This is a genomic window from Streptomyces sp. NPDC089919 (genome assembly GCF_040684615.1).
GTDB lineage: Bacteria > Actinomycetota > Actinomycetes > Streptomycetales > Streptomycetaceae > Streptomyces.
In genome coordinates this window covers 1-57162 of sequence record NZ_JBFBGK010000025.1, presented here as the reverse complement: position 1 = coordinate 57162, position 57162 = coordinate 1, and the positions used below count along the sequence as shown (strand labels likewise).

The 57162-nt window shown below is 74.6% G+C and carries 47 protein-coding genes, 1 tRNA gene and 1 riboswitch (1 of these 49 only partly in view); of the genes, 24 read left to right on the top strand and 24 right to left on the bottom strand.

What is annotated here, in order from left to right; genetic code table 11:
* Window positions 1-13: the 3' end of an adenylosuccinate lyase gene (locus AB0O40_RS13640; RefSeq protein ID WP_365039680.1), read on the top strand. 554 nt of this gene lie to the left of the window's left edge; only the last 13 of its 567 coding nucleotides appear in the window; its start codon lies beyond the left edge, outside the window; the stop codon is at window positions 11-13.
* A 59-nt stretch (window positions 14-72) separates the two neighbouring features.
* Here the strand turns inward: AB0O40_RS13640 and AB0O40_RS13635 are convergent, their stop codons facing one another.
* Both AB0O40_RS13635 and AB0O40_RS13630 read right to left on the bottom strand, forming a co-directional pair.
* A complete protein-coding gene (locus AB0O40_RS13635; protein ID WP_365039677.1) occupies window positions 73-2055 on the bottom strand; it encodes a hypothetical protein in 1983 nt (660 codons plus the stop codon).
* Between the two features lie 89 nt (window positions 2056-2144).
* Entirely contained in the window at window positions 2145-3767 is a 1623-nt protein-coding gene (locus AB0O40_RS13630; RefSeq protein WP_365039674.1) for an alpha/beta hydrolase, read from the bottom strand.
* A 442-nt stretch (window positions 3768-4209) separates the two neighbouring features.
* Between AB0O40_RS13630 and AB0O40_RS13625 the strand changes: the two genes are divergently transcribed.
* From AB0O40_RS13625 to AB0O40_RS13580, 10 genes are all read left to right on the top strand, one after another.
* Window positions 4210-4653: an SRPBCC family protein gene (locus AB0O40_RS13625; protein ID WP_365039672.1), complete on the top strand. Its 444-nt coding sequence runs from the start codon at window positions 4210-4212 to the stop codon at window positions 4651-4653.
* A gap of 188 nt (window positions 4654-4841) precedes the next feature.
* A complete protein-coding gene (locus AB0O40_RS13620) occupies window positions 4842-5675 on the top strand; it encodes a M55 family metallopeptidase (protein WP_365039670.1) in 834 nt (277 codons plus the stop codon).
* Window position 5676: 1 nt separating this feature from the next.
* The gene (locus AB0O40_RS13615; RefSeq protein ID WP_365039667.1) at window positions 5677-7038 is read left to right on the top strand and encodes a M20/M25/M40 family metallo-hydrolase; all 1362 of its coding nucleotides are present in this window, start codon (window positions 5677-5679) and stop codon (window positions 7036-7038) included.
* 21 nt (window positions 7039-7059) lie between these two features.
* Window positions 7060-9135 (top strand): prolyl oligopeptidase family serine peptidase, encoded by a 2076-nt coding sequence (locus AB0O40_RS13610; protein WP_365039664.1) that lies wholly within the window; start codon window positions 7060-7062, stop codon window positions 9133-9135.
* A 35-nt stretch (window positions 9136-9170) separates the two neighbouring features.
* Window positions 9171-9722: a GNAT family protein gene (locus tag AB0O40_RS13605; RefSeq protein ID WP_365039661.1), complete on the top strand. Its 552-nt coding sequence runs from the start codon at window positions 9171-9173 to the stop codon at window positions 9720-9722.
* A 173-nt stretch (window positions 9723-9895) separates the two neighbouring features.
* On the top strand, window positions 9896-11866 hold the full coding sequence (locus tag AB0O40_RS13600) for a DUF5107 domain-containing protein (protein ID WP_365039658.1): 1971 nt from the start codon (window positions 9896-9898) through the stop codon (window positions 11864-11866).
* A gap of 53 nt (window positions 11867-11919) precedes the next feature.
* Window positions 11920-12120, top strand: coding sequence for a hypothetical protein (locus tag AB0O40_RS13595; protein ID WP_365039655.1), 201 nt, complete (start codon window positions 11920-11922; stop codon window positions 12118-12120).
* A gap of 109 nt (window positions 12121-12229) precedes the next feature.
* Window positions 12230-12802 (top strand): TIGR03086 family metal-binding protein, encoded by a 573-nt coding sequence (locus tag AB0O40_RS13590; RefSeq protein WP_365039652.1) that lies wholly within the window; start codon window positions 12230-12232, stop codon window positions 12800-12802.
* A 171-nt stretch (window positions 12803-12973) separates the two neighbouring features.
* The gene (locus tag AB0O40_RS13585) at window positions 12974-14227 is read left to right on the top strand and encodes an aminotransferase class I/II-fold pyridoxal phosphate-dependent enzyme (RefSeq protein ID WP_365039649.1); all 1254 of its coding nucleotides are present in this window, start codon (window positions 12974-12976) and stop codon (window positions 14225-14227) included.
* Window positions 14228-14290: 63 nt separating this feature from the next.
* Window positions 14291-15325, top strand: a complete 1035-nt coding sequence (locus tag AB0O40_RS13580) for an MBL fold metallo-hydrolase (protein WP_365039646.1) — start codon at window positions 14291-14293, stop codon at window positions 15323-15325.
* Window positions 15326-15372: 47 nt separating this feature from the next.
* Here the strand turns inward: AB0O40_RS13580 and AB0O40_RS13575 are convergent, their stop codons facing one another.
* The 3 genes from AB0O40_RS13575 to AB0O40_RS13565 all read right to left on the bottom strand — a co-directional run bounded on the left by AB0O40_RS13575 (window position 15373) and on the right by AB0O40_RS13565 (window position 18495).
* Window positions 15373-16008: a VTT domain-containing protein gene (locus tag AB0O40_RS13575; RefSeq protein WP_365039643.1), complete on the bottom strand. Its 636-nt coding sequence runs from the start codon at window positions 16006-16008 to the stop codon at window positions 15373-15375.
* Window positions 16005-16769 carry an MBL fold metallo-hydrolase gene (locus tag AB0O40_RS13570; protein WP_365039640.1) on the bottom strand — a complete coding sequence of 255 codons (765 nt, stop codon included), beginning with the start codon at window positions 16767-16769 and terminating at the stop codon, window positions 16005-16007. Before AB0O40_RS13570 ends, AB0O40_RS13575 begins: the two co-directional genes overlap by 4 nt.
* Window positions 16770-16854: 85 nt before the next feature.
* Window positions 16855-18495 (bottom strand): glycosyltransferase, encoded by a 1641-nt coding sequence (locus AB0O40_RS13565; RefSeq protein WP_365039637.1) that lies wholly within the window; start codon window positions 18493-18495, stop codon window positions 16855-16857.
* Window positions 18496-18651: 156 nt separating this feature from the next.
* Between AB0O40_RS13565 and AB0O40_RS13560 the strand changes: the two genes are divergently transcribed.
* Complete coding sequence (locus AB0O40_RS13560) at window positions 18652-19056, top strand: hypothetical protein (RefSeq protein WP_365039634.1); 405 nt, start codon at window positions 18652-18654, stop codon at window positions 19054-19056.
* Between the two features lie 192 nt (window positions 19057-19248).
* Window positions 19249-21336: a phage holin family protein gene (locus AB0O40_RS13555; protein WP_365039631.1), complete on the top strand. Its 2088-nt coding sequence runs from the start codon at window positions 19249-19251 to the stop codon at window positions 21334-21336.
* A gap of 112 nt (window positions 21337-21448) precedes the next feature.
* Here AB0O40_RS13555 and AB0O40_RS13550 read toward each other — a convergent pair whose 3' ends face one another.
* Together AB0O40_RS13550 and AB0O40_RS13545 are read right to left on the bottom strand one after the other, a co-directional pair.
* Window positions 21449-23020, bottom strand: a complete 1572-nt coding sequence (locus AB0O40_RS13550; protein WP_365039628.1) for an RNA polymerase sigma factor — start codon at window positions 23018-23020, stop codon at window positions 21449-21451.
* A 191-nt stretch (window positions 23021-23211) separates the two neighbouring features.
* Window positions 23212-23973 (bottom strand): class I SAM-dependent methyltransferase, encoded by a 762-nt coding sequence (locus tag AB0O40_RS13545; RefSeq protein WP_365039625.1) that lies wholly within the window; start codon window positions 23971-23973, stop codon window positions 23212-23214.
* Between the two features lie 68 nt (window positions 23974-24041).
* Window positions 24042-24149, top strand: a riboswitch (ZMP/ZTP riboswitch).
* A gap of 29 nt (window positions 24150-24178) precedes the next feature.
* Between AB0O40_RS13545 and AB0O40_RS13540 the strand changes: the two genes are divergently transcribed.
* The 3 genes from AB0O40_RS13540 (at window position 24179) to AB0O40_RS13530 (ending at window position 27242) form a co-directional block, all read left to right on the top strand.
* Window positions 24179-25063: a bifunctional 5,10-methylenetetrahydrofolate dehydrogenase/5,10-methenyltetrahydrofolate cyclohydrolase gene (locus tag AB0O40_RS13540; RefSeq protein WP_365039622.1), complete on the top strand. Its 885-nt coding sequence runs from the start codon at window positions 24179-24181 to the stop codon at window positions 25061-25063.
* A 118-nt stretch (window positions 25064-25181) separates the two neighbouring features.
* Window positions 25182-26696 carry a peptide MFS transporter gene (locus AB0O40_RS13535; protein ID WP_365039619.1) on the top strand — a complete coding sequence of 505 codons (1515 nt, stop codon included), beginning with the start codon at window positions 25182-25184 and terminating at the stop codon, window positions 26694-26696.
* Between the two features lie 129 nt (window positions 26697-26825).
* Window positions 26826-27242 carry a hypothetical protein gene (locus AB0O40_RS13530; RefSeq protein WP_365039616.1) on the top strand — a complete coding sequence of 139 codons (417 nt, stop codon included), beginning with the start codon at window positions 26826-26828 and terminating at the stop codon, window positions 27240-27242.
* Here AB0O40_RS13530 and AB0O40_RS13525 read toward each other — a convergent pair.
* Window positions 27228-28049 carry a helix-turn-helix transcriptional regulator gene (locus AB0O40_RS13525; protein ID WP_365039613.1) on the bottom strand — a complete coding sequence of 274 codons (822 nt, stop codon included), beginning with the start codon at window positions 28047-28049 and terminating at the stop codon, window positions 27228-27230. The genes AB0O40_RS13530 and AB0O40_RS13525 overlap by 15 nt on opposite strands.
* Window positions 28050-28072: 23 nt before the next feature.
* Window positions 28073-29839: an FAD-dependent oxidoreductase gene (locus tag AB0O40_RS13520; protein ID WP_365039610.1), complete on the bottom strand. Its 1767-nt coding sequence runs from the start codon at window positions 29837-29839 to the stop codon at window positions 28073-28075.
* A gap of 215 nt (window positions 29840-30054) precedes the next feature.
* Between AB0O40_RS13520 and AB0O40_RS13515 the strand changes: the two genes are divergently transcribed.
* Window positions 30055-30360: a 4a-hydroxytetrahydrobiopterin dehydratase gene (locus tag AB0O40_RS13515; protein ID WP_365039607.1), complete on the top strand. Its 306-nt coding sequence runs from the start codon at window positions 30055-30057 to the stop codon at window positions 30358-30360.
* The gene (locus tag AB0O40_RS13510) at window positions 30360-31103 is read left to right on the top strand and encodes a class I SAM-dependent methyltransferase (RefSeq protein ID WP_365039605.1); all 744 of its coding nucleotides are present in this window, start codon (window positions 30360-30362) and stop codon (window positions 31101-31103) included. Before AB0O40_RS13515 ends, AB0O40_RS13510 begins: the two co-directional genes overlap by 1 nt.
* A gap of 132 nt (window positions 31104-31235) precedes the next feature.
* Here the strand turns inward: AB0O40_RS13510 and AB0O40_RS13505 are convergent, their stop codons facing one another.
* The 6 genes from AB0O40_RS13505 to AB0O40_RS13480 all read right to left on the bottom strand — a co-directional run bounded on the left by AB0O40_RS13505 (window position 31236) and on the right by AB0O40_RS13480 (window position 40060).
* On the bottom strand, window positions 31236-32075 hold the full coding sequence (locus AB0O40_RS13505) for an aldo/keto reductase (RefSeq protein WP_365039602.1): 840 nt from the start codon (window positions 32073-32075) through the stop codon (window positions 31236-31238).
* Window positions 32076-32216: 141 nt separating this feature from the next.
* Complete coding sequence (locus tag AB0O40_RS13500; RefSeq protein ID WP_365039599.1) at window positions 32217-32966, bottom strand: ABC transporter ATP-binding protein; 750 nt, start codon at window positions 32964-32966, stop codon at window positions 32217-32219.
* On the bottom strand, window positions 32963-35707 hold the full coding sequence (locus AB0O40_RS13495) for an ATP-binding cassette domain-containing protein (RefSeq protein WP_365039596.1): 2745 nt from the start codon (window positions 35705-35707) through the stop codon (window positions 32963-32965). Before AB0O40_RS13495 ends, AB0O40_RS13500 begins: the two co-directional genes overlap by 4 nt.
* Before the next feature lie 10 nt (window positions 35708-35717).
* Window positions 35718-36974 carry an ABC transporter substrate-binding protein gene (locus AB0O40_RS13490; protein WP_365039593.1) on the bottom strand — a complete coding sequence of 419 codons (1257 nt, stop codon included), beginning with the start codon at window positions 36972-36974 and terminating at the stop codon, window positions 35718-35720.
* A 168-nt stretch (window positions 36975-37142) separates the two neighbouring features.
* Complete coding sequence (locus tag AB0O40_RS13485; protein ID WP_365039732.1) at window positions 37143-38936, bottom strand: AMP-dependent synthetase/ligase; 1794 nt, start codon at window positions 38934-38936, stop codon at window positions 37143-37145.
* A gap of 254 nt (window positions 38937-39190) precedes the next feature.
* Window positions 39191-40060 (bottom strand): LysR substrate-binding domain-containing protein, encoded by an 870-nt coding sequence (locus AB0O40_RS13480; protein WP_365039590.1) that lies wholly within the window; start codon window positions 40058-40060, stop codon window positions 39191-39193.
* Between the two features lie 201 nt (window positions 40061-40261).
* On the opposite strand from AB0O40_RS13480, the gene AB0O40_RS13475 reads away from it, so the two are divergent.
* Window positions 40262-41302: a bile acid:sodium symporter family protein gene (locus AB0O40_RS13475; RefSeq protein WP_365039587.1), complete on the top strand. Its 1041-nt coding sequence runs from the start codon at window positions 40262-40264 to the stop codon at window positions 41300-41302.
* Between the two features lie 33 nt (window positions 41303-41335).
* Window positions 41336-41770 carry a (2Fe-2S) ferredoxin domain-containing protein gene (locus AB0O40_RS13470; protein WP_365039584.1) on the top strand — a complete coding sequence of 145 codons (435 nt, stop codon included), beginning with the start codon at window positions 41336-41338 and terminating at the stop codon, window positions 41768-41770.
* 102 nt (window positions 41771-41872) lie between these two features.
* Here AB0O40_RS13470 and fdhD read toward each other — a convergent pair whose 3' ends face one another.
* Complete coding sequence (fdhD, locus tag AB0O40_RS13465) at window positions 41873-42736, bottom strand: formate dehydrogenase accessory sulfurtransferase FdhD (protein WP_365039581.1); 864 nt, start codon at window positions 42734-42736, stop codon at window positions 41873-41875.
* A 250-nt stretch (window positions 42737-42986) separates the two neighbouring features.
* On the opposite strand from fdhD, the gene AB0O40_RS13460 reads away from it, so the two are divergent.
* From AB0O40_RS13460 to AB0O40_RS13450, 3 genes are all read left to right on the top strand, one after another.
* Window positions 42987-43934 (top strand): beta-ketoacyl-ACP synthase III, encoded by a 948-nt coding sequence (locus tag AB0O40_RS13460; protein WP_365039578.1) that lies wholly within the window; start codon window positions 42987-42989, stop codon window positions 43932-43934.
* A gap of 192 nt (window positions 43935-44126) precedes the next feature.
* Entirely contained in the window at window positions 44127-44591 is a 465-nt protein-coding gene (locus tag AB0O40_RS13455; protein WP_365039575.1) for a hypothetical protein, read from the top strand.
* Window positions 44592-44673: 82 nt separating this feature from the next.
* A tRNA-Leu gene (locus tag AB0O40_RS13450) sits at window positions 44674-44758 on the top strand.
* Between the two features lie 84 nt (window positions 44759-44842).
* Here AB0O40_RS13450 and AB0O40_RS13445 read toward each other — a convergent pair.
* The 4 genes from AB0O40_RS13445 to AB0O40_RS13430 form a co-directional block, all read right to left on the bottom strand.
* Window positions 44843-45520, bottom strand: coding sequence for a hypothetical protein (locus tag AB0O40_RS13445; protein ID WP_365039572.1), 678 nt, complete (start codon window positions 45518-45520; stop codon window positions 44843-44845).
* Window positions 45504-50069 (bottom strand): CHAT domain-containing protein, encoded by a 4566-nt coding sequence (locus AB0O40_RS13440; RefSeq protein ID WP_365039569.1) that lies wholly within the window; start codon window positions 50067-50069, stop codon window positions 45504-45506. Before AB0O40_RS13440 ends, AB0O40_RS13445 begins: the two co-directional genes overlap by 17 nt.
* A 110-nt stretch (window positions 50070-50179) precedes the next feature.
* The gene (locus AB0O40_RS13435; RefSeq protein ID WP_365039566.1) at window positions 50180-50593 is read right to left on the bottom strand and encodes a DUF4440 domain-containing protein; all 414 of its coding nucleotides are present in this window, start codon (window positions 50591-50593) and stop codon (window positions 50180-50182) included.
* 23 nt (window positions 50594-50616) lie between these two features.
* The gene (locus tag AB0O40_RS13430) at window positions 50617-51171 is read right to left on the bottom strand and encodes a DUF6434 domain-containing protein (RefSeq protein ID WP_365039563.1); all 555 of its coding nucleotides are present in this window, start codon (window positions 51169-51171) and stop codon (window positions 50617-50619) included.
* Window positions 51172-51288: 117 nt separating this feature from the next.
* Between AB0O40_RS13430 and AB0O40_RS13425 the strand changes: the two genes are divergently transcribed.
* Window positions 51289-52164, top strand: a complete 876-nt coding sequence (locus AB0O40_RS13425) for a trypsin-like serine protease (RefSeq protein WP_365039560.1) — start codon at window positions 51289-51291, stop codon at window positions 52162-52164.
* A gap of 54 nt (window positions 52165-52218) precedes the next feature.
* On the opposite strand, the gene narI is transcribed toward AB0O40_RS13425, so the two are convergent.
* The 4 genes from narI to AB0O40_RS13405 all read right to left on the bottom strand — a co-directional run.
* Window positions 52219-52944: a respiratory nitrate reductase subunit gamma gene (gene narI, locus AB0O40_RS13420; protein ID WP_365039557.1), complete on the bottom strand. Its 726-nt coding sequence runs from the start codon at window positions 52942-52944 to the stop codon at window positions 52219-52221.
* A complete protein-coding gene (narJ, locus tag AB0O40_RS13415) occupies window positions 52944-53582 on the bottom strand; it encodes a nitrate reductase molybdenum cofactor assembly chaperone (protein ID WP_365039554.1) in 639 nt (212 codons plus the stop codon). The genes narI and narJ overlap by 1 nt, the downstream gene beginning before the upstream one ends.
* The gene (gene narH / locus AB0O40_RS13410) at window positions 53579-55195 is read right to left on the bottom strand and encodes a nitrate reductase subunit beta (RefSeq protein ID WP_365039551.1); all 1617 of its coding nucleotides are present in this window, start codon (window positions 55193-55195) and stop codon (window positions 53579-53581) included. The genes narJ and narH overlap by 4 nt, the downstream gene beginning before the upstream one ends.
* Window position 55196: 1 nt before the next feature.
* A partial coding sequence (locus AB0O40_RS13405) for a molybdopterin dinucleotide binding domain-containing protein (protein WP_365039548.1) occupies window positions 55197-57162 on the bottom strand: 1966 nt, incomplete at its 5' end.

The following is a 57162-nucleotide window of genomic DNA, read 5'->3' as shown; positions in this document are numbered from 1 at the left end:
CAAGCTGCCGTGACGCGCAACCGCCCCCGCCCGGGACTTCGTCCGGACGGGGGCGCTTCGTCGTGCGGGCGGTCAGCCGCGCCGTACCGGCCCGACCGGGGCCGAAGTCGCCGGCCGGCTGCCGTACTTCTTGCTGGACGCCCGGACGGTCACGGTCAGCCGCTTGCCGGCCAGCGAGGCCGGCACGGTGAACCGCGAGGAGGTCGCCCCCGCGACCGCCACCCCGTCGGCCTTCCACTGGTACGCGTACGCATCGGGCGCGGGCGTCCACGTCCCGTGCGAGGCCTTCAGGACGGCCCCGACCTTCGGGGTGCCCGTGATGACGGGCTTGACGGTGGCCTTGAGGGGCGAGGCGGTGACGGTGAAGTAGCCCAGCCTGACGCTGTCGTACACCACGTTCCACTCCCCGGCCGCGGCGCCCTTGAGGTCGAACTCGGCCTTGAGGGTCTTGCGGTCCTCCGACACGGAGACGACCTTCGCGGGGATGCGCTTGCCCGACCGGTAGATCTCGAACCGGTACTTCGTGTGGAGGGAGTTGCCCCTCACCGTCACGGTCGCCGTGGTCCCCGTGACGCCGGTGGCGGGTGTGGGTGAGGAGGCCCGCAGCTTCTCGACCCCGCAGGTGGAGGTCGAGCAGACGAGTTCGGCGCGGTAGGCGGTCGCGGACGCCTTCTCGGGCAGACCGAGGACGAAGATGCTGGGCACGACCTTGTCGGTGAGCGGGCCGGCCACGTAGCAGGAGTACCCGCTGTCCCCGACCCCGTAGCAATGGTTGACACTCCCTGGCCCGTACAGGGCGGGGACCGCGGCCTCGTGGCCTCCCGCCGTGTCGACCGGGGAGACGTCGAAGTGTGCGTTGTACGACGTCGGCAGCGCGAGGCAGACGGCGGTGTGGCGCTCGTCGAGCCTGCCGCTGAGCGGGCCGTAGCCGTAGTTGATGTTCGCGACCTTCTTGCACTCGGGGGCGGGGCCCGCGGACGTGGCGATGCGCTGGGCGTCGAAGCGGTAGGTGTCCGCCGTCTTGAGCCAGTAGGGCACGTAGATCAGCACCTGGTACCGGGTGGAGCCGGTGGCGGCGCAGGAGCTGTTGCGGTTGCACGAGAGGTACGAGCCGTCGGACCCGAACACGAACATGTTGGCGGTGCCCAGCGGGTCGCGCACGTTCAGGTGCAGCACGTCCCCGGCCGCGGCGGTCGTCACCTGGCGGCACCGGTACCCGCCCTCCGGGAGGAGGGTCCCGCCCCGGGAGGGGGCGCCGACCGCGGTGGCAGCGGTCACCGTGCAGCCCTTCGCCGTGCCGGTCACGTCGCGGCGGGTGAGGCTGAATTCGGCGGGGGCGTCGCTCGCGTGGAAGAGCACCGTGTACGGGGTGCCGGGTGCCAGGAAACAGCCCGCCCCCGAAGGCAGGTCGCCGCCCACGGAACAGGCGGACGAGCCGTCCGGCCCCACCACATCGACCCAGCCGGGCAGTCCGCCGGAGAGGCCCCGCAGCTGGAGCTGCTCGGTCCGTGCGTGATCGGCGGGGATGCTGAAGCAGTGGGAGAACGTGCCGGAACCGGTGGTGAACCGGGCAGCCGGGCCGGCCGAGGTGAAGTCACCGGCGGGGAGGACGGGGCAGTCCTGCGTGTCCGACCGGTAGAAGGCGAGGAGGTAGTCCCCGACACCCTCGTCCGAGCCGGCGGTGACCATCGCCTTGAACGGTCCGGTGCCTACGAGGTGACAGGCTCCCGAACGCACGTCCCGGGTGTCGCAGATCGTGCTGCCGGCAGCGTCGACGACCGCGGTCCGGGCCCCCGGACCGGCCTCGGGGTACGGCGACAGGGCTGCGATCCGGGCCCCTGAGGTGAGCGGCAGGACGAGGCAGTCGGAACGGTCGGTCGCGGTGAAGCTGCCGTGGTGCGTGCCGAGCTGCACGGCCGTGCAGTCCTCCGACGCGGTCCCGGGCGCCGCCCACGACCCGCCGGCCGGCAGGAGAACGGCCAGCAGGACGGACAGGGCGAGCAGGAGCGCGGCGTACGGCGTGGGCTTCGCGCGGGTATGCGCGTGAATGGGCATTCCGATCCCCCCGGAGCGGTCTGTGGCGTGGGCCGCGCCACCTTAGACAACGCTCCGGAGGGCCGGGTTCACAGGGTCCGGGACGCCGGTCAGCCGCGGAAGCCCAGGAGGCCGTGGAGGGCGTTGCCGGTGGCGGTCGGGGGGAGGGACCGGGTGGTGGGGGCGGGCTGGGGGGCGGGGTTGGCGGCGCAGGTGGCGTCGACGCCGGCGGCGCGGTCGGCGGGGGAGGCGTGCGGGAGGGTGCCGTCGGCCAGGTAGGCGGCCAGGTGGCCGTCGAGGCACTTGTTGCCGCTCAGGGAGACGCCGTGGTTGCCGCCGCCCTCCTCCACGACCAGCGCCGAGCCGGCCAGCCGGCCGCGCATCGCCACCGCGCCCCCGTACGGCGTGGCCGCGTCCTCCGTGGCCTGGAGGAGCAGCGTCCGCGGGAGCGCCGTGTTGGAGACGTCCGGCAGCTCCAGCGGCTCGGTCCGCCAGAACGCGCAGGGGGCGTTGTACCAGGCGTTGTTCCAGGTCATGAACGGGGCCTTGGTGTGGGTGCGCCACATGTCCGCCCGCCACTGGTTCCAGTCCCGCGGCCAGGCCGAGTCCCGGCACTGCACCGCGCTGTAGACGCTGTAGCTGTTGCCGGCCGCCGGGTCCACCGCGCCGAACCGCTGGTACGCCGCCACCAGCGGCTTCTCGTCCCCGTCCTTGGCGTACGCCGAGAACGCCTCGGCCAGGCTGGGCCAGTAGCCGTCGAAGTAGCCGCCCGGCAGGTAGGTGTCCTCCAGCTCGGCCGGCCCGACCTTGCCCCCGGCCGGCTCGGTCTTCAGGCGGGACCGCATCTCGTACCAGGCCCGCTCCACCCCGGCCGGGTCGGTGCCCAGCCCGTAGCGGTCGTCGTACCGCGCCACCCACGCCAGGAACGCTTTGTGGCGGGCGTCGAAGGCCAGGTCCTGGGCGAGGTTGTCCTCGTACCAGACGCCGCCCGGGTCCACGACGGAGTCCAGGACCAGCCGCCGGACCCGCTCCGGGTGCAGCTTCGCGTACACCGCGCCGAGGTAGGTGCCGTACGAGTAGCCGAAGTACGAGAGCTGCCGCGCCCCGAGCGCCGCGCGCAGCAGGTCCATGTCCCGGGCGGCGCTGACGGTGTCGATGTACGGCAGGACGTCGCCGTACTTCTCCTGGCACTCGCGGGCGAAGGCCTGGACCCGGTCGAGGTTGGCCCGCTCGTCGGCCGCGGAGTAGGGGACCGGGTCCGGCCGGACCGGCTCGAAGTGGCCCTTGCCGCAGTTCAGCGCCGGCTCGCTCTTGCCCACGCCCCGCGGGTCGAAGCCGATCACGTCGTACTGCTCGGCCACCGCCTTGGGGAGCGAGGCGGCGACGAAGCCGGCCAGGCTGCGGCCGCTGCCGCCGGGCCCGCCCGGGTTGACCAGCAGCGGTCCCTGGAAGGTGCGGCCGGTGTGCTTGACGCGGGACACCGCCAGCGTGATCCGGCGGCCGTCCGGGCGGCCGTGGTCCAGCGGCACGGAGAGCGAGGCGCACTGCAGGCTCGGGTAGCGTGCGGTCGCGCAGTTCTTCCAGGCCAGGGCGGCCGGGGCGGCGGCCCGCGGACCGGCCGCGGTGCCCGCCCGGGGCGCGGCGGTCACCGTGGCCGTCGCCGGGGCGGTGGCGGCCACCGTCGCCGTCAGCACGGTGGCGATGGACAACAGCACTGCTGCACGCTTCTTCATAGGGCCTCCCAGCCGCGGGGTCTGGGCGGAATCGTCCCGGATATTCCGGCCGGAAACCGTGATTGTGCCGACTGTTGGCCCGATTTGATGATGGTTCAGGACATGCGTATGGAGATCGGAGGAGTCCGTCCGCGGTCCCGGGCCACGGCCCCGCTCCCGGGCCCGCGCGGGCGGGCCCCTTGGGGGCGCGGGCCGGAAGCCCGCCACGCCCGCCGCGGTATTCGTAAGTACGTACGGGGGTGACGGCCCGGCCGGGTGCCCGGCGGCCGTCCCGGTGCAGGCCCGGCGCGCCGCAGATGGAGTACCGGGAGTGTCCCCGGGCGCCCCGGCGCGTCCCGGGCCCGGCGGACGGTACGGGCCCCGATTTGGGCCCCCGCACCGGAGGTGGTTGGCTTGCCGCCGACGCCGAAGTCGATCGTTCACAACTGCTGGAGGAACAGGTATGGCGCAGGTCGAGGCCACCACGGAGCGGATCATCGCGGCCGACGCGGAGACCGTGTTCGACGCGCTGGCGGACTACACCGGCACCCGGTCCAAGCTGCTCCCCGAGCACTTCAGCGAGTACGAGGTGCGCGAGGGCGGCGACGGCGAGGGCACCCTGGTCCACTGGAAGCTCCAGGCCACCAGCAAGCGCGTCCGCGACTGCCTCTTCGAGGTCACCGAGCCCACCGACGGGCAGCTGGTCGAGAAGGACCGCAACTCCTCGATGGTCACCACCTGGACCGTCACCCCGGCCGGCGAGGGCAACTCCCGCGCCGTGGTCAGCACCGTCTGGAACGGCGCCGGCGGCATCGGCGGCTTCTTCGAGCGCACCTTCGCCCCCAAGGGCCTGGTCCGGATCTACGACGCGGTGCTCGCCAACCTGGCCACCGAGACCGAGAAGTGAGCTGAGCGGGGGCCGTGCGGCCGCGGGTTGACGCCCCGGCCGCTCACCGGATCGGGTGGTCCGCGCCCGGGGCCCCCGCGGACCCCGCCCGGCCCGCGACCCGCCGCGCGCGGTGTCCTCTGTGCCGGGCCGGTCCCGCTGGTTAGGGTGGAGCACCGCCGCTCGCCCGTCCCACCACCGGGGGCCCGATGAAGATCCTCATCTCCGCCGACATGGAAGGCGCCACCGGCGTCACCTGGCCCGCCGACGTGCTGCCGGGGACGCCCCAGTGGGAGCGCTGCCGGGCGCTGTTCACCTCCGACGTCAACGCCGCGGCCCTCGGCTTCTTCGACGGCGGCGCGGACGCCGTGCTGGTCAACGAAGCCCACTGGACCATGCGCAACCTCCTCCTCGAGCGCCTCGACGAGCGCGTGGAGATGCTGACCGGCCGTCACAAGTCCCTCTCCATGGTCGAGGGCGTCCAGCACGGCGACGTGGACGGCATCGCCTTCGTCGGCTACCACTGCGGCGCCGGCGCCGAGGGCGTCCTCGCCCACACCTACCTCGCCAACTCGATCACCGGCGTCTGGCTGGACGGCGTCCCGGCGAGCGAGGGCCACCTCAACGCCCATGTGGTCGCCGAGTACGGCGTCCCCGTCGTCCTCGTCACCGGCGACGACCTGACCTGCACGGACGCGGCCGGCTACGCCCCCGCCGCCCGTACCGTCGCCGTCAAGGACCACGTCTCCCGGTACGCCGCCGTCTGCCGCCCGCCGGCCCGCACCGCCGCCGATATCCGGGCCGCCGCCAAGGAGGCCACCGCACTGGCCGGCCGGTACGAGCCCGCCCCCCGCGGCCCCTTCACCGTCGAGGTCGAGTTCGACGCGGCCCACCTCTCGGCCGCGGCCACCGTCGTACCGGGCGTCGAGCGCGCCGGGGAGCGCCGGATCGCCTACACCAGTCGGACGATGTACGAGGGGATTCGCACCTTCAAGGCGGTCACCACGATCGTGTCGGCCGCCGTGGAGGAGCAGTATGGTTGACATGAACCATGCACAAGAGCCCGGTCCGGACGGCAGCACCGGCCCCGTCGACGAGCAGGCCCTCGCCGAGGTCGTGGAGTTCACCTCCGGCCTGATCCGCATCGACACCAGCAACCGCGGCGGTGGCGACTGCCGTGAGCGCCCCGCCGCCGAGTACGCGGCCGAGCGGCTGGCCGCCGCCGGCCTCGAACCGGTCCTGCTGGAGCGCACCCCGGGCCGCACCAACGTCGTCGCCCGGATCCCGGGCACCGACCCCACCGCCGACGCGCTGCTGGTCCACGGCCACCTCGACGTGGTGCCCGCCGAGGCGGCCGACTGGAGCGTGGACCCCTTCTCCGGCGAGGTCCGCGACGGGGTCGTCTGGGGCCGCGGCGCGGTCGACATGAAGAACATGGACGCGATGATCCTGGCCGTGGTCCGGGCCTGGGCGCGGGCCGGGGTGCGGCCCCGCCGGGACATCGTGGTCGCCTTCACCGCCGACGAGGAGGACAGCGCCGTCGACGGCTCCGGCTTCCTCGCCGACCGGCACCCGGAGCTCTTCGAGGGCTGTACGGAGGGGCTGAGCGAGTCCGGCGCCTTCACCGTGCACGCCGGGCCCGGGCTGCCCCTGTACCCGATCGCCGCCGGCGAGCGCGGCACCGCCTGGCTCAAGCTGACCGCGCACGGCACCGCCGGCCACGGCTCCAAGCCCAACCGCGCCAACGCCGTCAGCCGGCTGGCCGCCGCCATCACCCGCATCGGCGAGTACGAGTGGCCGCTGCGGCTCACCCCCACCGTCCGCGCCGGGCTGGCCGAGCTGGCCGCCCTGCACGGCGTGGACGTCGACCCCGGCGCGGCCGGCTTCGACCCCGACCTGCTGCTCGGCAAGCTGACCCCGGCCGCCGCCGCACTGGCCGGCGCGACCCTGCGCAACAGCGCCAACCCGACGATGCTGGAGGCCGGGTACAAGGTCAACGTCATCCCGGGGCACGCCACCGCCTACGTCGACGGGCGGATCCTGCCCGGCGGCGAGGAGGAGTTCCGCACCACCCTGGACGCCCTCACCGGCCCGGACGTGGACTGGGAGTTCCACCACAAGGAGGTCGCGCTCCAGGCCCCGGTCGACTCGGCCACCTTCGCCACCCTGCGCGCGGCCGTCGAGCGCTTCGACCCCGAGGCGCGGGTGGTGCCCTTCTGCATGGCCGGCGGCACCGACGCCAAGCAGTTCTCCCGGCTCGGCATCACCGGTTACGGCTTCTCCCCGCTCAAGCTGCCGCCCGGCTACGACTACTGGTCGCTCTTCCACGGCGTCGACGAACGGGTGCCCGTGGACGCCCTGCACTTCGGCGTCCGGGTCCTCGACCACGCGCTGCGCGCGCTGTAACCGGCAGGAGAGAGACGGAACATGGTGCCCACCGGGCCGTACGGCAGTTGGCCCTCGCCGATCGACGCGGCCCTGGCGGCCTCGCTCGACGGCCGCCCCGAATACCTCGGCACGGTCGGCGAGGAGATCTGGTGGACCGCCCCGCGGCCCGCCGAGGGCGGCCGGCGGACCCTGGTGCGCCGGCGCACCGGCCCGGGCGGCGCGGTCGACGAGGAGTCGCTGCTGCCGGCGCCCTGGAACGTGCGCAGCCGGGTCGTCGAGTACGGCGGCACGCCCTGGGCGGCGCTGCCGCGCCCGGCCGGCGGCCCGCTGGTGGTCTTCGTGCACTACGCGGACCAGCGGCTGTACGCGTACGAGCCGGACGTCCCGGGCGCCGCCCCGCGGCCGCTGACCCCGCTCTCCGCGGTCGGCGGCGGGCTGCGCTGGGCGGATCCGGTGCTCCGCCCCGAGCTGGGTGAAGTCTGGTGCGTGCTCGAGGAGTTCACCGGACCGGAACCGACGGACGTGCGCCGGGTGATCGCCGCGGTGCCGCTGGACGGCTCGGCGGCCGGGGCCCGGCGGGCCGTGCGGGAGCTGACCGACGACCGGCACCGCTTCACCACCGGCCCCCGGCTCTCCCCGGACGGCGCCCGCGCCTGCTGGCTGGTCTGGGACCACCCGAGGATGCCCTGGGACGGCACCGAGCTGAAGGTCGCCGAGGTCGGCCCGGAGGGCGAACTGCGGCAGGTCCGGACGGTGCTGGGCGGCCCGGAGGAGTCGGTGGCGCAGGCGGACTGGGCGGCGGACGGTGCGCTGCTGGCCGTCAGCGACCGGGGCGGCTGGTGGAACCCGTACCGGGTCGAGTTGACCGCCCCGGGCGGCCCCGGCACCCCCGGCGGGGTCGGCGGCAAGGCCGTCAACCTCTGCCCGCGGGAGGAGGAGTTCGGCGGGGCGCTGTGGAAGACCGGGCTGCGCTGGTTCGCCCCGCTGCCCGGGGGCACCTCCCAGCCAGGCGGTTCCGCGGGCGGGCTGATCGCCGTCCTGCACGGCCAGGGCTCCTCGGTGCTCGGCGTGCTGGACCCGGAGACCGGCGACCTGGTCGACGCGGCGGGCCCCTGGACCTCCTGGTGCCCCACCCTGGCCACCCACGGCAGCCGCGTCTACGGCGTCGCGGCCAGTCCGCGCAGCGGGTACGAGGTCGTGGAGCTGGACACCCGCACCGGGCGGGCCCGGGTGGTGGGGGCGCGGGCCACCGACCCGGTGGACCCGGCGTACTACCCGGAGCCGATGAGCCGCACCTTCAGCGGCCCCGACGACCGGGAGATCCACGCGCACGTCTACCCGCCGCACAACCCGGTGCGCGCCGCGCCCGCCGACGAGTTGCCGCCGTACGTGGTGTGGGCCCACGGCGGCCCCACCGACCACGTGGAGCCGGTCCTGGACCTGCACATCGCGTACTTCACCTCGCGGGGCATCGGGGTCGCCGAGGTGAACTACGGCGGCTCGACCGGCTACGGCCGGGCCTACCGCGAGCGGCTGCGCGAGCAGTGGGGCGTGGTGGACGTGGAGGACTGCGCGGCGGTGGCCCGGGCGCTGGCCGCCGAGGGCACCGCCGATCCGGCCCGGCTGGCGATCCGGGGCGGCAGCGCCGGCGGCTGGACCGCGGCGGCCTCGCTGGCCGCCACCGACGTCTACGCCTGCGGCACGATCAAGTACCCGGTGCTCGACCTGGTCGGCATCGCGGACGAGACGCACGACCTGGAGTCCCAGTACCTGACCGGCCTGGCCGGGCCGCCGCAGACGCTGGCGGTGCGCTGCCGGGAACGCTCCCCGCTGGCCCGCGCCGAGGGCATCGCGGTGCCCTTCCTGCTGCTCCAGGGGCTGGCGGACGCCGTCTGCCCGCCCGCCCAGGCCGAGCGGTTCCTGGCCCGGATGGCGGGGCGCGGGGTGCCGCACGCCTACCTGGCCTTCGACGGCGAGGGGCACGGCTTCCGCCGGGCCGAGACCATGGTGCGGGCCCTGCAGGCGGAGCTCTCGCTCTACCTCCAGGTCTTCGGGATCGAGCGGGCGGACCTGCCGGTGCTCCCGCTGGCGACCGGGCCCGGGCCCGGCGGCTGACCGGGAACCCCCGGGCCGCGCCGTAGGCTGGCGCGATGTCCGAGATCCTGCTCGCCCGGGGTGCCCGGGTGGCCCTGCGCCGCTACCGGCTGGAAGACGGTCCCGAGTTCACCGCCCGGGTCCGCGAGAGCCGGCCGCTGCACCACCCGTGGCTCTTCCCGCCCGAGACCGCCGACGCCTTCGAGACCTACGCCAAGACGGTGATCGAGGACGACACCCGGGCCGGGTTCCTGGTCTGCGAGGGGGACGAGACCGGGCCGCTGGCCGGCTTCATCAACATCAACAACATCGTGCGGGGCGGCTTCCAGTGCGGCGCGCTGGGCTACGGCGCCTTCGCGCACGCGGCCGGCCGGGGGCTGTTCGCCGAGGCCATGGAGCTGGTCGTGGGCCATGCCTTCGGTCCGCTGGGCCTGCACCGGCTGGAGGCCAACATCCAGCCGGGCAACGCCCCCTCGATCGCGCTGGTGCGCGGCCGGGGCTTCCGGCTGGAGGGCTTCTCGCCGGCCTTCCTGCGGATCGACGGCGCCTGGCGCGACCACGAGCGCTGGGCCCGTACCGCTGACATGACGGTCGATCAAGCCCCTTGACCCGCGGCGGACTTGTGCCGGCGAACCGGGTCAACGGTCCTGGTACGGACCACTGATCCGGCTTTGCCCAATCCTGACGTGATGATCCCCTGGTGGGGTCGGGGCGTGGCGTGTTCCATACCTTTCGGGGGGTGCGCCTGGGGAGGGCGGACCCGCATGAAGGTGAGGTTGCCTTGGCCACTACCGTTCGACGGGCCGTACTGACGCTGCCCGGGGCCCCGTTGGGGCCGGAGAACCCGCTGCCCGCACTGCGCACGCTCGACGAGGTGCACGTCCTGGACGAGCGCTCGCGGGCGGAGCTGCCCCGGGACATGGCCCGCCAGGTCGGCTACCGGCCACTGCGCGGGGTGCTGCCGGTGCGGATCCTCGACGGGTACGAACGGGAGCGCTCGCAAAGGGAGTTCGCCGCGATCGTGGTGGAGAACCCGCACCTGCGGGTGACGGTGCTGCCCGGTCTCGGCGGCCGGGTGTACTCGCTGGTCCGCAAGGAGCCGGACGGCACCGAACGCGAACTGCTCTACCGCAACCCGGTCTTCCAGCCGGCCGCCTTCGCCCTCAACGGCGCCTGGTTCTCCGGCGGCATCGAGTGGAACATCGGCGCCACCGGCCACACCACGCTCTCCTGCGCCACCCTGCACACCGCCCTGGTCCCGGCCCCCGACGGCGGGGTCATGCTCCGCCTGTGGGAATGGGAGCGCCTGCGGGACCTGCCCTTCCAGGTCGACCTGTGGCTGCCGGCCGACTCCGCCTTCCTGTACGTCGGTGTCCGGATCCGCAACCCGCACGAACGCCCGGCCCCCGTCTACTGGTGGTCCAACATCGCGGTCCCCGAGGCCCCCGGCACCCGGGTCCTCGCCCCGGCCGACGAGGCCTGGCACTTCGGTTACGAACGCACCCTGCGCCGGATCCCCGTCCCCGAATGGGAAGGGGCCGACCGCACCTACCCGCTGCGCGGCAGCCACCCCGCCGACTACTTCTACGAACTCCCGCACGGCGCCCGCCCCTGGATCGCCTCGGTCGACGAGGAGGGGCACGGGCTGGTGCAGACCTCCACCCAGGCGCTGCGCGGCCGCAAGCTCTTCGTCTGGGGCTCCGGCACCGGCGGCCGGCGCTGGCAGGAGTGGCTGACCGAACCCGGCACGCCCGGCTACGCCGAGATCCAGGCCGGCCTCGCCCGCACCCAGCTGGAACACGTACGCCTGGACCCCGGCGGGGAGTTCAGCTGGCTGGAGGCGTACGGCCCGGTCTCGGCGGACCCGGGCGTGGTGCACGGCGCCGACTGGTCCGCCGCCCGGACCGCGGTGGCCGCCCGCCTCGAGGCCGACCTACCGGGGGCCGCGGTCGAGGCCGCGCACGCCGCCTGGCGCCCGTACGCCGACGTGGAACCGGGGGAGCGGCTGGTCGAGGGCTCCGGCTGGGGCGCGCTGGAGGTCCTGCGCGGCGGGCTCAAACTGCCCGGCACGCCCTTCGAGGAGGGCGCCCTCGGCGACGAGCAGTCCCCCTGGGTGGAACTGCTGCGCACCGGGGTCTTCCCGGCCCCGCGACGGGTCGTACCGCCCGGCCCGAGCCTGGTCGCGCCGCACTGGCGGGACATGCTGGAGACCGCCCCGGCGGACCCGCTCACCGAGTACCACCTGGGCGTCGCCCAGTGGCACGCCGGGGACGTGGCCCAGGCGGTGCGCAGCTGGGAGCGGGGGCTGGCGCTGGCGCCCTCGCGGTGGCCGCTGCTGCGCTGCCTGGCGATGGCCGACGAGCTGGCCGGGGACGCCGAACGCGCCGCCGACCGCTTCGCGGAGGCCTTCACCGACCTGTGCGAGGAGAGCCGCGGGGGACCCGCCTGGACCGCGGCCCTGGCGGCCCTCGGCCGGGAGGCGCTGGCCGCCCTGCTCGCCGCGGCCCGGCCGGCCCAGGCCCGGTCGGTGTGGACCCGGCTGCCCGCGGAGGTCCGCTGCCGCGGCCGGTTCCGGTTGCTCACCTCCCGGCTGCTGCTGGCCGAGGGGGACATCGAGGGGGCCCGGGCGGTCTTCGACGAGGGCTTCGAGGTGGCCGACCTCCGCGAGGGCGACGAGGCGCTGTCCGACCAGTGGTCCCGCCTGAGCGCCGACCCGGTGCCCCGGCACTACGACTTCCGGATGCGCCCGTGACCCAGCCCGCCCCAGGCCCTGGGCTGCGGCCGACCGACGATCAAGGAGCAGTCATGGCCAAGGTGACCGTGTCCCTCGACGCCGACCTGGCGATCGAGGTGATGCTGCTGACCGGCACCGCCAACCCGCAGGACGCCGTCGAGCTGATCACCCGCGACTACCTGGCCCGGTCCCACCGCACCGAGGCCCGCACCGGGGAGGCGGCGGACGCCCACCGCACCGCCCGCGCGCCCCGGCCGGTGGAAGAGGGATAGCCCCCGCCGGGAGCGGCCCCGCCGCCCCGCCCGCCGGGTGGCAGCCGTCCCGGCGGGCGAGGACAGTGGGCAGCAGGGGCGGGCGAGCCGGGAGAGGACGGTGGGAGTCATGGCGGACGCGCTGCTGGAGCGGCACGCGCAGGCGCTCAAGCTCTTCGGTGACCTCGTGCACGCGGTCGGCCCGGACCAGTGGGGCGACGCCACCCCCTGCACCGAGTGGACCGTGCGGGACCTGGTCAACCACGTCACCGGGGAACAGATGTGGATCCCGCCGCTGGTCACCGAGGGGCTGACGGTCGCCGAGGTCGGCGGCGCCCTCGACGGGGACCTGCTCGGCGAGGACCCCTCCGACGCCTGGGACCGGGCGGCCGCCGGGTCGGCCGCCGCCTTCGCGGCCCCCGGCGCCCTGGAGAAGACGGTCCAGCTCTCCTACGGCCCGGCCAAGGCCGCCGCGTACTGCTCGGAGCTGACGGCCGACGCGGCCGTGCACGCCTGGGACCTGGCCCGCGGGATCGGTGCGGACGACCGGCTCCCCGCGGACCTGGTCGAGTACTCCCTCAAAGAGGTCATGCCCTACGCCGACGGGCTCGCGGCCAGCGGCATGTTCGCCGAGCCGCTGGACATCCCGCCGGGCGCCGACGCGCAGACCCGGCTGCTGGCCCTGCTCGGCCGCAAGGGCTGAGCCCCGCGACGCGGCCGCGCGGGCCGGGCCCCGGTCCCCGGACGCGCCCGCCCGGGTCCGTTTCCGGTACCGCGTCCCACCTCCGGCCGACCCCGTTCTCCGGATAAAGGGGCAAAACCTCCCAGATCTCCGTATAAAGGGCATGAGAACCCTAGGGAGGCGGGCGGCGGCGTGGAAGCGGACGGGGCGGTGGCGCAGGTGCGGCGGGCGGTGCCCGAGGGCCGGGGTCCCGTCCGCTTCGGCCCGCCCGCGCCCGGCACCGGACTGCCCGTCCTCCCCGAGCTGACCGCCGTACTGGCCGCCGCGGCCGACCGGGGCGGCCCCGAACCGCCCGGCGGCGGCGCACCGCTGCGGCTGGCCGCGCGCGGCTTCTGGGAGCGCCGGGGCCTGTACCCGGGCCCGGCCGGCCCCGACCGGATCGCGGCCGCCCCCGGCGCCCCCGCCCTGCTGCTCGCCCTCCTCGGCGCCTTCGGCGGCGACGTGCTGCTGCCCCGCCCCTGCCCCGCCTGGTGGACCCCCACGGCCCGGCTGCTGGGCCGGCGGGCCTTCCACGTGCCCACCCCCGCCGAGTGCGGCGGCGTACCCGACCCGTACGCCCTGCTGGAGACCGTACGGCGGGTGCGGGCCGAGGGCGGCGACCCCCGGGTGCTCCTGCTGTCCGTGGCCGACGACCCCACCGGCACGGTCGCCCCGCCCGAGGTGCTGCGGGCCGCCTGCGAGGCCGCGGTCTCCGAAGGGCTGGCCGTGATCAGCGACGAGACCTGGCGCGAGACCGTGCACCGCCCGCACGAGACCGTGCTGGTCAGCCCCGCGGAGATGTGCCCGCAGGACGTGACGGTCCTGGTCGACCTGGCCGGCTCGCTGCTGCCCGCCGGCTGGCCGGCGGCGGTGGCCCGCTTCCCCGGCACCCCCGCCGGCCACCGGCTGCACGCCCGTACCCTCGACGTCCTCGCCGCCACCGGCGCCCTGCTCGCCGCCCCGGTCGCGGCCGCCGCCGGGTACGCCCTCACCGAGCCGCCGCCGGTCGCCGCCCGGGCCGCCGCCGCGGCCCGGGCGCACGGCGCGGTGGCCGCCGCCATGCACCGGATCCTGCTCGGCGCCGGCGCCCTCGCCCGGCCCCCGCAGGCGGGCCGGCACCTCTACGCCGACCTCACCCCGCTGCGCGCCGGACTGGCCCGGCACGGCGTCGGCGACGCCCTGGAACTCGAGGATCACCTCAGTTCCCGTCTCGGTGTCCTCGCCCCCGGAGGGCAGCGCTTCGGGGACGAACTGGGCGCCCCGCGCGCCCGGCTGGCGACGGAACCCCTGCTCGGGGGCACCGAATCGGAACGGCTGGCCGCCCTGCGGGCCGAGGATCCGCTCGCGGTACCGCACGTCCAGCGATCCATGAGCGACTTCGGATCGGTGTTCGATGAGCTCAGCTGACAATGCCGGTGTCCGGCAGCGAACCGCCCGTGAATCGAACCGCCCGTGAATGGAGTCGCCTCGATGACGGAACAGACGGAACGGACCGTGCGCACCGCCCCCGGCCCGCGCCCGGGTCAGGCCGTCCGCCCTGCTCCCGGTATGCGCCCGCTCGGCGAACACCGCACCTGGCCCCGGTCCTTCGCGGACCGGCTCACCGCCCCGCTGCCCGGCGTCCGCTCCTTCGCCAAGCTGGCCCGCGAGGGCGCCTTCCGGCCCACCGCCGAAGGCCTGCACGGCATCCCCGACCTGCCGTACGCGCCCGGGCCGCTGCCCGCCGCCACCGGCACGCTCTCCGTCACCTGGGCCGGGCACGCCAGCTGGATCGTCCGGATCGGCGGGCTGACGATCCTCACCGACCCGGTCTGGTCCCGCAAGATCCTCGGCACCCCGGCCCGGATGACCCCCGTCGGGGTCCGCTGGGAGGACCTGCCCCGGATCGACGCCGTGGTCATCAGCCACAACCACTACGACCACCTCGACGCGCCCACCCTGCGGCGGCTGCCCCGGGACACCCCGCTGCTGGTCCCGGCCGGACTCGCCCGCTGGTGCCGCCGCCGCGGCTTCAGCCACGTCACCGAGCTCGACTGGTGGGAGGCCGTGCAGCTGGGTCCGGTCACCTTCGACTTCGTACCGGCCCACCACTGGTCCAAGCGCGGGCTGCTGGACACCTGCCGCACCCTGTGGGGCGGCTGGGTGCTCACCGACACGCTCACCCGGCAGAGCCTCTACTTCGCCGGGGACACCGGCTACGGCCACTGGTTCGCCGAGATCGGCCGCCGCTTCCCCGGCCTGGACCTCGCCCTCATGCCGATCGGCGCCTACGCCCCGCGCTGGTGGCTGCGGGACGTGCACGCCGACCCCGAGGAGGCCGTACAGGCCACCCTGGACCTCGGCGCGCACCGGATGGCCCCCATGCACTGGGGGACCTTCGTGCTGTCCGCAGAACCGGTCCTGGAGCCGCTGCAACGCGTCCGCGAGGCCTGGTCGCGGGCCTGCATGCCGCGCGAGGCCCTGTGGGACCTGCCGGTCGGCGCCTCCCGGAGCCTGCCCGCCTGACCGCCGGCCGCCCGGCCGCGCCCCGCGGCCGGGCCGCCCACGCCGTCCTAGCCCTCGGCGACCGGCCCCCGCCGCCGCAGCCGGCGCCACAGCGGCGGCACCGCGCTGATCAGCAGCGTCAGACCGACCGCCAGCACCACGCCCTTCCACGGGTCGTGGAACAACGACCCGCCCAGGATCCCGATCAGCTGGTACGTCGCCGCCCACGCCAGGCAGGCCGGCACGTCACCGCGGACGAAGGCGCGCAGCGGCAGCCGGGCCAGCAGGCAGGCCAGCATCACCGGGATCCGGCCCGCCGGGATCAGCCGGGACAGCACCAGCACCATCACGCCGTGATCGGTCAGCTGCTGCTGGGCCGCCGCCAGCTTCTCCGGCGCGGCCCGGCCGCGCAGCTGCGCCAGCCAGCGCGAGCCGTTGCGGGACCGCACGCCCCGCTGCCCCAGCCAGTACAGCGCGACATCGCCGAGGAACGCCCCCAGCGCCCCCACCAGGAACACCAGCAACAGCCCCACCGGCAGGGTCTGGTGGTGGAAGGCCACCACCGCCGCCGAGCTCACCAGCGCCCCCGTGGGGATCACCGGTACCAGCGCCCCCAGCGCCACCAGCAGGAACAGCGCCGGGTACCCGACGGCCTGCTGGGTCGACTCGGGCGGCACCGACCGGGTCACTTCGAGCAGAATCACGCCACCACGCTCTCCCCGTGCGCCAGCTTGGCCACCGTCACCCGCGGGGCGAGCTCGGCGGCGTGCCGGACGAACTCGTCCCCCGGAGCGTGGAACTCGTGCGGCCGCACCGCGTCCATGCCGATCGGCCAGAACGTGCCGTAGTGCACCGGCACCGCCCGGCGCGCCGCCGTCAGCCCCGCCAGCGCCTGCGCGGCCCGCCGCGCGTCCAGGTGCCCGGGGCCCAGGTAGGGGCCCCAGCCGCCGACCGGCAGCAGCGCCACGTCCACCGGCCCGACCTCCTGCGCCATCGTCTCGAACAGCCCGGTGTCCCCGGCGAAGTACGTCCGCTCCGCGCCCTCGACCACGTACCCGAGCGCGGGCACCCGGTGCGGGCCCACCGGCAGCCGGCGGCCGTCGTGCCGGGCACTGACCGCCCGCACCCGCACCGCCCCCACCGCGACCTCCTCGCCCGGCGCCACCTCGGTCAGCGACAGGTGCCGCAGCCGGGCCAGCCCCGGGACCGCCCGCGGCGCGCCGCGCGGCACTAGCACCCGGGTACCGGGCGCCAGCCGGGCCAGCGAGGGCAGGTGGAGGTGGTCCGAGTGCAGGTGCGAGACCAGCACGGCGTCGGCCTCCGCGGCCCGCGGCGGCGGTGGCGCCCCGCGCCGGCGCCGCAGGTGGGCCAGCCGGCCGGTGAACAGCGGATCGGTCAACAGGCGCACCCCCGAGTCCTCGACGGTACAGGTGGCATGACCCCACCACGTGATCTCCACCGGCACGCGCACCCCTCCTCGACCGACCCTGGGCCTGCCCCGAGCGTAGGCGCTGCCGCGGCGCGGTGCCTCGACTGCGGCCGGAGCGGGCTCAGCCGGCCGGCTGCGGCAGCGGCAGCCGGTGCACCGCCTCGAAGCTGAGGTTGTCGTAGTGGGCGGTGAAGAACGGCGCCACGGCCAGCTCCGTGCCCGCGCCCGCGTCCCGGGCCACCACCCGCGCCCGGCGGGCCGTCTTGTCCAGCCCCGCCGCGTGCGAGCGGCCCAACCGGACCGTCCGGGCCACGTCGTCCGCCCGCACCGTCAGGAAGCAGTCCCACACCCCGGGGGCCAGCGGCCCCCCGCCGTCCACCCGGGCCAGGTCCACGTCCGCCCGGAAACCGGCCCCGCTCAGGTCCACGCCCCGCCGCTCGCCCTCCGCCGCCAGACCCGGGGCCGGCCGCGGCACCGCCGGGACCGACAGCTCCCGGCCGGTGGCCCGCTCGCGCAGCACCAGCTCGCTCGCCATCCGCCCGGTCCCGAAGGACTCCAGGTAGGCGTGCCCGGTCAGCCGCACCACGGAGTCCTTCCACCCGATGCCGTCCAGGTGGTGCCGGGCCTTGACGGTGTCCGTGATCTCGAACAGCTCGTCCGGCAGCCCCACCGCCGGATCGCGGAAGTACGGGTAGCAGCGGAACAGCCGCCCGCCGTCGGCCAGCTGCTGCGGCGGCTGCTGCGCCGGGTCGTAGCCGGCCAGGTGCTCGAAGGCCTCCATCGCCCCGCCCTGGAACGCGTACATCCGGATCGCGTCCAGCTGCGAGAGCTCGCCGGTCATCTCCGGGCGCCAGTACGCCTCGCACAGCGCCCGGCCGCGCCGGTAGACCTCGGCGGTGAAGTCCGGGTAGTCCCGGTGCGCCCAGGCGGCCGGCCGCAGCGCCTTGGCCAGCAGCGCCCGGAAGTGCCGGCCCAGCATCCGGCGGCGCCCCACCGGGTCGGTGACCCGCTCGTGGACCATCCGCATCACCCGCTCGATGTGCTCGACCGTCTCGTGCGCGGTCCGCCCCCGGGAGGTGATGTTCTGCCCGTCCTCGCGGCGGCGCAGGTAGTAGCAGTCGTAGTCGCCGACCACCGAGATCTTCCCCGCCGCCAGGTAGGCCGCGGTCACGAAGAGCTGGTCCTCGCCGAACCACAGGTCCTCGGGGTAGCGGATCGGCTCCTTCTCGAGGATCTGGCGGCGGATGAGCTTGGCGCTGTGCAGCGCCCGGTACACCTCGGAGGTGAACAGGTCCGCCTCCTCGGCATGGCGGTGCGCCTTGTCGGAGACGGTGCGGCCCAGTCCGACCAGCTTCGCCAGGACCACGTCGCTGCCCTGGGTGTCGGCCATCCGCACCAGCCGCTCCAGGGTCTCGGGCCCCAGCACGTCGTCCGCGTCCACCACGTACACGTACCGGCCCCGGGCCAGGTCCAGGGCCCGGTTCCGGGGCCGGCTGGGCCCGCCGGAGTTCTCCTGGTGGACCACCCGCAGCTGCGGGAAGCGGGCCGCCCAGCGGTCCAGCTCGGCGCCGCTGCCGTCGGTGGAACCGTCGTCGACCGCTATGACCTCGATCCGCTCGACGCCCAGCGTCTGCCCGGTCACCGACTCCAGGCACTCCGTGAGGTACGGCATCGCGTTGTACACCGCGATGACCACGGAGACGTCGGGCACCCGCCCGGGCTGCTGCCAGGCCGCGGGCGGAGTGGGCGGATACGTGCTCATGTGCCGGATTCCTGTTCCTGCGCGGACGGGCCGAGGGGTAGGCAGAGAGTATGAAGCGGCCGGCGGACGGCGTGCGCGCCGGGGGGCCCGGCCGACCGATTTCGCCCCCCGCCACCCCCTCCTCGCGGGCCCCCGATCGGAGTAGGGTCGGGCGCCATGAATGAGGTGCGCGTGGCCGCTATCGCGAGTCTGGCCCCGCTGGAACAGCTCGACGCCGACCCGTTCGTCGTCGACACCCGCAGCCAGCAGGCCATGTGCGCCCGCTGGGCGGCCGATCAGGGGTACGTGGTGACCCGCCAGCTCTTCGTCTACGGCCTGCGCCCCGACCACTGCGGCCTGTGGTCCGACGTGGACGCCGGCGAGGTGGACCTCTTCGTCGCACCGAACCTGCGCGTGCTGGCCACGGCCCTGCGCTCGGTCGAGGAGTTCACCGCCGAGTGCACCCGGCGCGGGGTGCGGCTGGAAACCGTCGGGCTGGACGAGCCCGCGTACACCTCCGCCATGAAGGCCGAGGTGCACCGGCGGCTCTCCATGCCCACCGCCGGGTACGACGGGACCTGACGCCCGGCCACGCCCGGCCACGGGACGGGTGGGGCGGACGGTGCCCCTGGGGTGCCCGCTCCCGGCGGGGCACAAGTGTGCCTCCACCGCCACTGGGTGCGTCTTCTGAATCCTCCGGGTAAGGGCCTTTCGTGCGAGGCTGGCAAGGGGCCCCGCGGGCGTTGGCGGGCTTGGACGTGAGGCGGGTGCGGGGTGCTCAGAAGGCGTTGGCGGACCACGGGCAACGCCCTGCTGCGGGTGATCGCGGTCTGGGCGGTCTCCACCCTGACGATGCTCGTGCTGGCCGGAATCCTCCCCGACTTCGAGCTCCAGTCCCCGGACGGCGACAGCATCACCCGCATCGCCCTCACCGCCGCCTGGGGCGCCGGCGCCTTCGGCCTGCTCGGCGCCCTGGTCTGGCCGGCGCTGGTCCGCGCCCTGCTGCTGGTCCCCGCGCTCGTCCTCGGCCTGCTGGTGTTCTTCCTCAACGGCTCGCTGCTGCTGATCGCCCTCTCCCTGATCCCCGACGGCCGGGGCGCGGCCGACCCGCAGACCGCCGTGGTGGTCGCCGCGGTCATGTCGGCCGTGGCCTCCGCCACCTCCACCGCCCTCGCCGTCCGCGACGACAACGCCTACCGGCGGCGCCTGTACCGCCTCGCCGACCGCCGGCGGCGCCGCCGGGGCCGCGAGCGCACCCCCGGCGAGGCCACCCCGGGCATGGTCTTCCTCCAGCTCGACGGCGTCGGCCACGACGTGCTGCGGGGCGCCGTCGGCCGGGGCCTGATGCCCACCGTCGCCACCTGGCTCGAGCAGGGCAGCCACCGCGTCACCCCCTGGTACACCGACTGGTCCAGCCAGACCGGCGCCAGCCAGCTCGGCATCCTGCACGGCTCCACCTTCGACGTGCCGGCCTTCCGCTGGTACGAGAAGGACACCGGCGAGACGGTCGTCTGCAACCGGCCCACCAGCGCCGCCGAACTCCAGCGCCGCGCCATCGCCCGCACCGGCGACGGCGGCCTGCTCACCCTCGACGGCGCCAGCCGCGGCAACCTCTTCAGCGGCGGCGCCGACCAGCTCGCGCTGGTCCTGTCGGTCTCCGCCCGCCGCGGCCGGGAGAACCGCTCCCGGGCCGGCTACTTCGCCTACTTCTCCGACCCGGCCAACGCCGTCCGCACCGCCCTCTCCCTGGTCGCCGAGGTGGGCCGGGAGATCGCCCAGGGCCTGGCGGCCCGGCTGCGCGGGGTGCGGCCCCGGGTCTCCCGGGGCGGCGCCTACCCCTTCATCCGGGCCTTCGCCACCGTCGTGGAGCGGGACGTGGTGGTGGCCGCGGTGATCGGGGACATGCTGGCCGGCCGCGCCGCGGTCTACGCCGACCTGGTCGCCTACGACGAGGTGGCCCACCACTCCGGACCCGCCAGCCGGGACGCCGAGAAGGTCCTGGAGCGGCTGGACCGCTCCATCGCGCTGATCGCCCAGGTCGCCGAGCACGCCCCCCGGGACTACCGGATCGTCCTGCTGTCCGACCACGGCCAGAGCCCCGGCGAGACCTTCCTCGGCCGCTACGGGCTCACCCTCAAGGACCTGGTGCGCGCCGGCTGCGGGCTGCCGGTACCCCGCCGGGCCGGTCGCACCCACAGCGGCGCCGAGGCCCGGGCGGCCGTCCGCACCGCCCTGCACCGGCCCGTGGAGGAGGACGCCGGGCCCGGCCGCCCCGGCCCGGGCCCCGACCCGGTGGTGCTGGCCTCGGGCAACCTGGGCCTGATCTCCTTCCCCGACGTCCCCGAGCGGATGACCCGGCAGCAGATCGACCACCGCTACCCGGCGCTGCTGACCACCCTCGCGAACCACCCCGGCATCGGCTTCCTGCTGGTACGCGACGCCGAGCGCGGGGGAGTGGTGCTGGCGGCGGGCGGCGGCGAGGCGGCGCTGGCCGAGCCCGGGGCAGCGGAGCGGCTGCTGGCCCCCTTCGGCCCGGGCGCGGCCGGGGCGGTCCGGCGCACCGACTCCTTCCCGCACGTCGCGGACGTGATGGTGAACTCCGCGTACTTCCCCGAGACCGGCGAGGTGCACGCCTTTGAAGAGCAGATCGGCTCGCACGGCGGCCTGGGCGGAGAGCAGGGCCGGCCCTTCCTCCTGTGGCCGGTGGAGCTCTCCGCGCCGGGGGAGCCGGTGGGCGCCGAGCGGGTCCACCGGGTGCTGCGCCGCTGGCTGCGCGAGGCGGCCGGCCCCCAGGTGCCGCTGACCCTGCCGGCGGAGCTCCCCGCGGCCGCTCCGGTCCGGCCGGACCCGGCGCCGCGCTGACCCCGCCGCCGTCCCGGGCGTGCGGCCGGGCGCGGACACGCCGGAGGCCCGGACCCCCGCGGGGGAGTCCGGGCCTCCGGCGACCGACCCGGCGGACCGGGACGGCCGACGACTAGTCGAGGTAGTCGCGCAGCACCTGGGAGCGGGACGGGTGGCGCAGCTTCGACATGGTCTTGGACTCGATCTGGCGGATCCGCTCACGGGTGACCCCGTAGACCCGGCCGATCTCGTCCAGCGTCTTGGGCTGGCCGTCGTTGAGGCCGTAGCGCATGGACACCACGCCCGCCTCGCGCTCCGAGAGCGTGCCCAGGATCGACTGCAGCTGCTCCTGGAGGAAGGTGAAGGAGACCGCGTCGGCCGGCACGACCGCCTCGGAGTCCTCGATCAGGTCACCGAACTCGCTGTCGCCCTCCTCACCCAGGGGGGTGTGCAGGGAGATCGGCTCGCGCCCGTACTTCTGGACCTCGATGACCTTCTCGGGGGTCATGTCGAGTTCCTTGCCCAGCTCCTCCGGGGTGGGCTCGCGGCCCAGGTCCTGGAGCATCTGGCGCTGCACGCGGGCGAGCTTGTTGATGATCTCGACCATGTGCACGGGGATGCGGATGGTGCGCGACTGGTCCGCCATGGCGCGGGTGATCGCCTGCCGGATCCACCAGGTCGCGTAGGTGGAGAACTTGAAGCCCTTGGTGTAGTCGAACTTCTCCACCGCGCGGATCAGACCGACGTTGCCCTCCTGGATCAGGTCCAGGAAGAGCATGCCGCGGCCGGTGTAGCGCTTGGCCAGCGAGACCACCAGGCGGAGGTTGGCCTCCAGCAGGTGGTTCTTGGCACGCCGGCCGTCCTCCACGAGGATCTCCAGCTCGCGCTTGTACGCGGGCTTGAGGTCGTCCTCCTCGTCCAGGATGTACTCGGAGAACAGGCCCGCCTCGATGCGCTTGGCGAGCTCGACCTCCTGCTCGGCGTTGAGCAGCGGCACCTTTCCGATGAGCTTCAGGTAGTCCTTGACGGGGTCGGCGGTGGCGCCGGCGACCATGACCGTCTGGGCCGGGGCGTCGTCGTCGTCCTCGTCGGACAGGACGAAGCCCTGCGCGCCGGGCTTGGCCGTCTCCTCCTCGGGCTCGTCGGCCAGGTCCTCGGCCCACTCCTCGCCCTCGAGCTCGACGGTCTCGCCATCGGCGTCCTTGGCCGTCTTCTTGGTGGCGGCGGTCTTCTTCGTGGCGGTCTTCTTGGCGGCGGTCTTCTTGACCGTGCGCTTCTTCGGCTCGGCGGCGGTGCCGGCCTCGGCCGTGACGACGGTCTCGTCCTCGGCCGGGACCTGCGGCGATGCGGATATGGCCGTCGCCGGGGCGGCGGTCTTGCGCGCACCGATGGGACGCGGAGCGGCGGCCGCCTTCTTGGCCACCGTGCGGGCCGGGGCCGCCGCGGCCTTGCGCGGCTTCTTCGCGGCGGTCTTGGCGGCGGGGGCGGCGCTGACGTGCAGGGCCACGCCTTCCTCGTCCAGGACCTGGTTCAGGCTGCGCAGGACCCGCTTCCACTGGTCCACCGGGATGCGGCCGGCCTCGAAGGCCTGGCGCACGTCGTCACCGTTGATGTGACCCTGCTCGCGGCCGCGCTCGACGAGCGCGACCAGGGCCTCGGATTCGGCGATCTCCGGAGGGAACGTACGGGACGGGCTGAGCGACACAAGGAGCCTCTCGTTGCGAACAGATAAAGGACGGGCGGGACATCATCGCGCGACTGCAGCGGGACGGACCAATCCGGGTCTGTCCAACTGGGCCGCGCGAGGACACCTGTCGGTTCATCGCGTGCCCGAGTCGAAGTGTTACGCGCTGAATTGAGTGACCTGCGCCACGCCGTGTATCCGCGCCGCCCGCCTCAGCCCGGTTTGCGGGCCTCGATGAGGAAGCGGGTGGTGTGGGCGACGAAGGGGCCTTCGCGCTCGATCCGGTCGTGGAGCTCGCGCAGCCGGTCCCGATAGTGGCCGACCGTGAAGCCCGGCACCATCCAGATCACCTTCCTCAAAAAGTAGATCACGGCTCCGATGTCGTTGAACTCCGTCCGCAGCCGCTCCGAGCGCAGATCGACCACTTCCAGACCGGCCGCGGCCGCTCCCTGCTGGGCCAGATCGGGGTGGCGGGCGTTCTTGACCTCCTCGGGCTGGGTGCCCAGGAAGAACTCGACCAGCTCGAAGACGCTGGCCGGTCCGACCTGCTGCGAGAAGTACGTGCCGCCCGGGCGCAGCACCCGGGCGATCTCCTCCCACCAGATGGTCACGGGGTGCCGGCTGGACACCAGGTCGAAGGCGTCGTCCGCGAACGGCAGCGGCGGCTCGTCCGTGTCCGACACCACCACCGCGCCCAGCGGGTGCAGCAGGGCCGTGGCCTTGGCCACGTTCGGCGGCCAGCCCTCGGTGGCCACCATCAGCGGCGGCAGCGGGCCGGCCCCGGCAAGCACCTCCCCGCCGCCGGTCTGGATGTCCAGGGCCGCCCGGGCCCGGCCCAGCCGCTCGCCCAGCAGCCGCTGGTACCCCCAGGAGGGGCGTTCCTCACTGGCCCGGCCGTCCAGCCAGGAGAAGTCCCAGCCGGCGACCGAGACGGACTCGGCCTCGGCCACGAGTGTGTCGAAAACAGGTGCCATGTCGCGATCGTCCCAGCAGAGGGCCGGGGTCTGCCACCGGATTGCGGGCGGGCGCTGGTCTAGAGTGGGCGACGGGCCGTGACTGGCGCTTGGGTGGATCACCACCGGGGAGCGGCCCGACGTACGCGGGGCCGTGGGGCACCGGTACGCCGATGCCGCGCGCCTGGGCGAACCGCGATTTCCGCAGCGACGTTCAGGAGACCCCGTGACGACTGCCCAGACCGCCCGCCTCATGGACGGCACCGCCGTGGCCCGCCGGATCACCGAGCAGACCGCCCGGTACGCCGAAACGATCACTCAGGCCACCGGCACCGCGCCCTGCCTGGCCACCGTGCTGGTCGGCGAGGACCCCGCCTCGGTCACCTACGTGAAGATGAAGCAGAACCGCTGCGCCAAGGCCGGCATCACCTCGCGGCACGTGGCCCTGCCCGCCGAGACCACCACCGAGGAGCTGGTCGCGGCCATCACCGCGCTCTCCGAGGACCCCGAGGTGCACGGCATCCTGCTCCAGCACCCGGTCCCGCACCACATCGACGAGCGGGCCGCCTTTGAAGCCATCGCCCCCGCCAAGGACGTCGACGGGGTCACCATGCACTCCTTCGCGGCCATGAGCTTCGGTGAGCCGGGCTTCGTCTCCTGCACCCCCGGCGGCATCATGCGCCTGCTGGAGGAGTACGACGTGGAGCTGACGGGCAAGCGCGCGGTGGTCGTCGGCCGCAGCGCGATCCTCGGCAAGCCGGCCGGCATGCTGCTGCTCGCCAAGGACGCCACCGTCACCTACTGCCACTCCCGCACGGTCGACCTCCCCTCGATCGTCCGCGAGGCGGACGTGCTGGTGGCCGCGGTGGGCCGGGCCGAGTTCATCAAGGGCGAGGACATCAAGCCCGGCGCGGTGGTCCTGGACGCCGGCTACAACGAGGGCAACGTCGGCGACGTGCACTTCGAGTCCGCCGCCGAGCGCGCCTCGCTGATCACCCCGGTGCCCGGCGGCGTGGGCCCGATGACCATCGCCGTGCTGCTCGAGCAGACCGTGCTGGCCGCGGCCGCGCAGCAGGGCGTGGACCTCCAGGACGCCGCCGACCAGGCCTGACGCCCTCGGCAGGGACCGACGCCCCGGGCCGTGCGGCCCGGGGCGTCGGGGCATCCCCGGGACGATCCGGACCGAACGGACGATCCCCGGCGGGGGCTCCGGCGGCTGCAATGAATATGTGAAGACGGAGATAGCCATGCAGTCCGGGGCCCGCCCCGGTGCGACGGCGAGCCGGCCGGCCCGCCGTCGACACCCGCGCGGGCTCGCCACCCTCGTCCTGGCCGAGCTGTGGGAGCGCTTCAGCCTCTACGGCATGGTCGCCATCCTCGTGCACTTCCTGGCCGCGCCCCTCGCCAAGGGCGGGATGGGCCTGCACGAGGGCACCGCGGAGGCCGTCGAAGGCGTCTACATGGCGATGATCTCGCTGCTGGCGCTGCCCGGCGGCTGGATCGCGGACCGCTTCCTGGGCGCCCGCCGCGCCGTCTTCTGGGGCGGTCTGGTGATCATGACGGGGCACGTGGCGCTGGCCGTACCGGGCCGTGGCTTCGTCTGGGCCGGCCTGGTCCTCATCGTGCTCGGCACCGGCCTGCTCAAGCCCAACATCTCCGCCCTGGTCGGCCGGCTCTACGCACCCGACGACGACCAGCGCCGGGACGCCGGCTACTCGCTCTTCTACATGGGCATCAACCTGGGCGCCGTGCTCGCGCCGCTGGTCGTCGGCTACCTCGGCGAGGAGGTCGACTGGCACCTCGGCTTCGGCGCCGCCGCCGTCGGCATGGCGCTCGGCCTGGTCCAGTACGTCCTCGGCGGCCGCCGGCTGTCCCGGCAGCTGCGGGAGGACCCGGTCGTCCCGCTCACCCCGGCCGAGCGCCGCAAGGTCGTGCACACGGGCGCCTACGGCGTGGTCCTCACCGGCTGCCTGATCGCCCTGCTGGCCGTCGCGCACGCCCTGACCACCGACAGCGTCACCTTCGTGCTGACCCTGGTCGCCGTGGTCGTGCCGGCCGGCGTGCTGGTCTCGATGTACCGCAGCCCCAAGGTCACCCGCACCGAGCGGACCCGGCTGCGGGCGTACGTGTGGCTCTTCCTGGCCGCCACGCTGTTCTGGCTGGTCTACGACCAGATGGGCAACGAGCTGAACATGTTCGCCGCCCAGAAGACCGACCTCAGCCTGCTCGGCTGGCACGTCCCGGCGAGCTGGACCCAGTCGATCCCGGCCTTCTTCGTGATCGCCCTGGCCCCGGTCTTCGCCTCCTTCTGGGTGCGCCGCGGCCGCCGGATGAGCACCCCGCTCAAGTTCGGCCTGGCCCTGCTGCTGGTCGGCGCGTCCTTCGTGGTCATGTCCGCCGCCGCGGCCATCGCCTCCACCGGGGTCAAGGTCTCCCTGATGTGGCTGGTCGGCGTGTACGTCATCCAGGTCATGGGCGAGATGTGCCTGAGCCCGGTCGGCCTGTCGGTCACCACCAAGCTGGCCCCGCGGGCCTTCACCAACCAGATGATGGGCGTCTGGTTCCTCGCCGCCGCCACCGGCGACGCGATCGGCGGCCAGCTCCCGCGCCTGGACGCCGTCATGGGCCAGTCCTGGAACTTCCTCTGGCAGGGCGCCATGGTCCTGGCCGCCGGCGCCGCGATGGTCCTCTTCACCCGCCGCCTGACCCGCCTGACCGGCGAGGCGGCCCCCGCGGCGGCCTGAGCGCCGCATTACCTCCGGGGTAATCGACCCGCCGCCCGGCGGGCGCCAAGGTGGGGGTGTCGGGTTCCGGGAGGCGCACTCCTCCCGGAACCCGGGTCCCCCACCTACTGCCTTGGAGGCTGATCCGCCATGTCCGCGACCTTCATCTCCGGTGTCGCCCGCACGACCGAGCCGCGGCTGGCGCTGCGGCGCTTCCTGGCCCTGGACGCGGTCGTGACGGGGGCCAACGGGCTGGCGTACGCCGCCTTCTCCGGACCGGTCGGACGGCTGCTCGGGGTCGGGTCCACGCTGGTGCTCGAACTCGGGGTGCTGCTGACCCTCTACGCCGCCGCCGTCGGCCTGCTCGCCGCCCGCCGCGAGCCGGCCGCCTTCCCGGTCCGGCTGGTCATCGAGACCAACCTGGCCTGGGCGGTGCTCAGCATCCTCGCGACGGCCGTGTGGTTCGAGCCCAGCACCGCGGGGCTCGTGTGGATCCCGGCCCAGGCCGTGACCGTCCTCGGCTTCGCCGTACTCCAGCAGCTGGCGCTGCGCTCACGGACCCAGTGAGCGCAGGTACTTCACCGTCGCCGGGTCGGCCGGGAGCATGGTCTCGATGGCCAGCTCGGCGACGGTCACGTCCATCGGGGTGTTGAAGGTCGAGATCGAGGAGACGAACGACAGCACCTGCCCGCCGAGTTCGATCCGCAGCGGGAGCGCGAAGTACGGCACCGGCTCCGCGTCCGGCCCCGGGTCCTCGGGATGCCGGTCGGGCAGCGGATAGGCCGCGACCTCGTCGTACAGCGCCCGCAGGGACTCCGAACGCGCCAGCGCGATCTGCCGTTCCATCTGGGCCAGCAGATGTCCGCGCCACTCCAGGAAGTTGAGGATCCGCGGCGCCAGGCCCTCCGGGTGCAGCGTGATCCGGACGGCGTTGACCGGCGGGGCCAGCAGGTGCTCCGGCAGCCCCTCCAGCATCATCGCGATCCCGCGGTTGGCGGCGACCACGTCGTACGTCGCGTCCACCACGAGCGCCGGGTAAGGCTCGTACCCCGACAGCAGGCGCTCCAGCCCCTCGCGCAGGGCGCCCATGGCCGGGTCGGCCAGCGGGGTCTGCGTGTACCGCGGCGCGTAACCGGCCGCCAGCAGCAGGGCGTTGCGCTCCCGGACCGGCACCTCCAGGTGGTCGGCCAGCCGCAGCAGCATCTCCTCGCTGGGCCGGGCCCGTCCGGTCTCGATGAAGCTGATGTGCCGGGCCGAGGAGTCGGCCCGGATCGCCAGGTCCAGCTGGCTGATCCGGCGCCGCTGCCGCCAGGTGCGCAGCAGCGGCCCCGCGCCGCCGGTGGACGTGCCCGGCCCCGGGGTCGTCGTCGTCATGACGCGACCCTACCCAACGCCTCTCAGCCCAGGTCCAAGGCGTTCCGCAGGCCCAGCCGGTAGCGCAGCCGGTCGGCCCGGCGCAGCGGTTCCAGCTCCGGCGGCCGGTACATCGGCGTCACCGTGCACCGCTGCGCCCCCGAACCCGTCCGGTCCAGCAGGGCGTTGACCGCGGCCCGGGCCGCCGAGTTGGCCCCCTCCATGGTCGCCAGGTCGATCGGGACGGCCACGTAGTCCCCGCACAGGAACAGGTTCGGCACCCGGGTGGCCGCCGTCGGCCGGTCGTAGAGCGTGCCCACCGGGTGCACCAGCAGTTCGTCCTCGTTGGCCGCGTCGGGGGTGCCCAGGCCGCTCACCCCGGGGTCCAGGAACCACGAGTGCAGGTCCCCGTCGCTCAGCACCGTGCGGCCGGTGTCGTTCAGCGAGGCCTTCAGCTGCGCCCACACCTCCCGGGCGACCTCCTCGCGGGTGCACTCCTTCGCCGTCTTCCCGTACAGGATCCCCGGCTTGTCCCACTCGGAGACGTCCACCGACAGGCAGTCCACCGCCACCCCGTCGCCGTAGGCCGCGGCGAACTCCCGCCCGGGCCAGTGCTCGGCCTGCTGGATGGCGGTCAACGACCATGGCGAGTCGATGCAGTTGACGTGTCCGTGGACCATCGGGGCGCGCCGGGTCAGGTAGAACTGGATGCCGGTCATCCAGTCGGTGGCCAGCCGGTCGCAACGGGCCAGCATCGGGTCCGCGGCCCGCAGCGCCGGGCCCCAGGTCCGGCGCGCCCGCTCGACCGGCAGGGCGCACACGAAGTGGTCCGCGTCCACCCGCCGGACCGTGCCGTCCGGGTCCTCGACCAGCGCGTGGTCGATCCGGCCGGCGGCGTACACCAGCTCGCGCAGGGCCGGTCCGACCGCGAACTCCACGCCCAGCGCGCGCAGGTGGGTGACCCAGGGGTCGATCCAGGCCTCGTTCGTGGGGGCGTTGAGGATCCGGTCGGGCGGGCCGTCGGCGCCCCGGCCCAGCGCGTTGAAGACGAAGGCCTCGCCGAGGGTGCCCACCGTCCGGGTGGAAGCCTCCTCCGCCTTGGTGGCGACGATGTTGCGGGTGATGCCCACGGCCAGGATCCGCTGGTACTCGGCCGACATCTGCGCCGCCCGCACGAACTGCCACCAGGGCGTGCGCTCCCACACCTCGGTGCGCCGCTCGTCGCAGCTGGTCAGGAAGACCAGGACGCGGTTGACGAAGTACGCCACCTCGTGGGCCGGCAGCCGGGCGAAGGTCTGCAGCATCCCGGTCAGCGCCCGGCCGATCTCCTCGGGGGTGAGCGCGGCGGGCTGCGGGGACCAGGGGATCGGGGCGCGCAGGTCCTCCCGGCCGGCGGCCCGGGCGAACATCATCTCCGGGGGCGCGACCAGGTTGTCCCACACCCCGTTCGGGTTCCCGGGGTAGGGGATCCGCCGCATCGTGTCCGGGAGGTTGTGGTAGATCCCGGGGATGAACCGGAAGCCGTGCTCGGCCGGGAGCGGCCGTCGGCCGCCGCGGGCACTGCCGGGCACGTCCATGCTGCGGGCCTTGCCGCCCAGGGCGCGCCGTTCGTGGACGGTGACGGCGAAACCGCGTTCGGCCAGTTCGTGGGCGGCGGTCAGGCCGGCCACACCGCCGCCGAACACCGCCACCCGGGGTGGGGCGGCGGCCGGGCCGGCCGGGCCGCCCGCGGCCGCCGCCGCGGGGCCGGCGGCGCCCGCCGTACCCGCCACGCCTGCTGCGCCCGCCAGGAACGTACGTCTCGAGCTCATCGGGATCCCCCACTTACCGCCGGTAACAGGTCGGTCGGCGCAGGAGCATAGGAGTGCCGCGCGTGACAGGGAAGGGCGCGGGCGACCCGCCCGCACTATGGCGGGAAAGGGTTCCCCTGTCGTGTCCTGTGGGAGATTGGCATGTCGACCCATCAGAGCGGGGCGCCCCGCGCCGGGGTGCCCGGCCCGCACCGCAACGGAAAGAGGGAAGCCGGATGGCCATGGAGCCGCTGTCGCAGAAGGAGATCGAGGACCGGCTGCGCGAACTGCCGGGCTGGGCCGTGCAGGACGGCAAGCTCGCCCGCACCTTCACCACCGGCTCGCACTTCGCCGCCGCCGCACTGGTGATGGCGATCGCCGCGGTCCAGGACGAGTTGGACCACCACTCCGACCTCACCCTCGGCTACCACAGCGTCGACCTCGCGGTGAACACCCACTCCGCCGGCGGCGGGCTCACCGACCTGGACTTCGGCCTCGCCACCCGCGTCCAGGCCATCGCCCCGGCGCACGGCGCCAGCTGATGACCCGTCCGCTCCTGGACTACGACGCCGAGGCCGCGGTCTACGACGAGACCCGCGGCGGCGTCCCGCGGGCCGAGGCGGCCGCCGCAGCCGTCCTCGGCCTGCTCCCCGGGCACGCCCGCACCCTGCTCGACCTCGGCTGCGGCACCGGCATCGTCACCACCCGGCTGGCCCGGCCCGGGCTGCGGGTGCTGGGCGCCGACGCCTCGTACGGCATGGCCCGGGTCGCCGCCGGCCGGGGCGTGCCGGTGGTGCTCGGCGACGGCACCCGGCTGCCCTTCCGCGACGGCTCCCTCGACGCCGTGGGCGCGGTCTGGCTGCTCCACCTGCTGCGGGCCCCCGGGGTGGTGCCCGCGCTGGTCGCGGAGGCCGCCCGGGTGCTGCGGCCCGGCGGTCGGTTCGTGACCACCGTCGACAAGGACGCCGCCCACGACGTCGGCTGCGACATCGACGAGGTCCTCGCCCCGCACCTGACGCCCGCCCCTGCCGACGCGTCCGCAGACGTCAGGGCGTACGCCGCCGAGGCCGGACTGCGGCCCTGCGGTGAGGCGTACTTCCCCGGCCACGGCCAGGGCCGCACGCCCCGCGCGGCCGCCGAGTCGCTGCTCAAGGGCCGCTACGCCTCCCGGGTCCGCCCGGCCGGCACCACCCCCGAGGAGCTGGCCGGCCGGCTCCTGGCCCTCCCGGCCCCCGACCGCCCGCGCCCCGATCCCGTGTACCGGCTGCTGGCGCTGGAGCGGTAGGGCCGGCGGCGGTCAGCCCCGCCCGGCCGCCCGGCGGACGGCCGCGACCAGCGGGCGCAGGCCCGGGACGCGTGCCGCCAGCCGCCCGGCCACCCGGGCCGGGCGGCCGCGCGGCCGGCGGGTGCCTCCGCTTCAGGCGTCGAACTCCTGCGGGTCCGGGCCGATGCGCCGGCCCGACTCCAGGGCGTCCAGGGCCGCCATGTCCTCGGCGTCCAGCTCGAAGCCGAACACGTCGAGGTTCTGCCGGATGCGCTCCGGGGTCACCGACTTCGGGATCGCGATGGTGCCGTGCTGGACGTGCCAGCGCAGCACCACCTGGGCCGCGCTCCGGCCGTGCTTCTCGGCGGCCGCCAGCACCGCGGGGCTGGCCAGCAGCTCCTTGCCCTGGCCCAGCGGGGACCAGGCCTCGGTGGCGATGCCCAGGCCGGCGTGGACCGCACGCAGCTCGGCCTGGCCGAACAGCGGGTGCAGCTCGACCTGGTTGACCGCCGGCACCAGCGGGCTCTCCGCGCGCAGCCGCTCCAGCTGGGCCGGCTGGAAGTTCGACACGCCGACCGCGCGCGCCCGGCCGCTCTCGGCGATCTCCTCGAAGGTCTTCCAGATGGCCAGGTAGTCCTCGCGCATCGGGCGCGGCCAGTGGATCAGGTACAGGTCGACGTGGTCCAGGCCCAGCTTCTCGAGCGAGGCGTCGAACTCGCGCAGGACGTTGTCGCGGCCCCACGGCTCGCGCGGGTGGTTCCACAGCTTGGTGGTGACGAACAGCTCCTCGCGGGGCAGCCCGGAGGCGGCCAGCGCCTTGCCGGTGCCGGCCTCGTTGCCGTAGATCGACGCGGTGTCGATGCTGCGGTAGCCCGCCTCCAGGGCCGTCCCCACGGCCTGGGCGGCCTCGGCGTCCGGCACCTGCCAGACGCCGAAACCGAGCTGGGGCATGGCGATGCCGTTGTTGAGCTGGATGGTGGGGACCTGGTTCACGTCGGGTCGTTCCCTCGTGTCGTCGTCGGGTGTACGACCATCACGAACCGGACAGGTGGGGGGCGTATTCCCGCCAGGCCCAGGGAGGTGGCGGGGCCCGGGTGCGAGGGTCCGCCCGAGCCCGCCCCGCGAGTCCCCGCCTCAGGACCCCAGGTACGCCTCCCGCACCGCCGGATCCGCGCGCACCGCGGCCGGCGGGCCCTCCGCGAGCACCGTACCCAGGTCCAGCACCACCACCCGGCTGCACAGCTCCATCACGAAGGCGACGTTGTGCTCCACCAGCAGCACCGCGCACCCCTCGGCCGCCGCCAGCCGCCGCACCACCGCCGCCAGCCGCTCCCGCTCCGGGGCGGTCAGCCCCGAGGCCGGCTCGTCCAGCAGCAGCACTCGCGGCGGGTCGGCCACCGCCCGGGCCAGCTCCGCCATCCGGGCCGGACCGACCGGGAGCGTGCCGGCGTACGCGTCCGCGAGACCGGCCATCCCGCACTCGTCGAGCACGGCCGCGGTCCGCTCCCGGCGCCGCCGCGCCGGGGCCGTTCCCCGGCCGCCCCGCCACTCCTGGGCGACCAGGAGGTTGTCGGCCACCGACAGCTGGCCGAACAGCTGCCGCCGCTGGAAGGTGCGCCGCATGCCGTGCCGGGCCCGCCAGACGGGGGAGCGGCGGGTGATCTCGCCGCCGCCGAGGAGCACCGCCCCGCCGTCCGGCCGCCGGATGCCGGACAGCACGTCGAAGAGGGTGGTCTTGCCGGCGCCGTTCGGGCCGATCAGCCCGCACACCTCCCCGGCCCGCAGGCCCAGTGACACCCCGTCCAGGGCCCGCACCCCGCCGAACCGCACCTGTATCCCGCGCGCCTCCAGGACGTACCGTCCGCCGGCCGCCGCGCCGCTCACGGCCCCACCCCCAGGTACGCCTCGGTCAGCCGGTCGGCCGTGACCGCCGCGCGCGGCCCGCACCAGCGGACGCTCCCGTCGGCCAGGTACGCCACGGTGTCCGCCACGCCCAGCACCTCCGCCGCCTTCTCCTCGACCAGCAGGAGCCCGGTACCGGCCGTCCGCAGCTCGGCCAGCAGGGCGTACACCTCGTCCACCACGCGCGGCGCCAGACCCAGGGACGGCTCGTCCGCGATCAGCACCCGCGGCGGCCGCTGGAGCAGCGGGGCCAGCGCCAGCATCTGCTGCTCGCCGCCGGAGAGCGCGCCCGCGGCGGTGCGGCGGCGTTCACCGAGGCGGGGGAAGCGGTCGTAGACGGCCTCGCGCTCGGCGGCCTCCGGGAGCACCAGCGCCAGGTTCTCCGCGACGGTCAGCGAGGGGAACACGCCGCGGCCCTCGGGGGCGAGCAGGACACCGGCCCGGGCCCGGCGGACCGGACCCTGCGCGGTGGCCTCCCGGCCGCCGATCCGCACGGTGCCGCGGTCGGCGGCCAGGGCGCCGGCCGCCACCCGGCAGGCCGTGGTCTTCCCGGCGCCGTTGGGCCCGAGCACCGCCACCATCTCCCCGGCCCGCACCACCAGGTCCACACCCCGCAACACCGTCCCCCCGTCGTACCCGGCCCACACCCCGCACAACTCCAGCACCGGAGCGGGCCCCGGGGCCGACCCCGCCGCTTCTCCGCCGCCTACACGGTCGTCTGTACGCCTGTCCTGTACAGCCGTACGGGACGTACGCCCGTCCTGTACAGCCGAACGAGACGTACGTGCGTCCCGTACGGTCGTCCGTCCCGCTCGGGCCGCTCGGCGGCGGGCCAGGCGTTGGGGGAGGGCGGCGCAGTAGCCGTCGGGGTCGTTGGCCAGGGCCAGGCCCGCCAGGCCGAAGAGGATCAGCGGCAGGTGCGCGGAGGTGGTCACCCACTCGCCCAGGACGTGCGGCATCAGCGCGTACACCAGCCCCGCCACGACCGCGTACTGCGGCCGCCGCACCCCGGCCGCGACCACCACCGCCAGCCACACCAGCCCGGTCATCGCGGTGAAGTCGGTCGCCGTGACCCGGGTGTTGTACGAGGCGTAGAGCACGCCCCCCAGCCCCGCCAGCCCGGCCGAGACGGTGAACAGCAGCAGTTGGGTGCGCACCACCGACACCCCGGAGGCCATCGCCGCCGCCGGCGCGGAGCGCACCGCCAGCATCGCCCGCCCCCACCGCGAGCCGCGCAGCGCCGTCAACGCCCAGGCCGCGAGGACCACCAGGACCAGCATGGCCACCCCGAAGGCCCGGTCGTCGGCCATGTCCAGCGGGCCGGCCACCGGGCGCGGCAGCGACCAGCCGGCGTCGCCGTTGCGCAGCCACCGCAGTTGGAAGAGGACCTGGTCGGCGAGGAAGGCCAGGGCCAGGGTGGCCAGCGCCAGCGACCGGCCGCCCAGCCGCAGCGCGGGCAGCGCCACCAGCGCGCCCAGCCCGGCCGCCGTGCCGGTCCCGGCCGCCGCGGCGGCGAGGAAGGGCCAGCCGTGGCTCATCAGCAGGCCGGTCACCAGCGCCGCCGAGGTCACGAAGGCCGCCTGCGCCAGCGAGACCATCGCGCCCAGCCCGGTGACCACCGTGAACGACATGAACACCAGCGCCAGCGCCAGCCCCTGGGCCAGCAGCCCGCTCCAGAACGGCGTCGTCACGGTGTACAGCGCCACGGCCACGGCCACCGCGGCTGCCGACCAGCCGCCCCAGCGGCGCGCCCAGGAGGCCCCCGCCAGGTGGTCCGGCGGCGGGGCGTCCGCCGCCGCGGTGCCCGCCGTGCGCTGCCGCCGGGCCAGTACCAGCAGCCCGGTGAAGAGGATGAGGAAGGGCACCGCCGTGCGGAAGCCGGTGATCCCCTCGGCGAAGGAGGCGTACCCGGCGACCAGGTTCTGCAGGACGCCCAGGCCCAGGCCCGCGGCGAAGGCCACCGGCACCGAGGTGAACCGGGCGAGCACGGCCGCGGTGGCCGAGACGAACAGGAACAGCGTGAAGTCGTGGGCCGACAGCCCCAGCAGGGGCGTGGCCAGCACCCCCGCGAGGCCGGCCAGCCCCGAGGCCAGCATCCAGGCCACCGACGACAGCCGGTCCGCGCTGATCCCGCGCAGCTCGGTCAGCGAGCGGTTGTCCACCGCCGCCCGCAGCCGCAGCCCGAGCCGGGTGTGGCGCAGCAGCACCCAGAGGGCCCCGGCCACCAGGGCCGTCGCCGCCCAGGTGATCAGCTGGTCGGAGTCCACCCCGACCCCGTCCAGCGGCTGCCAGGCCACGGCCGGGCTCGGGCCCACCCCCGGCAGCCCGAACTGGTTCTCGGCCGGCAGCACCCCCGCCCCCGCGTCCGCCAGCAGCTCCACCGCCCACAGCCCGGCGGCGGGCAGGGCGACGAGCAGCCCGATGGTGGCGACGATCTGCGCGGTGGCCCCGGCCCGGGCCAGCTTGCGGAACATCAGCCGGTCCAGGCACCAACCCAGGCCCGGTGCGAAACCGGCCACCACCAGCACGGCGGTGGGCACCGCGGGCCAGCCGAAGCCGGAGTGCAGCTCGTAGAAGACCAGCGCGCACAGGTACGCGGTGGCCCCGTGGGCGAAGTTGAAGAGACCGGACGCGGAGTACGACAGCACCAGGCCGGTGGCCAGCAGGGCGTACAGCGCCCCGGAGACCAGGCCGCTCAGCACGAAGCCCAGCAGATCCCCCATGTCGGCGCCCCTACTTGAAGGGGATCGGGGTGTAGCACTTGAAGGGGACGGAGACCCGGTACTTCCCGTCCTTGAGCTGCACCAGCGCGCCGCAGCCGAAGCTCTCCTTCTGCCCCTTGGGTTCGGCCCGGTCGCCCACCAGCGTGCCGGTGTCGGCGAAGGAGCGGGCCGCGGCCTGGAAGCTGTCGGCGGTGAGGTCCTTGCCGGCCTTCTTCGCGATGGCGAGGAACAGGTCGGCGCTCATGTATCCGGTCAACATGTGCATGTTCAGGGGGACTTCCTTGCCCGCCGCCTTGCGGATGTCCGCCTTGAACTGCGCCATCTGCGGGTCGGCCGACTCGAAGGGCTGGAACTGGAGCAGGACGTGCACCCCGTCCAGCGCCTGCCGGGTGGCGTCCTGGGCGAGCAGGCCCGGGTCGTAGTCGGTCGGGTCGGAGAGCAGGCCCCGGTAGCCGCTGCGCTTGAGGGCGGTGAACAGGCCGATGTTGTTGGGGGTCTGCATCACGGAGACCACCGCGTCGGGCGCCTTGCCGGCGTTGCTGTGCAGGATCTCCTTCACGTACGCCGTCCAGTCGGTGGGGACCGAGGTCGCGGGCACCGAGGGCTTGGCGTAGCTGACCTTGAACCCGGCGCTGGCGAAGCCCTGCCGGAAGGTGCGGACGCCGAACTTGCCCGCGTCGCTGTCGTTCGCGATGACCGCCACCGACTTGCCGGCGGCCCCGCCGAGCACCTGGCCGATGCCCTCCGGCCAGGTCTGGTTGAGGGTGCCGCCGGGCATCGGCACCAGGCAGCCGTTGAAGCCGTAGACGTAGGTCGGGCCGCAGAAGGCCGGGGTGGTGCCCCAGCCGAAGGTGGGCACCTTCGACTGCTGGAGGAAGTCGGCGCCGGCGAAGGTCACCGAGCTCATCGGAGCCACCGCGAACACCCCGTCCTGCTGAACGAGTTTGCGGGCCGCGGCCATGTTCTTGGCCGGGTCCTGGCCGTCGTCCTCGGCGCCGAGGTAGTCGATCCGCCGGCCGCCCACCCCGCCCTCGGCGTTGGCCCGCAGGTAGCGGGCCCGGGCGCCGAGGTCGGTGTCCTTCTTGCTGTAGCCGGTGGCCGTGGTCATCGAGACGATCCCGCCGACCTTGATCGCATCGGCGGTCACCCCCCGGGTGGAACCGGTGCCGTCCTTGTCCCCGGAGGGCGCGTTGGAGGCGGAGTTGCAGGCGGAGACGAGGGCCAGGGCCGCTGCTGCGGCGGCGAGGGCGCGGATCGGTCGCAACATGGGTGGGGTCCCCTCCGGTCGGAATCCCCGCATTCTGTGCGCGACCTGATGAACCGTCAATAATTAATGAAGGAGTAAATTGACGAACCGTCAGGTTCTGTCAATCCGGGCGATGGGTCCGTCCGGGTGCCGGGTCCGTCCGGGCGCGTGCTCAGTCCGGGTGCGGGCTCAGTCCGGGTAGAGGGCCGACACCTCCGCCTCGTAGGTCTTCTCGATGGCCCGCCGCTTGAGCTTCAAGGACGGGGTCAACAGCCCTTGCTCCTCGGTGAACTGATCGGCCAGCACCCGGAAGGTGCGGATCCCCTCGGCCCGGGAAACCAGCGTGTTGGCCGCCACCACCGCCCGCCGCACCTCGGCCGTCAGCTCCTCGTCCCGCACCAGCTGGGCCGGCGGCGCGGCCGGCCGTCCCCGCATGGCCAGCCAGTGCGCCACCCCCTCCAGGTCCAGGGTCAACAGGGCGGAGACGTAGGGGCGGTCGTTGCCCAGCACGATGCACTGGGCGACCAGCGGATGAGAGCGCACCCGCTCCTCCAGCGCCGCCGGGGCGACGGACTTGCCCCCGGAGGTCACCAGGATCTCCTTCTTCCGCCCGGTGATCGTCAGGTAGCCGTCCTCGTCGAGGCGGCCGAGGTCGCCGGTGGCCAGCCAGCCCTGCTGGAGCACGGCGTCGGTGGACCGGGGGTCGTTGAGGTAGCCGGCGAAGACGTGCCGCCCGTACAGCCACACCTCGCCGTCCTCGGCGATGTGGACGGTACTGCCGGGGATCGGCGGGCCGACCGTGCCGTACTTGGTCGCCCCCGGCGGGTTGGCGGTGGCCGCCGCGCAGGACTCCGTCAGGCCGTACCCCTCGAAGACGGTGATCCCCGCCCCCTCGAAGAAGAGGCCGAGCCGGCGCGCCATGGCCGAACCGCCCGACATGGCGTGCCGGACCCGGCCGCCCATCGCCTCGCGGACCTTCCCGTACACCAGCTTCTCGAAGAGCTGGTGCTGCACCCGCAGGGCGGCCCCGGGGCCCGGGCCCTGGCCGAGCTGGCGCAGCTCCTTGGCCTCGGCGTATTTCACGGCCGTCTCCACCGCCCGGTCGAAGGGGCCGGCCCGCCCCTCGGACTCCGCCTTGCGCCGGGCCGCCGCGAAGACCTTCTCGAAGACGTACGGCACCGCCAGCACGAAGGTCGGCCGGAAGGCTGCCAGGTCCGGCAGCAGCTGCTCGGCGGCGAGCACCGGCTGGTGCCCCAGCTTCACCCCCGCGCGGACCGCCGCCACTTCCACCATCCGGCCGAAGACGTGGGCCAGCGGCAGGAAGAGGAGGGTCGAGGGCTCCTCCTCCGGTCTGCTGCGGAACACCGGCTCCCAGCCGGCGACCATGGTGTCCGTCTCGAACATGAAGTTGGCGTGGGTCAGGACGCAGCCCTTGGGGCGGCCCGTGGTGCCGGAGGTGTAGATGACCGTGGCCACCGAGTCGGGGGTCACCGCCCGCCGGTGCCGGTGCACCACGTCCTCGGCCACCGCGCGCCCGGCCGCCACCAGCTCGTCCACCGCCCCCGCGTCCAGCTGCCACAGCCGGGCCAGCAGCGGCAGCCGGTCCACCACCGAGCCGACGGTCATCGCCTGGTCCTCGTGCTCCACCAGGCAGGCGCTGACCCCCGCGTCGTAGAGGGTCCAGTACACCTGCTCCGCCGAGGAGGTCGGATAGACCGGCACCGGCTGCGCCCCGATCGCCCACAGGGCGAAGTCGAAGAGGGTCCACTCGTACCGGGTGCGGGACATGATCGCGACCCGGTCGCCGAACCGCACGCCCTGGGCCAGCAGCCCCTTCGCCAGGGCCAGCACCTCGTCCCGGAAGGCCGCGGCCGTGACGTCCGTCCACTCCCCATCGGTCTTGCGGCCCAGCACGATCCGGCCGGGGTCCTCGCGGGCACGGTCGAAGACGGTGTCGGCCAGCCCGCCGACCGGCGGGGACATGACCACCGGTGGCACGGTGAACTCGCGCAAGGGACCGCTCCTCTCCGCACAGCGCCGCGACCGTACCCCACCCGGACCCGCGGCGGGGACCCTGGCGCAAGATCCCCCGTGAACCCATCACCACTGGTCAGGGCCCCGCCCCCGGCGCACACAAACCTGCACGACATCTGTACGTGCTCGGCACCGGAACTCCATCCGCGCAGGCGGGGGCGCGCGGGGGCCCGCGAGGGGCGCCCGGGTGTCCGTACCGGCGGTCAGGCCGTCAGCCGGCCCGGGCCCAGCCGGTCCGCGCCGGAGAGGATCGCGGCGGCCAGGGCCTCCGCCGCGGCGCCGCCCCCGGGCCCCTGGAGCAGGGCGAACTCCACCCCGCCGAGCTCGGGCAGCCCGGCCCGGTCCGGTACCCGCACCAGCCCCGGCGGAATCAGCCCGCGGGTGTGGGCCATCACCCCGAGGCCCGCGCGGGCCGCCGCGACCAGCCCGCTCAGGCTGCCGCTGGTGCAGGCGATCCGCCAGCCGCGCCCGGCGCGTTCCAGCACGTCCAGGGCCCGGGCCCGGGTGATCCCCGGCGGTGGGAAGACGATCAGCGGCACCGGCCGGTCCGGGTCCACCCGCAGCCCCTCGGCCCCGATCCACACCATCCTGTCCCGCCACACCAGCCGGCCCCGGTCGTCCTGGGGCGAGCGGCGCTTGGCCAGCACCAGATCGAGCCGGCCGGCGTCCAGCCGCTCGTGCAGGGTGCCCGAGAGCTCCACGGACAGCTCCAGGTCGACCTCGGGGTGCTGGTGCCGGAAGCCCTCCAGGATCTCCGGCAGCCGGGTCAGCACGAAGTCCTCCGAGGCGCCGAACCGCAGCCGGCCGCGCAGCCGGGTGCCGGTGAAGAAGGCCGCGGCCCGCTCGTGCGCCTCCAGGATGGTCCGCGCGAAGCCCAGCAGGGCCTCGCCGTCCTCCGTCACCTCGACGCTGTGCGTGTCCCGGCGCAACAACTGGCGCCCGGTCGCCTCCTCCAGCCGGCGTACGTGCTGGCTCACGGTCGACTGCCGCAGCCCCAGCCGCCCGGCGGCCTGGGTGAAGCTGAGCGTCTGCGCGACCGTGAGGAACGTACGCAGGTGCACCGGGTCGTACATGGGGCGAGCATAGCGCCGGTCATCGCGGAACGTGATGACAGTCAGAGCGCCGTGCGGCTTTCCCGATGACCGGACCCCGGGAGAGGATGGGGTCGGCCGCCGGTCCGGCCCGGCCACCGGGCACGGCCCCCACCGGGCAGGGCCCCCACCCGGCCGCGCCCGCCCCGCCCACCCTTCGTACGCACAGCAAGTGAGCCCGCCATGCCCCGCCCGCTCCGGATACCGAAGCCGCCCGTCGACCCGTACGTCCTGGCGCTGCTGGGCACGGTCGGGCTGGCCGCGCTGCTGCCCGCCCGCGGCGGCTTCGCCGGGGTCGCGGAGGGCGCGGCGGACGGCGCGGTGGCGCTCCTCTTCTTCCTCTACGGCGCCCGGCTCTCCACCCGCGAGGCGATGGACGGCCTGCGCCACTGGCGGCTGCACCTGACCGTGCTGCTCTGCACCTTCGCGGTCTTCCCGCTGCTGGGACTGGCCGCCCGGGTCCTGGTGCCGCACGTGCTCACGCCCCCGCTCTACGACGGCTTCCTCTTCCTGTGCCTGGTGCCCTCGACGATCCAGTCCTCCATCGCCTTCACCTCCATCGCGCGGGGCAACGTACCCGCCGCGATCTGCGCGGGGTCCTTCTCCAGCCTCGCCGGCATCGTGCTCACCCCGCTGCTGGCCGCCCTGCTGCTCGGCTCCGGTGGCGGCGGGTTCTCCCTCGACGCCCTGGGCAAGATCGTCGTCCAGCTGCTGCTGCCCTTCCTCGCCGGGCAGTTCGGCCGCCGCTGGGTGGGCGGCCTGGTGGTGCGGCACAAGAAGGCGCTCGGGTACGTGGACCGGGGCTCGATCCTGCTCGTGGTCTACAGCGCCTTCAGCGCCGGGATGGCGGCCGGGATCTGGCACCGGGTCAGCCCCGGCCGGTTCGGCGCCCTGTTGGCCGCCGAGGCGGTGCTGCTCGCCGTGATGCTGGCCGTGACCTGGTACGGGGCCGGACGGCTGGGCTTCGACCGGGCGGACCGGATCGCCGTGCAGTTCGCCGGGTCGAAGAAGAGCCTGGCCGCCGGACTGCCCATGGCCAGCGTGCTGTTCGGCGCCCAGGCGGGCCTGGCGGTGCTGCCGCTGATGCTCTTCCACCAGATGCAGCTGATGGTCTGCGCGGTCATCGCCCGGCGGCGTGCGCAGGCCCCCCCGGAGGCCGCTGCCACGGCCCCGACCGGCCAACTCCCGGTCAGCGGTGTGGCGGAGATCTCGGCCGCCGGCTGACGGCGCCGCCCCCGCGGCGGGTAGCTTCGGGCGGTGACCTGGATCCGTCCCACCGCCGCCCGCCCCTGCACGCTCGTGGTCTGCCGCGGCTGCTGCTGCGGAGACCCGCGCAAGAACCCCGGTACCGACCACGCCGGACAGCTGGCCCGGCTGGAGGCGGCCGCCGCCGCCTCGGCCGGCACCCTGGCCGTCCGCACCAGTGACTGCCTCGGGCCGTGCGCGCAGGCGAACGTGATGGTCGTACAGCCCTCCGCGGAGGCGCGGCGCCGGGGCGCCAGGGCCGCCTGGATCGGCTGGGCGCTGGACGACGACGTCACCGACGACATACTCGCCTGGGCCGCGGCCGGCGGTCCCGGCGTGACCCCGCCGCCCGCCGCCCTGGAGCTCCAGCTGATCGAACCGCCCGCCGCCGAGCCGCCGGCCGGCCGCCGGGCCGCACGTACGGCGCGCAAGCGGGGCCGCGGCTGAGGGTCCGGGGGTACGGTCCGCAGGGTGCGGCCCGGCACTGCGGTACGGGTCCCGGCGCGGCCGGACCGGCAGGTACGGGCCCCGGCCGGCCCGGTACGGGTCTCAGCGCGGCGAGGGTACCTGGGCCGGGGCGGGCCCCTCCGCGGCGATCCGGTGCTCGCCCGCGTAGATGTTCATGGAGCGGCCGCGCAGGAAGCCGACCAGCGTCAGCCCCGACTCCACGGCCAGGTCCACCGCCAGCGAGGACGGCGCGGAGACCGCCGCCAGCACCGGTATGCCCGCCATCACGGCCTTCTGCGCCAGCTCGAAGGAGGCCCGCCCGGAGACCAGCAGCACCGACCCGGCCAGCGGCAGCCGGCCGCTCTGCAGGGCGCGGCCCACGATCTTGTCGACGGCGTTGTGCCGGCCCACGTCCTCGCGCAGGTCCAGCAGCTCCCCCTCGGCCGAGAACAGTCCGGCCGCGTGCAGCGCGCCCGTGGTGTCGAAGACCTTCTGCGCCGCCCGCAGCCGGTCCGGCAGGGCGGACAGCGTCTCCGCGGAGACCCGTACCGGATCCCCGGCCGTGCCCGGGAACCGCGTCGAGGTGCGCACCGCGTCCAGGCTGGCCTTGCCGCACAGCCCGCAGGAGGAGGTGGTGTAGACGTTCCGCTCAAGGGTGACGTCCGGCACCGGCACGCCCGGGGCGAGCTTGACGTCCACCACGTTGTAGGTGTTCAGCCCCTCGGCGGTGGCCCCCGCGCAGTACACGATCGACTGCAGGTCCTCCGCCGACCCCAGGACGCCCTCGCTGACCAGGAAGCCCGCCGCCAGGGCGAAGTCGTCACCCGGCGTGCGCATGGTGATGGCCAGCGGCTTGCCGTTCAGCCGGATCTCCAGCGGCTCCTCGGCGACCAGGGTGTCCGGCCGCACTCCCCAGGCGCCGTCCCGGATCCGGACGACACGACGGCGCTCGGTGACCCGTCCCATGCTGATCCACCTGTATGTCCCGGCACCCGCGCGGTGCCCCTCCGGCCGGCCCGGCGGCCTGCCGGCCGGGCCCTTGCTCCCTCATTGTCCTGCACGACGGAAGCCCACGTCGGAAGGGGTCCGGAGCTCGGTATCTTGCGGAAGCTCCAAAATGCGGTGGTCGAATCCTGTCGGGTCACGCGCCCCCTTACCGGTCGGTAGCAGGCAAAGCTGGGAAATTCCTGCACCAACACAAGGGGGACTTACGCCCATGACCGGTTCACGCGTGGTGGCGCTGGGGCACTACCAGCCCGCCAAGGTCCTCGGCAACGAGGACCTCGCCGCCATGGTCGACACCAGCGACGAGTGGATCAGGTCCCGGGTGGGCATCAAGACCCGCCGGGTCGCCGGCCCCGAGGAGCCGGTGGACGCGCTCGCCGCCGAGGCCGCAGCCAAGGCGCTGGCCCAGGCCGGGCTGACCCCGGCCGACATCGACCTGGTCCTGGTCGCCACCTCGACCGCCATCGACCGGTCCCCGAACATGGCGGCCCGGGTCGCGGCCCGCCTCGGCATGGGCTCGCCGGCCGTCATGGACCTGAACGTCGTCTGCTCCGGCTTCACCCACGCGCTGGCCACCGCCGACCACGCCATCCGCGCCGAGTCCGCGAGCCGCGCCCTGGTCATCGGCGCCGACAAGATGACCGAGATCACCGACTGGAGCGACCGGACCACCTGCGTGCTGACCGGCGACGGCGCCGGGGCGGCCGTGGTCGAGGCCGCGCCGGCCGGTGAGGAGCCCGGCATCGGCCCCGTGCTGTGGGGTTCGGTCCCCGAGATGGGGCACGCGGTGCGCATCGAGGGCACCCCGCCGGTCTTCGCCCAGGAGGGACAGGCCGTCTACCGCTGGACCACCAGTCGGCTGCCCGCGCTGGCCCGCAAGGTGTGCGAGAAGTCCGGCATCGCCCCCGAGGACCTGGCCGGGGTCGTGCTCCACCAGGCCAACCTGCGCATCATCGAGCCCCTCGCGGCCCGGATCGGCGCGGTGAACGCCGTGGTGGCCAAGGACGTGGTCGACTCCGGCAACACCTCGGCGGCCAGCATCCCCATGGCCCTGTCCAAGCTGGTGGAGCGCGGCGAGATCGCCACCGGCGCCCCCGTCCTCCTCTTCGGCTTCGGCGGCAACCTCTCGTACGCGGGCCAGGTCATCCGCTGCCCGTAGGGCCGGCGGGCGGGTCCGGCGGGTCCTCCTCAAGGAGGACCCCTCATCCGCAGTCCGTAGCCGGGCCGCGGGCGGGGTGGGCCCCGGGTCGTACCCGGATTGGTCCCGCGGGCTGACGTCCGGGCGGTGCGCCGCCGGGAGCATGGAAGGGCACCGCGCACCCGCCCCGCCCGCTCCGAAAGGCCCCTCCGCATGTCCCGCAGCTCCGCCGCCCTGACCACCGCCGCCGTCGTGGTCGGCCTCGGCTTCGTGGCGGCCGTCGCCGTCCCCGCGGCGGCCGACTGGTACGACAAGCGGCACGACGAGTCCGCGACGTACGCCACCGGCGCCGCGGCCAAGAGCGAGCGGGCCTCCGTGCCCGGCTGGCTGCCGGACGGGGCCACCGGCGTGCGGTACGCCATGAAGACCACGGGCGGTGACCGCCTGCTGAAGGCCGCCCTCCCCGAGGAGCGGCTGCCGGCCCAGTGCCGCCCCACCCCGCGCGCCGCGACCGGCGCCGCCCCCGCCCTGGCCGCCTCCTGGTTCCCCCAAGGCGCCGGCCCCCGCGCCACCGCCCGCTGCGGCTCCTACTACGTGTACCTGGACGGCCACACCCTGTACGGCTGGCAGCACAACGCCGACTGGATCGCCGAGAACAAGACCCGCGCAGCGGGCTGACCTCCCCATATGCGGGTGAGGAGCACCTGGAACCCCTGCTATTGTTGTCCATGTCGCCAAGGGAAACCGCGGCGGTCACCTGGTCCGGGTGGCGGAATGGCAGACGCGCTAGCTTGAGGTGCTAGTGCCCTTTATCGGGCGTGGGGGTTCAAGTCCCCCCTCGGACACAGCGAGAAGACCCCAGTGAGAACTGGGGTCTTCTGCTTTTCCGGAGCGCCGCGGTTTCCCGGGGCGCCGGGGAGCGCCGGTGGTCAGGCCAGGCGGCAGGGGGCGTCCAGGGTGGCGAGCTTGCCGGAGAGGCGCAGGGCGCGGGCCAGGCCCCGGGGGCGGATGCGGGTGCGGAGGGTGACGGTGGCCTGCACCGGGGTGGCGGGCGGGGCCTGCACCAGGAGTCGTAGTTCCTCGTTGACGTGCAGGAACTCCCGGTCCGAGGCGCGGAAGTCCCAGTAGGCCGTGGCGAAGCCGATGCCCGAGGAGGTGATCCTGGGGCAGTAGACGGTGCGCCGGCGCAGGACCTGCGGGGTGACCTCGGCACCGAGCGGCGTCCCGGCGACGCTGAAGCCGAGTCCGGCCCCCAGGCTGGTCTCGATCTCCACCGGGGTACCGCCCTCCACCAGCACCGGGGACATGTCCGCGACGGTCGCGCCCGGCGTGGGGGAGAGGTCCAGGACCAGCCGGGTCCAGCGCACCGAGGACTCGGGGTGCGTCTGCACCACGCACATCAGCGGGATGTCGTACCCCCCGTCGACCGCCGTCACCGGGCCCCGGGCCAGGCCGATCCGGGTCTCCCGGCGCAGCAGCGAGACCGTCGCCTCGTCGATCCGTTCGTACCCCCGGTCGCTCTCCTCGTCCTCGACGACGGGGGTCATCAGGCCGAGCAGTGCGTAGCCCTGGGGCAGCTGCTCGACGGGTTCAGTGGTGCTCGGCATGGACGGCTCCCTCGGCGGGTGTGGTCGGGGCGCGCCATTCGCCCACGAGACAGAAGGCCGCCCAGCGGTCCAGGCGGCTCCCGCCCGGGCGGTCCCGGGCGGCCAGCATGGCGGTGCGCAGGGCCTCGGCGGGGGCCCGGCCCGCCAGGGTCAGGTCGTGGAAATCGCCCATGATCGCGGCGGTGGTGTCGTCCGGGACCCGCCACAGGCTCATGATCAGGGACCGGACCCCGGCGAAGAGCAGGGCCCGGCTCAGGCCCAGCACCTCGTCGGTGCGGCCGGTGGCGCCCAGCCCGGTCTCGCAGGCGGACAGCACGGCCAGCCGCACGCCGTGCCAGTCCTGCCGCAGGATGTCGTGCCCGGTCAGCACGCCGTCGGCGAGCCGCAGGCCGGAGGAGAGCGGGTCGTCGGCCCGGAACGAGGCGTGGCAGGCGGCGTGCAGCACCTCGGCGCCCGCCATGTCCCGCAGGACCCGGGCGCGGGTGGCGGCGGGGCCCAGCAGCGCCCGGCCGCCCAGCCTGCGGGCCACCTGCTCGGCCTCGGCCCGGGCGTAGGGCAGGTCACCGCCCGGGTCGCCGAGCACCACGGCCCCGCGCCCGCGGTGCGGCGTCCGGCGCCGGAGGGTGCCGAGCAGCGAGGCGCTGGGCAGGTAGGCGACCGGGTTGCGGTCCAGGAGGGTGGGCCAGCGGGACCCGCCGTCCGGGGACAGGGCGTGGAAGGGCACGTCGTGCAGGGCGCCGGTGGGGCAGACGACCACCGTGTCGCCGGGCTCCGTCAGCGCCGCCAGCGGGGCCACCAGCGGCGACAGCATCTGCTGGACCAGTTCCGGCAGGTCGGTGGCGGCCTCCCGGACCCGGTCCGCGCTTCCGAAGTTGTCGGCGATGAAGCGGGCGGTGGCCGCGCCGTCCGCCGCCACCGGGGTCACGGCCGGACCGGTGCGGGGGTCGAGGGTGAACAGTACGGTGCGGCCGTCGCCCAGCTCGGCGTAGGACGCCAGGACCACCCGCTCGCCGGCCAGCTCCCCGAGCAGCGCGTCGGGCGGTACCACCGCGCCGCGCCGGACCGCGGTGTACTCCTCGGCCTCGGGGGCGGCCGAGGTCATCGCGGACCAGACGGCGGCCAGCTCCCGGGCGTTGCGGTGGTGGCGGGGCCAGTCCGTGCGGTCGGCCCGCTCCAGGGCGGTGCGCTCGTCCAGCAGGGCGGCCTCCCGGGCCAGCAGGGCGGAGGGCACGGCCGCGGGCGGGCGCAGCTCGGCCGTGCTGAGCGCGTCCAGCAGGGTGCGGGCCCGCAGCCGCTCGGCGACGGTGAAGGCGGCGCGGACCTCCGCCCCGGCCACGCCGGGCGGGGCCGGGTCGGGGGCGCCGGTGCCGGGGCGCGCCCCGCGGTCCAGGTGGTAGCGGATCAGGCGTTCGTACACGTCCGCCCGGCCGTCCTGGACGTGCCGGCGCTGTCCGGGGCCGGGCTGGGCCGCCCGGACCAGGTCGGCCAGCTCCACGCCCAGTTCGAGCACGGCGACGGCGGTGTCCCGGTGCCCGGCGGCCCAGGCGGCCGGCGCCATGAGATCGACCACCTCCCGGGCGCGCTCGGGGTGCTCGATGCGAACCGGAGGCCCGGCGCGGTGCCGGGGGCGCCACAGCAGCGGGTCGCCTTCCTGTCCCGGTACGCCGCACAGGCTCAGCGCGTTCTCGAAGGCGCCCAGGGGGTCGCCGAGGGCGGGCCGGGCCCCCAGGATCTGCGCCGTGACCAGCCAGTCGGCGCTCAGCCGGTCCGCGTTGCCGGTGTTGCAGGCACGGGCCTCGGCGATGTGCCGCAGGGCGGTGCGGTGCAGGCCCAGGGCACCCAGGGCGCGGGCGCGGTAGTGGTGGACCACGGCCAGGGTGTGTTTGACGGGGTGCCAGGCCACGGCTTGTTCGGCCAGCGGGAGCGCCTGGTCCAGGCGGCGCAGGGCGGACTCGACGTCGCCCCGGCCCAGCAGGTCGATCCCGCCCTCCACCAGGGCGCTGATCTGCTGGTGGTCGGAGTCGACGGAGTGCTCGCCCCACTGCCGGGCCGACTCCCGGTGCCGGGCGGCGGCCGCGGTGTCACCGCGGAGTTCGGCGGTGGCCGCGAGCCGCCGGTAGAGCGTGCAGCGGGGGTCGGTGCCGGCGGTGTCGTTGTTCATGTCCACCAACGGCCGCCCCGCGGCGCGGCGTTCCTCGTGGTCGGTCAGCAGCGCCCGCTCCGCCTCCAGGAGCGCGGTGTAGGCCTCGGAGTACCGGCCCAGGTCGCGCAGGACCGAGGCGAGTTGGGAGAGCGCGTCGCCCAGGATCAGTGCCCGGCCGGCGAACTGCGGCCGTCCGTCGCCCCATTGGTCGGGCAGGGTGCGTGCGAGGTCCACCTGGCGGCGGGCCAGCAGCAGGGCCCGTTCGGTGGCCCCGGCCTTGGCGTTCCACTGGAAGACCAGGACGGTCAGGGTCGTAGCGGCGATGGCGAAGTGCTCCGGCAGCCATCGGGCCCGCCAGCGCGCGAAGGCCTCGTCGTCCTGGAGGGAGTCGAGGAGCCCGGGCAGGCAGGGTTCCCGGCTCCGCAGCAGGGCCTCGAAGGCGGCCGGCATGTCAGCCTGGATCCCCGCCGCCGAGACGCGATCGAGGGCCGGGTCGTCGTGGGGGCCGTCGGGTTCGAAGGGGGCGGTCTGGGGCGTGCCGCTGAGGGCCAGCCAGCCGCGCGACCAGTACGCCCGCGACATCGGGGCGGCGCCCCGGGGCCGGCCGGGCTCCGTGGGGGCCTGGGCGGGACGGGCGGGTGGCAGGGCGGCGAGGGCCTGCCGGGCGCCGCCGTAGCCGGAGTCGAGGGCCAGCGCCCGCTCGTAGCAGTGCCGGACCCGCTCGACGTCCGCCTGCGTGTTCCGTAGCGCGTCGCCGAGGAACCGCCAGGCCATCGGGGTCTCCCGGACGGCCAGGGACTCCTCGAAGCAGACCCGGGCGGTGGCGTACTCCCGGCGGACGAAGTACACGTCACCCAGCCACATCAGGGCGTCGGCGTGCTCGGGGTCCAGGTCCAGGGCCTCGCGGTAGCAGCGGGCCGCCTCCGCGAGCTCCCGGCGCGCGAAGTGCTGCTCGCCCCGCCGCACCGCCTCGTCCGCGGCCGTCCCGCCGGAGGGTACGGGCGCACCGCCGGGCGGTACGGCGAACGTCTCCTGGAGGGACACCCCGAGCAACGCGGCCACCCGGGCGGCCTCTTCGGGGTCCTCCGCGAGCAGGGCGCGGAGCATCTGCGGGCCGTCCGCACTGCCTTCCACGAGGGCGGCGGTCATGTGGGTGCGCAGGACTCCGGGCGGCAGCCCGGCCGCCGCGGGGTCGAGGGTGAGCGTCCCGTCCTCGAAGCGGGCGTACCGGGGGCCCGGCGCGGCCGCCGGACGGCCCGCGGTGGGCAGCAGCGAGGCCACCCCGGCATCGCCGCGCAGGGCGGCCAGCCGGGCGTCCCACACCTCCGCCTCCGGGGAGCCCAGCTCCGCCAGCGTGATCACCAGCGTCATCAGGGTGTTCTCGTCCGCCTCGGTCGGCGGGTCGGACAGCCGGCCCCTCAGGTGGGCCGCCGCCCGCTCCAGCTCGCCCGCGGCCCGGTACGCGGAGACCAGCAGCCCGGACGCACGGGGCAGGTCCGGCCGGTCGGCGCAGAGCCGTTCCAGGACGCCGACGGCGCGGCGGTGCTCCTCCAGGTGCAGGAAGGCCTCGGCCACCGCCTCCTGGAGGGGGGTCACGTCCGGCCGGGGGCCGATGGCCGCGTCGACGGCCCGGGCGAGAGCGGCGGCCGCCTCGCCCGGCTCGGCGGCCAGCGCCAGCACCCCCGGCAGCAGCGCGGACCACAGCTCGTGGACGGCCCCGTCGCCGTGGGTGCGCAGCCAGCGCCGGACGATCCGGCGCACCCGGCGCGGCCCGTCGGCGGCGGCCACGGACCGGGCGGCCGCCGGGGCGTACAGCCGGGCCTCCAGCGCCCGCACCAGGTCCGCGGTGACGCTCCGGTCGAGGTGGCCGGCCCGGCCCGGCAGCTCCAGCGCCTCCCGTGCCTCCCGGACGGTCGCGGCGGGGTCCGCGGGCTCCTGGGGGTCGGTGGCCAGGGCGCCGAGCCAGCCCAGGAAGGAGGGGAAGCCGTCGTTCCGGAAGGGCGCGGAGCGGGCCGCCGTGGCGAAGTGCCGGTGCGCCTCCGCCCGGTCCCGCTCCAGGTCGGCCGCAGCACCTCGCAGGTTGCGGGCATCGGCCTGTAACAGGTCGGACATGCCCTGTGAACCGTCCTCGCCCACGGCGCCGACGAACAGCCCGAGCGCGGAGGTGAGGGCGGCCAGGGCGTGCGCCGTGCCCGCGTCCTGCCAGCGCCGTCCGGCGCCCTGCGCGACGGTCACCAGGTCGCCCAGGGCTTGGAGCACCCGCTCCTCCGGCAGCTCGTACAGACGCCGGTCGAGCCCGGCCGCGCCGGCGCCCCCGAGCTCCAGGACGCGCTCGCGCGCCGCGGCCCGGTCCGCCGGGTCGGGCGCCCCGAGCCAGCCGGCCCGCACCGCGCCCCAGTACCTCACGACCGCCCAACCGAACACCGCAGCCCCCCGCGTCGACCGCCCCGCCCGCCCAACCCCGCCCGTGCGCCCCGCACCGGCTCAAACGCCCCCGGGGCCGCGGCGGTTCCCGGTCACGGGTGGTCGAACCAGGAGAAGGCGGTGATGCGCCAGCCGTCGGGGGTGCGGGCGAACTGGATGGTCTTGGTGCCGCCGCCTTCGAAGGGTTCGCCGTCCAGGGTGCCGGACTTGCGGTACTCGCCGACGCGCGCGGCGATGTCCCCGACGACCTCGGTGCGGCCGGCGGTCTCCCACTCGGTGAAGTCCACCAGCCGGCCCTCGGAGAGCAGGCGCTCGCGGGGCTCGATGAACTCCTCGAGGGTGTAGGCGGTGAAGTCCGCGCCGGCCTTGACGATCACACTGCCCGGCAGCATCAGCCGCCGCAGCCGGGCCACGTCGGCGGGCTTGCCGTCACGGTTGTCGAAGGCCCCGAAGAACTCGGCGGTCAGCGCGTCTATTTCGAACCTTGACTCTTCGATGTTTGACATGGCCGGACAGTAGCACCGGGCGGTCAGCCCCGGGGGCGGTCGCGGTGGCTCCGCCAGGCGGCCAGCGCCTCGGTGCGGGTGCCCGCCGGGTGGGTCGCGTGCCAGTCCCGCAGGAAGCGGTTGAGTTCGAACTGCGCGCCGATCTCCTGCGGTGCGGCCGCCGCCCGGCGGGTCTCCCGCCAGTGCCGGGCCGCGTCACCGAGGGTCCGGCCGGCGTTCTCGGCGATGAAGGCGCGCATGTGCGCGTCGAAGTGGAAGGCCGGACCCAGCTCCGCCGCGAACCAGGCGCGCAGCACCTGGCTGCACCGCTGGCCGTCGGGGATCACGGTGGCCGCGTCCACGGGCGCCGCGAGCTGCCGGCCGGCCCGGCGCCGGGCCGGCGCGACGGCGGCCGCCGGCGCGCCGTCGAGAGCGGCGGCCAGCCGGGCGGTCAGCGCCTGCTTGCCCCCGCCAGCCGGGAGGCCCATCGCCCGGGCCAGGCCGGTCAGTTCCGCCAGCGTCCAGTACCAGCGCAGCAGCTCGGCACCGGTCAGGCCGGCGGTGAGGGCGGGCCGGACGGGGGCCTGGGGTGCGCTCATCGGACGATCCTAACGACGCCCGGCGCGGAGCCGGGGACCGGTCGAACGGGCACCGGCCTACAGCATCCTGCTGTATATATGAGGATTTTCGGGGGACTCGGGGGAGAGGTGGGCCGTGTGGACCGGCGGAACGTGGTGACCGCGGTGCTGTGCGCCGTGGCGGCGGTGGGCGGGTCGGCGCTGGTGACGGTACTGGCGCCGCCGGACGACGGTCCGGCCGGGCAGCCGGCGGCCGCCGCGGCGTCCGCGACCCCCGGACCCGGCGGCGCGGCCTCTCCGGCACCGGCCGCAGCGACGTCCGCACCGACCGCTCCCGCCGCCGGCAGCGCCCCGCCCGCGGCCGGCGCGTCCAAGACCGGTGGCGCCGGGGCGGTCAGCGGGGTGCTGTTCACCGGCAGCGACCCCGGCGGGCACTTCTGCTCCGCCACCGTCGTGCACAGCCCCGGCCGCAGCCTGATCGTCACGGCCGGGCACTGCCTGGCCACCGGCGGCGGCCTGGTCCCCGACCAGAGCGTGCGGTTCGCACCCGGCTACGCCGACGGCAAGACGCCCTACGGCACCTGGAAGATCGAGCAGGTCTGGCAGGACGAGCGCTGGTCGGACGGCGCGGACGACGACTACGACCTCTCCTTCGCCCGGGTCGCGCCCGACCCGCAGGGCCGCCGGCTCGAGGACGTCACCGGCGCGGCGGTGCTCGACACCAGCGGGCGCACGGGGGAGAAGGTCACCGTCACCGGCTACCCCACCGGCCGCACCGCGCCCCGCACCTGCACCGCGGTCTCGGTGAAGGTCAGCGACACCATCCAGCAGTTCGACTGCGCCGACTTCCCGACCGGGACCAGCGGCGGCGGCTGGATCGCGGCCAAGGACGGGCGGCTGGTCGGGGTGCTCACCGGCGGGGACACCGACGCGCAGTCGACCAGCACCGTCCTCGGCATGTACGCGCTGGCCCTGTACCAGCGGGCCGCCGACGCCGCGGGCACGGCCGGCTGACGACCCGCTGACGGGCGTCCGACCGGGCTGCGGCCGACGACGGGCCCGGCCGGCTCAGCGGTCGATCCGCTCCCAGCCGCGCCGCTGCGGGCGCTGCCCCAGCGACCGCTGGTCCTTGGCGCGGTAGACCACGTACGGGCGGAACAGGTACTTCACGGGGGCCGAGAACATGTGCACCAGGCGGGTGTACGGCACCATCGCGATCAGCAGCATCCCGATCACGATGTGCACCTGGAAGGTGACCGGGACCCCCTCCATGAGGTGGGTCCTGGGCTGGAGGGTGAACAGGCTGCGCGCCCAGGGGGCGATGGTCTGCCGGTAGTCGTAGCCCGAACCGAGCCGGGAATTGGCCAGCTTGGCCCACAGGCCCATCACGATCGCGGCGAGCAGGAAGACGTACATCGCCTTGTCGTTGCGGGTGGTGGCCCGGAACACGGGCGCGTTGGTGCGCCGCCGGTAGAGCAGCAGCGCGATGCCGGCCACCGCCAGCGCGCCGGCCGCGGTGCCGCCGAACAGCGAGAAGAGGTGGTAGGTGTGCTCGCTCATGCCCACCGCGTCGGTCCACGACTCGGGCACGAACAGGCCCATCAGGTGGCCGACGAGCACGAAGAGGATGCCGTAGTGGAACACCGGCGAGGCGATGTTCAGCAGCTTCGACTCGTACACCTGCGAGGAGCGGGTGGTCCAGCCGAACTTGTCGTAGCGGTAGCGCCACACCAGGCCTCCGGCCAGCAGCACGAAGGCGATGTAGGGCAGCGCACCCCACAGCAGGGTCCTCATCAGTGGTCTCCGCTCAGTACGGGCAGCAGGCCCAGGTGCCCGTAGGGCGCCAGGCCGTCCAGACCCACCTGCTCGCTCGGCGGGCCCGAGCCGGCCAGCGCCCGGGCCTCCGCGCGGTCCTTGGGGGAGGGGCCGGGCAGGGTGCCGCAGACCGCCGCCAGCACGTGCGCGTACGGGGTGCCGCTCTCGGCCAGCGCCAGGCGCAGCAGCTCCAGGCCCGGCCGGTGTTCGCGCAGCAGCGAGTCGTCACCGGTCTGCGCGGTGAACTCCAGCACCGCGGGCAGGAAGTCGGGCAGCTCCTCGTCGCTGAACTCCAGGCCGTGCTCCCGGTAGGCGGCCTTGAAGCGGACCAGGCTCTCGCCGCGCCGCCGGGTGTCCCCGTCCAGCCACCAACTCAGGTACAGGCAGTGCCGGTTCTTGAAGTCGAAGACCTGGACGTAGTGTTCGGCCAGTTTCTCCGGCAGCACCGACTCGGCGTGGTCGAGGAAGGCGTGCAGCGCGGGCGCCGCCGCACGCATCAGGGGCACCCGCTCGTGGAAGGCCTCGTCGGGGTAGGTCAGGCACAGGGCCGCGGCCTGGCGGAGCACGGCGGGGTCGGCCGCGGGACTGCCGGGCCGGATACGGGGACCGGTGTTCACTTGTTCTCCTCCGTGTCGGCGGTCTGGCGCCGGCGCAGGGCGTGGAAGTTCTCGAGGGTCACGAGGGGCAGGTCCTTGCGGCCGGAGTCGTCGCCGAACGGCCCGGCGCCGCCGGCGTCCGTGCCGTCGAGATGGTCCAGGCTGCACGCGTCGGGCACGGCCGACTCCTCCAGCCGGCGGGCGTCGCCGACCGCCGCGGTGGGGATGACGTACCGCTCCTCGTACTTGGCGATCGCCAGCAGCCGGTACATGTCCTGGATCTGCTCGCCGGTCATGCCGACCGCCTCCGCGGCCGAACCGTCCGGCTCCTCACCGAGGTTGACCGACCGCATGTACGAGCGCATGGCGGCCAGCTTCTCCAGCGAGGCGCGCACGGGCGCCACGTCGCCGGCCGTGAAGAGCTCCGCCAGGTACTCCAGGGGGATGCGGAGGGTGTCGATGGCGCCGAAGAGGTTCCCGGCGTCCTCGCCGTCGAAGCCGGTCTCGGTCAGCGCGTCGACCACCGGGGAGAGCGGCGGGATGTACCAGACCATCGGCATGGTGCGGTACTCCGGGTGCAGCGGCAGCGCCACCTTGTACGTGCTGATCAGCGCGTGGACGGGGGAGCGGCGGGCGGCCTGGAGCCATTCGTGGGTGATGCCGTCCCGCTCGGCGGCCCGCTGCACCTCGGGGTCCTCCGGATCCAGGAAGACACCCAACTGGGCTTCGTAGAGGTCCTGTTCGTCGGTGGCCGAGGCGGCGGCGGTGACCTTGTCGGCGTCGTAGAGGATCACGCCGAGGTAGCGCAGCCGGCCGACGCAGGTCTCGGAGCAGACCGTGGGCAGCCCCACCTCCAGGCGGGGGTAGCACAGGGTGCACTTCTCGGCCTTGCCGGTGGCGTGGTTGAAGTAGACCTTCTTGTACGGGCAGCCGGTGACGCACATCCGCCATCCGCGGCACTGGTCCTGGTCGACCAGGACGATGCCGTCCTCCTCGCGCTTGTACATCGCGCCCGAGGGGCAGGAGGCCACGCAGGCCGGGTTGAGGCAGTGCTCGCAGATCCGCGGCAGGTAGAACATGAAGGTCTGCTCGAAGGCGAACTTCACCTTCTCCGCAGCCTTCTCCCGCGTCCTGACGACCATCGGGTCGGCGCCGCCGTGCTCGGTGGCGCCGCCGAGGTTGTCGTCCCAGTTGGAACTCCACTCGATCTTCATCGGCTTGCCGCTGATCAGCGAACGCGGTTCGGCCACCGGGTAGTCCGTGCCGAGCGGGGCGTCGGTGAGGTTGCGGTAGTCGTAGGTCCAGGGCTCGTAGTAGTCCTTGATCTGCGGCAGCACCGGGTTGGAGAAGATCGAGGCCAGCTTGTGGAAGCGGCCGCCGGCCTTCAGCTTGAGCTGGCCGCGCTTGTTGAGCTGCCAGCCGCCGCGCCACTTCTCCTGGTCCTCGTACCGGCGCGGGTACCCCTGGCCGGGCCGGGTCTCGACGTTGTTGAACCAGACGTACTCCATGCCCTGCCGGTTGGTCCAGGTCTGCTTGCAGGTGACCGAACAGGTGTGGCAGCCGATGCACTTGTCGAGGTTCATGACCATGGCGATCTGGGCCATCACCCGGCCCACGGGCGCTCCACCGGGCATGTCAGTACTCCACCTTCTGCGAGCGGCGGCGGATGACCGTCACCTCGTCGCGCTGGTTGCCCGTCGGCCCCAGGTAGTTGAAGGCCCAGGACAGCTGGGCGTAGCCGCCGATCAGGTGGCTGGGCTTGAGGATGAGGCGGGTGAGGGAGTTGTGGATGCCGCCCCGCTTGCCGCTGTGCTCGGCCTTGGGGACGTTGACCGTGCGCTCCTGGGCGTGGTGCATGTAGACGGTGCCGGCCGGCATCCGGTGCGAGACGATCGCCCGGGCCACCACCACGCCGTTGCGGTTGACGGCCTCGATCCAGTCGTTGTCCTCCACGCCGATGGCCTCGGCGTCCTGCGGGGACATCCAGATGGCCTGGCCGCCGCGGGAGAGCGAGAGCATGAAGAGGTTGTCCTGGTACTCGGAGTGGATCGACCACTTGTTGTGCGGGGTGAGGTAACGCACCGTCACCTCCCGGTCGCCGTCCGGGCCGAGGACCGGTTCGCCGAAGAGCCGGTGCATGTCGAGCGGGGGCCGGTAGACCGGCAGCGCCTCGCCCAGCTCGTGCATCCAGTCGTGGTCGATGAAGAACTGCTGCCGGCCGGTGAGGGTGTGCCAGGGCTTGAGGTGCTCGGTGTTGAGGGTGAAGGCCGTGTACCTGCGGCCGCCGGACTCGCTGCCGGACCACTCCGGGGAGGTGATCACCGGCACCGGGGCGGCCTGGGTGTCGGCGTAGCTGATCCGCTTGCCCTCGTGTTCGGCGGCGAGGTGGGCCATCTCCTGGCCGGTGCGCTCCTCCAGGGTGTGGAAGCCCTGGGTGGCCAGGCGACCGTTGGTGGTGCCGGAGAGGGACAGGATGGTGTTGGCGGCCTTGACGGCGGTGTCGAGGAGCGGCCGGCCGTCGGCCGGGCCGCCGCGGGCCGTGCCGTTGAGGGCGGAGAGGGCGGCCACCTCCTCGTCGGGCCGGAGCATGATGCCCTTGGCCGGCAGGCCCAGCTTCTCCACCAGCGGTCCCAGGGCGCCGAACTTGGCGCCGACGGCGGTGTAGTCGCGTTCGACGACCGTCAGCGCGGGCATCGTCTTGCCGGGTACCGGCTCGCACTCGCCCTTGGCCCAGTCCAGGGCCACGCCGCCGGGCTGGGCCAGCTCGCCGGGGGTGTCGTGCTGGTGGGCGGTGGCGACCAGGTCCTCGCGGGTGCCCAGGTGGTCGTGGGCCAGCTCGCTGAGCCGGCCGGCGATCGCGGCGAAGGCCTCGAAGTCGGTGCGGGCCTGCCAAGGAGGGTCCACGGCCGGGGTGAAGGAGTGCACGAAGGGGTGCATGTCCGTGGAGGACAGGTCGTGCTTCTCGTACCAGGTGGCCGCGGGCAGCGTGATGTCCGACAGCAGGGTCGAGGAGGTCATCCGGAAGTCGAGGGAGAGCAGCAGGTCGAGCTTGCCCTCGGGGGCTTCCTCGTGCCATGTCACGTCCCGCGGGCGGACCTCGGCGTCCGCCTCCCGGGCGTTCAGCGAGGAGTGGGTGCCCAGCAGGTGCTTGGTGAAGTACTCGGCGCCCTTCGCGGAGGAGCCGAGCAGGTTGGCCCGCCACAGGGTGAGCACCCGGGGCCAGTTCTCCGGCGCGTCCGGGTCCTGGCAGGCGAAGCCGAGCCGCCCCGCCTTGAGTTCGTCCACCACGTACGCGGCCGGCTCCTTGCCGGCGGCCCGCGCCTGGTCGGTGAGGTCCAGCGGGTTGCGGTCGAAGGTCGGGTAGGAGGGCATCCAGCCCATCCGCGCCGAGGCGGCCAGGCAGTCGGCTCCGGTCATGCCCTTGAAGCGGCCGTCGCCCAGCGGCGAGGACAGTACCTCGGCGGTGAACCTGTCGTAGCGCCACTGGTCGGTGTTGAGGAACCAGTACGCGGCGCCGATCATCTGGCGGGGCGGGCGGGACCAGTCGGAGGCGGCGGCGAGGGTGGCCCAGCCGGTGACCGGGCGGCACTTCTCCTGGCCG

Bases quoted from the DNA above. Each gene is read 5' to 3' on its own strand.
- AB0O40_RS13495 (WP_365039596.1), bottom strand. From the start codon at position 35,707: ATGGGGGATCTGCTGGGCTTCGTGCTGAGCGGCCTGGTCTCCGGGGCG.
- AB0O40_RS13580 (WP_365039646.1), top strand. From the start codon at position 14,291: ATGACGGAACAGACGGAACGGACCGTGCGCACCGCCCCCGGCCCGCGC.
- AB0O40_RS13525 (WP_365039613.1), bottom strand. From the start codon at position 28,049: ATGACGACGACGACCCCGGGGCCGGGCACGTCCACCGGCGGCGCGGGG.
- AB0O40_RS13595 (WP_365039655.1), top strand. From the start codon at position 11,920: ATGGCCAAGGTGACCGTGTCCCTCGACGCCGACCTGGCGATCGAGGTG.
- AB0O40_RS13490 (WP_365039593.1), bottom strand. From the start codon at position 36,974: ATGTTGCGACCGATCCGCGCCCTCGCCGCCGCAGCAGCGGCCCTGGCC.
- AB0O40_RS13480 (WP_365039590.1), bottom strand. From the start codon at position 40,060: ATGTACGACCCGGTGCACCTGCGTACGTTCCTCACGGTCGCGCAGACG.
- AB0O40_RS13565 (WP_365039637.1), bottom strand. From the start codon at position 18,495: ATGAGCACGTATCCGCCCACTCCGCCCGCGGCCTGGCAGCAGCCCGGG.
- AB0O40_RS13520 (WP_365039610.1), bottom strand. From the start codon at position 29,839: ATGAGCTCGAGACGTACGTTCCTGGCGGGCGCAGCAGGCGTGGCGGGT.
- AB0O40_RS13475 (WP_365039587.1), top strand. From the start codon at position 40,262: ATGCCCCGCCCGCTCCGGATACCGAAGCCGCCCGTCGACCCGTACGTC.
- AB0O40_RS13620 (WP_365039670.1), top strand. From the start codon at position 4,842: ATGAAGATCCTCATCTCCGCCGACATGGAAGGCGCCACCGGCGTCACC.
- AB0O40_RS13590 (WP_365039652.1), top strand. From the start codon at position 12,230: ATGGCGGACGCGCTGCTGGAGCGGCACGCGCAGGCGCTCAAGCTCTTC.
- AB0O40_RS13510 (WP_365039605.1), top strand. From the start codon at position 30,360: ATGACCCGTCCGCTCCTGGACTACGACGCCGAGGCCGCGGTCTACGAC.
- AB0O40_RS13445 (WP_365039572.1), bottom strand. From the start codon at position 45,520: ATGCCGAGCACCACTGAACCCGTCGAGCAGCTGCCCCAGGGCTACGCA.
- AB0O40_RS13630 (WP_365039674.1), bottom strand. From the start codon at position 3,767: ATGAAGAAGCGTGCAGCAGTGCTGTTGTCCATCGCCACCGTGCTGACG.
- AB0O40_RS13605 (WP_365039661.1), top strand. From the start codon at position 9,171: ATGTCCGAGATCCTGCTCGCCCGGGGTGCCCGGGTGGCCCTGCGCCGC.
- AB0O40_RS13430 (WP_365039563.1), bottom strand. From the start codon at position 51,171: ATGAGCGCACCCCAGGCCCCCGTCCGGCCCGCCCTCACCGCCGGCCTG.
- AB0O40_RS13515 (WP_365039607.1), top strand. From the start codon at position 30,055: ATGGCCATGGAGCCGCTGTCGCAGAAGGAGATCGAGGACCGGCTGCGC.
- narH (WP_365039551.1), bottom strand. From the start codon at position 55,195: ATGCCCGGTGGAGCGCCCGTGGGCCGGGTGATGGCCCAGATCGCCATG.
- AB0O40_RS13610 (WP_365039664.1), top strand. From the start codon at position 7,060: ATGGTGCCCACCGGGCCGTACGGCAGTTGGCCCTCGCCGATCGACGCG.
- AB0O40_RS13545 (WP_365039625.1), bottom strand. From the start codon at position 23,973: ATGGCACCTGTTTTCGACACACTCGTGGCCGAGGCCGAGTCCGTCTCG.
- AB0O40_RS13460 (WP_365039578.1), top strand. From the start codon at position 42,987: ATGACCGGTTCACGCGTGGTGGCGCTGGGGCACTACCAGCCCGCCAAG.
- AB0O40_RS13455 (WP_365039575.1), top strand. From the start codon at position 44,127: ATGTCCCGCAGCTCCGCCGCCCTGACCACCGCCGCCGTCGTGGTCGGC.
- AB0O40_RS13530 (WP_365039616.1), top strand. From the start codon at position 26,826: ATGTCCGCGACCTTCATCTCCGGTGTCGCCCGCACGACCGAGCCGCGG.
- AB0O40_RS13625 (WP_365039672.1), top strand. From the start codon at position 4,210: ATGGCGCAGGTCGAGGCCACCACGGAGCGGATCATCGCGGCCGACGCG.
- AB0O40_RS13435 (WP_365039566.1), bottom strand. From the start codon at position 50,593: ATGTCAAACATCGAAGAGTCAAGGTTCGAAATAGACGCGCTGACCGCC.
- narI (WP_365039557.1), bottom strand. From the start codon at position 52,944: ATGAGGACCCTGCTGTGGGGTGCGCTGCCCTACATCGCCTTCGTGCTG.
- AB0O40_RS13635 (WP_365039677.1), bottom strand. From the start codon at position 2,055: ATGCCCATTCACGCGCATACCCGCGCGAAGCCCACGCCGTACGCCGCG.
- AB0O40_RS13560 (WP_365039634.1), top strand. From the start codon at position 18,652: ATGAATGAGGTGCGCGTGGCCGCTATCGCGAGTCTGGCCCCGCTGGAA.
- fdhD (WP_365039581.1), bottom strand. From the start codon at position 42,736: ATGGGACGGGTCACCGAGCGCCGTCGTGTCGTCCGGATCCGGGACGGC.
- AB0O40_RS13485 (WP_365039732.1), bottom strand. From the start codon at position 38,936: ATGTCCCCGCCGGTCGGCGGGCTGGCCGACACCGTCTTCGACCGTGCC.
- AB0O40_RS13615 (WP_365039667.1), top strand. From the start codon at position 5,677: ATGAACCATGCACAAGAGCCCGGTCCGGACGGCAGCACCGGCCCCGTC.